At 53.5% G+C, this 57,671-nt stretch carries 42 protein-coding genes (1 of these 42 running past the window's edge); 26 read left to right on the forward strand and 16 right to left on the reverse strand.

From position 1 onward, the window contains the following. A protein-coding gene (cydD, locus tag PO881_RS06625; protein WP_217547090.1) for a cysteine/glutathione ABC transporter permease/ATP-binding protein CydD crosses the window boundary here: on the reverse strand, window positions 1–1,363 show its 5' portion. 407 nt of this gene lie to the left of the window's left edge; only the first 1,363 of its 1,770 coding nucleotides appear in the window; its start codon is at window positions 1,361–1,363; its stop codon lies off the left edge, out of view. 145 nt (window positions 1,364–1,508) lie between these two features. Beyond that, the gene (gene trxB, locus PO881_RS06630; protein WP_061717155.1) at window positions 1,509–2,474 is read right to left on the reverse strand and encodes a thioredoxin-disulfide reductase; all 966 of its coding nucleotides are present in this window, start codon (window positions 2,472–2,474) and stop codon (window positions 1,509–1,511) included. A gap of 521 nt (window positions 2,475–2,995) precedes the next feature. Between trxB and lrp the strand changes: the two genes are divergently transcribed. The 6 genes from lrp (at window position 2,996) to PO881_RS06660 (ending at window position 12,012) form a co-directional block, all read left to right on the forward strand. Further along, on the forward strand, window positions 2,996–3,490 hold the full coding sequence (gene lrp / locus PO881_RS06635; protein WP_006118610.1) for a leucine-responsive transcriptional regulator Lrp: 495 nt from the start codon (window positions 2,996–2,998) through the stop codon (window positions 3,488–3,490). Between the two features lie 119 nt (window positions 3,491–3,609). Continuing rightward, window positions 3,610–7,014, forward strand: coding sequence for a DNA translocase FtsK 4TM domain-containing protein (locus PO881_RS06640; protein ID WP_280172636.1), 3,405 nt, complete (start codon window positions 3,610–3,612; stop codon window positions 7,012–7,014). Window positions 7,015–7,189: 175 nt separating this feature from the next. Further along, window positions 7,190–7,801, forward strand: coding sequence for an outer membrane lipoprotein chaperone LolA (gene lolA, locus PO881_RS06645; RefSeq protein ID WP_008102417.1), 612 nt, complete (start codon window positions 7,190–7,192; stop codon window positions 7,799–7,801). Between the two features lie 7 nt (window positions 7,802–7,808). Further along, on the forward strand, window positions 7,809–9,155 hold the full coding sequence (locus PO881_RS06650) for a replication-associated recombination protein A (protein ID WP_280172637.1): 1,347 nt from the start codon (window positions 7,809–7,811) through the stop codon (window positions 9,153–9,155). Between the two features lie 99 nt (window positions 9,156–9,254). Beyond that, window positions 9,255–10,547: a serine--tRNA ligase gene (serS, locus tag PO881_RS06655; RefSeq protein WP_280172638.1), complete on the forward strand. Its 1,293-nt coding sequence runs from the start codon at window positions 9,255–9,257 to the stop codon at window positions 10,545–10,547. A 313-nt stretch (window positions 10,548–10,860) separates the two neighbouring features. Beyond that, window positions 10,861–12,012 carry an MFS transporter gene (locus PO881_RS06660; RefSeq protein WP_101760964.1) on the forward strand — a complete coding sequence of 384 codons (1,152 nt, stop codon included), beginning with the start codon at window positions 10,861–10,863 and terminating at the stop codon, window positions 12,010–12,012. A 55-nt stretch (window positions 12,013–12,067) separates the two neighbouring features. On the opposite strand, the gene pflA is transcribed toward PO881_RS06660, so the two are convergent. The 4 genes from pflA to ycaO form a co-directional block, all read right to left on the reverse strand. Further along, the gene (gene pflA / locus PO881_RS06665; RefSeq protein WP_101760963.1) at window positions 12,068–12,808 is read right to left on the reverse strand and encodes a pyruvate formate lyase 1-activating protein; all 741 of its coding nucleotides are present in this window, start codon (window positions 12,806–12,808) and stop codon (window positions 12,068–12,070) included. 164 nt (window positions 12,809–12,972) lie between these two features. Further along, window positions 12,973–15,255 carry a formate C-acetyltransferase gene (pflB, locus tag PO881_RS06670; RefSeq protein ID WP_192413872.1) on the reverse strand — a complete coding sequence of 761 codons (2,283 nt, stop codon included), beginning with the start codon at window positions 15,253–15,255 and terminating at the stop codon, window positions 12,973–12,975. A 69-nt stretch (window positions 15,256–15,324) separates the two neighbouring features. After that, window positions 15,325–16,185: a formate transporter FocA gene (gene focA, locus PO881_RS06675; RefSeq protein ID WP_280172639.1), complete on the reverse strand. Its 861-nt coding sequence runs from the start codon at window positions 16,183–16,185 to the stop codon at window positions 15,325–15,327. A gap of 356 nt (window positions 16,186–16,541) precedes the next feature. Beyond that, window positions 16,542–18,305, reverse strand: coding sequence for a 30S ribosomal protein S12 methylthiotransferase accessory factor YcaO (gene ycaO, locus PO881_RS06680; RefSeq protein WP_280172640.1), 1,764 nt, complete (start codon window positions 18,303–18,305; stop codon window positions 16,542–16,544). A 310-nt stretch (window positions 18,306–18,615) separates the two neighbouring features. On the opposite strand from ycaO, the gene serC reads away from it, so the two are divergent. From serC to PO881_RS06740, 12 genes are all read left to right on the forward strand, one after another. Then, on the forward strand, window positions 18,616–19,701 hold the full coding sequence (serC, locus tag PO881_RS06685) for a 3-phosphoserine/phosphohydroxythreonine transaminase (RefSeq protein ID WP_280172641.1): 1,086 nt from the start codon (window positions 18,616–18,618) through the stop codon (window positions 19,699–19,701). 81 nt (window positions 19,702–19,782) lie between these two features. Then, entirely contained in the window at window positions 19,783–21,069 is a 1,287-nt protein-coding gene (gene aroA / locus PO881_RS06690; RefSeq protein WP_280172642.1) for a 3-phosphoshikimate 1-carboxyvinyltransferase, read from the forward strand. Between the two features lie 197 nt (window positions 21,070–21,266). Then, complete coding sequence (gene cmk, locus PO881_RS06695) at window positions 21,267–21,947, forward strand: (d)CMP kinase (protein ID WP_101760957.1); 681 nt, start codon at window positions 21,267–21,269, stop codon at window positions 21,945–21,947. A 121-nt stretch (window positions 21,948–22,068) separates the two neighbouring features. Further along, window positions 22,069–23,745, forward strand: coding sequence for a 30S ribosomal protein S1 (gene rpsA / locus PO881_RS06700; RefSeq protein WP_052025984.1), 1,677 nt, complete (start codon window positions 22,069–22,071; stop codon window positions 23,743–23,745). A gap of 86 nt (window positions 23,746–23,831) precedes the next feature. After that, window positions 23,832–24,116 carry an integration host factor subunit beta gene (gene ihfB / locus PO881_RS06705; RefSeq protein ID WP_003849360.1) on the forward strand — a complete coding sequence of 95 codons (285 nt, stop codon included), beginning with the start codon at window positions 23,832–23,834 and terminating at the stop codon, window positions 24,114–24,116. Window positions 24,117–24,322: 206 nt separating this feature from the next. Beyond that, window positions 24,323–26,581: a DNA internalization-related competence protein ComEC/Rec2 gene (locus tag PO881_RS06710; protein ID WP_280172643.1), complete on the forward strand. Its 2,259-nt coding sequence runs from the start codon at window positions 24,323–24,325 to the stop codon at window positions 26,579–26,581. 34 nt (window positions 26,582–26,615) lie between these two features. Beyond that, on the forward strand, window positions 26,616–28,364 hold the full coding sequence (gene msbA / locus PO881_RS06715) for a lipid A ABC transporter ATP-binding protein/permease MsbA (RefSeq protein WP_101760956.1): 1,749 nt from the start codon (window positions 26,616–26,618) through the stop codon (window positions 28,362–28,364). After that, the gene (gene lpxK / locus PO881_RS06720) at window positions 28,361–29,362 is read left to right on the forward strand and encodes a tetraacyldisaccharide 4'-kinase (RefSeq protein WP_101760955.1); all 1,002 of its coding nucleotides are present in this window, start codon (window positions 28,361–28,363) and stop codon (window positions 29,360–29,362) included. The genes msbA and lpxK overlap by 4 nt, the downstream gene beginning before the upstream one ends. A 22-nt stretch (window positions 29,363–29,384) precedes the next feature. Continuing rightward, window positions 29,385–30,602, forward strand: coding sequence for a winged helix-turn-helix domain-containing protein (locus PO881_RS06725; protein WP_280172644.1), 1,218 nt, complete (start codon window positions 29,385–29,387; stop codon window positions 30,600–30,602). A 90-nt stretch (window positions 30,603–30,692) separates the two neighbouring features. Beyond that, window positions 30,693–30,875 (forward strand): Trm112 family protein, encoded by a 183-nt coding sequence (locus PO881_RS06730; RefSeq protein ID WP_007887424.1) that lies wholly within the window; start codon window positions 30,693–30,695, stop codon window positions 30,873–30,875. Next, window positions 30,872–31,621, forward strand: a complete 750-nt coding sequence (gene kdsB / locus PO881_RS06735; protein ID WP_280172645.1) for a 3-deoxy-manno-octulosonate cytidylyltransferase — start codon at window positions 30,872–30,874, stop codon at window positions 31,619–31,621. The genes PO881_RS06730 and kdsB overlap by 4 nt, the downstream gene beginning before the upstream one ends. Before the next feature lie 110 nt (window positions 31,622–31,731). Beyond that, window positions 31,732–32,625 (forward strand): YcbJ family phosphotransferase, encoded by an 894-nt coding sequence (locus PO881_RS06740; RefSeq protein WP_280172646.1) that lies wholly within the window; start codon window positions 31,732–31,734, stop codon window positions 32,623–32,625. On the opposite strand, the gene elyC is transcribed toward PO881_RS06740, so the two are convergent. Then, complete coding sequence (gene elyC / locus PO881_RS06745) at window positions 32,605–33,390, reverse strand: envelope biogenesis factor ElyC (protein ID WP_280172647.1); 786 nt, start codon at window positions 33,388–33,390, stop codon at window positions 32,605–32,607. The genes PO881_RS06740 and elyC overlap by 21 nt on opposite strands. A gap of 124 nt (window positions 33,391–33,514) precedes the next feature. Here elyC and cmoM point away from each other — a divergent pair, with 124 nt between their 5' ends. From cmoM to PO881_RS06780, 7 genes are all read left to right on the forward strand, one after another. Beyond that, on the forward strand, window positions 33,515–34,300 hold the full coding sequence (gene cmoM / locus PO881_RS06750; RefSeq protein ID WP_101760950.1) for a tRNA uridine 5-oxyacetic acid(34) methyltransferase CmoM: 786 nt from the start codon (window positions 33,515–33,517) through the stop codon (window positions 34,298–34,300). Continuing rightward, on the forward strand, window positions 34,297–35,619 hold the full coding sequence (mukF, locus tag PO881_RS06755; RefSeq protein ID WP_192413854.1) for a chromosome partition protein MukF: 1,323 nt from the start codon (window positions 34,297–34,299) through the stop codon (window positions 35,617–35,619). The genes cmoM and mukF overlap by 4 nt, the downstream gene beginning before the upstream one ends. Next, window positions 35,600–36,334 (forward strand): chromosome partition protein MukE, encoded by a 735-nt coding sequence (gene mukE, locus PO881_RS06760; RefSeq protein WP_101760949.1) that lies wholly within the window; start codon window positions 35,600–35,602, stop codon window positions 36,332–36,334. Before mukF ends, mukE begins: the two co-directional genes overlap by 20 nt. Continuing rightward, the gene (mukB, locus tag PO881_RS06765; RefSeq protein ID WP_280172648.1) at window positions 36,331–40,797 is read left to right on the forward strand and encodes a chromosome partition protein MukB; all 4,467 of its coding nucleotides are present in this window, start codon (window positions 36,331–36,333) and stop codon (window positions 40,795–40,797) included. Before mukE ends, mukB begins: the two co-directional genes overlap by 4 nt. A 156-nt stretch (window positions 40,798–40,953) precedes the next feature. Continuing rightward, window positions 40,954–42,783, forward strand: a complete 1,830-nt coding sequence (ldtD, locus tag PO881_RS06770; RefSeq protein ID WP_280172649.1) for a L,D-transpeptidase — start codon at window positions 40,954–40,956, stop codon at window positions 42,781–42,783. A 187-nt stretch (window positions 42,784–42,970) separates the two neighbouring features. Then, window positions 42,971–43,522, forward strand: a complete 552-nt coding sequence (locus tag PO881_RS06775; RefSeq protein WP_101760946.1) for a YcbK family protein — start codon at window positions 42,971–42,973, stop codon at window positions 43,520–43,522. 36 nt (window positions 43,523–43,558) lie between these two features. Next, window positions 43,559–44,191, forward strand: coding sequence for an MBL fold metallo-hydrolase (locus tag PO881_RS06780; RefSeq protein WP_192413850.1), 633 nt, complete (start codon window positions 43,559–43,561; stop codon window positions 44,189–44,191). Between the two features lie 45 nt (window positions 44,192–44,236). Here the strand turns inward: PO881_RS06780 and PO881_RS06785 are convergent, their stop codons facing one another. The 4 genes from PO881_RS06785 to pncB all read right to left on the reverse strand — a co-directional run bounded on the left by PO881_RS06785 (window position 44,237) and on the right by pncB (window position 49,821). Beyond that, window positions 44,237–45,427, reverse strand: a complete 1,191-nt coding sequence (locus PO881_RS06785) for an amino acid aminotransferase (RefSeq protein ID WP_192413848.1) — start codon at window positions 45,425–45,427, stop codon at window positions 44,237–44,239. Window positions 45,428–45,626: 199 nt separating this feature from the next. Then, window positions 45,627–46,763, reverse strand: a complete 1,137-nt coding sequence (gene ompF, locus PO881_RS06790; protein WP_280172650.1) for a porin OmpF — start codon at window positions 46,761–46,763, stop codon at window positions 45,627–45,629. 299 nt (window positions 46,764–47,062) lie between these two features. Then, window positions 47,063–48,463 (reverse strand): asparagine--tRNA ligase, encoded by a 1,401-nt coding sequence (gene asnS / locus PO881_RS06795; protein ID WP_101760942.1) that lies wholly within the window; start codon window positions 48,461–48,463, stop codon window positions 47,063–47,065. Between the two features lie 152 nt (window positions 48,464–48,615). Beyond that, the gene (gene pncB / locus PO881_RS06800) at window positions 48,616–49,821 is read right to left on the reverse strand and encodes a nicotinate phosphoribosyltransferase (RefSeq protein ID WP_280172651.1); all 1,206 of its coding nucleotides are present in this window, start codon (window positions 49,819–49,821) and stop codon (window positions 48,616–48,618) included. 253 nt (window positions 49,822–50,074) lie between these two features. Here pncB and pepN point away from each other — a divergent pair, with 253 nt between their 5' ends. After that, window positions 50,075–52,690 (forward strand): aminopeptidase N, encoded by a 2,616-nt coding sequence (pepN, locus tag PO881_RS06805; RefSeq protein ID WP_277974710.1) that lies wholly within the window; start codon window positions 50,075–50,077, stop codon window positions 52,688–52,690. Between the two features lie 79 nt (window positions 52,691–52,769). On the opposite strand, the gene ssuB is transcribed toward pepN, so the two are convergent. From ssuB to ssuE, 5 genes are read right to left on the reverse strand one after another with little or no spacing between them, the layout of a single operon-like run. Then, on the reverse strand, window positions 52,770–53,561 hold the full coding sequence (ssuB, locus tag PO881_RS06810; protein WP_101760939.1) for an aliphatic sulfonates ABC transporter ATP-binding protein: 792 nt from the start codon (window positions 53,559–53,561) through the stop codon (window positions 52,770–52,772). Continuing rightward, complete coding sequence (gene ssuC, locus PO881_RS06815; protein ID WP_101760938.1) at window positions 53,558–54,346, reverse strand: aliphatic sulfonate ABC transporter permease SsuC; 789 nt, start codon at window positions 54,344–54,346, stop codon at window positions 53,558–53,560. The genes ssuB and ssuC overlap by 4 nt, the downstream gene beginning before the upstream one ends. An 11-nt stretch (window positions 54,347–54,357) precedes the next feature. Next, complete coding sequence (gene ssuD / locus PO881_RS06820; protein ID WP_192413844.1) at window positions 54,358–55,503, reverse strand: FMNH2-dependent alkanesulfonate monooxygenase; 1,146 nt, start codon at window positions 55,501–55,503, stop codon at window positions 54,358–54,360. Between the two features lie 2 nt (window positions 55,504–55,505). After that, on the reverse strand, window positions 55,506–56,474 hold the full coding sequence (locus PO881_RS06825; protein WP_137385505.1) for a sulfonate ABC transporter substrate-binding protein: 969 nt from the start codon (window positions 56,472–56,474) through the stop codon (window positions 55,506–55,508). A gap of 10 nt (window positions 56,475–56,484) precedes the next feature. Then, the gene (ssuE, locus tag PO881_RS06830) at window positions 56,485–57,036 is read right to left on the reverse strand and encodes an NADPH-dependent FMN reductase (protein WP_101760936.1); all 552 of its coding nucleotides are present in this window, start codon (window positions 57,034–57,036) and stop codon (window positions 56,485–56,487) included. Window positions 57,037–57,671 lie beyond the last annotated feature (635 nt).

The following is a 57,671-nucleotide window of genomic DNA, read 5'->3' on the forward strand; positions in this document are numbered from 1 at the left end:
GCGTCGCGTCATCAATGGGGCTATTAAGCAGCAGGTTTTCGCGTAGCGTTTGCGCGGGTAAATGCGGATTTTGGCCAACCCAGGCAATATATTGTTGCCAGCTATCGCGGTTGATATCACGCAGCTCCTGCCCATTAACCTGCAGTGAACCTTGATAAGGCAGGAAACCCAGCAAGACGTTCATCAGCGCGGTTTTGCCTGCACCGCTTTGTCCTACCAGCGCTACACGTTTACCAGTATCGAGAGTGAAATTGAGCGATTGAGAGAGCGCTTCACCGCCAGCAGTCATGACCACCAAATTCAGAGCCTGAATATGCAGCGGTGTAGTGAGAGAAAGCTCGCGAGAAGCATGCTCTTCGTGTGGATCGGGACTTTCGCGTAGAAACTGGTCCAGCGCATCAGCTCCGCCAATCGCTTGCGCTTTGGCGTGATAAAAGGTGCCTAAGTCGCGCAACGGCTGGAAAAATTCAGGCGCCAGAATAAGTGCCAGGAAACCAGCAAACAGCGTTACGCCGGTGCTGTAATGACCAAAATTCAGTTCGCCGAGATAAGAAAAACCGAAATAGACCGCGACGACAGCAATCGCCAGTGAGGCAAAAAATTCCAGCACGGCAGATGAGAGAAACGCCAGGCGTAATACTTCCATGGTACGTTGCCGAAAATCGGTGGTGCTGGCGGCAATTGCTTCTTGCTCTGCCGCAGCGCGATAGAACAGGCGCAGCGTTTCACGTCCACGCAGACGATCGTAAAAATCACCACTTAGCCGGGCGAGAGCAACAAAGTTGCGGCGATTGGCATCTGCAGCGCCCATGCCAACCATCGCCATAAATAGGGGAATCAGTGGCGCGGTGACCAGCAGAATCAATCCCGCCGCCCAGTTAATTGGAAAAATGGCGATCAATATGGCTAACGGAATAAAGAGTGCCAGCGACATCTGAGGCAGATACCGCGCGTAGTATTCCTGCATCTCTTCGATTTGTTCGAGCAGCAGCGTAGCCCAACTGCCTGCTGGCTTACCTTGAATCCAGGCGGGACCGAGCACATTGAGTCGATCCAGAACCTGCTGACGCAGCGCACGGCGAATGGCAACGCCGGCGCGATGTCCTGCCATTTCGCGGGCGTAATGCAATCCGGCGCGCAAAACAAAGCACAGCAGCAGCAACAGAAAATCGGTGAGCAGTGATGCGCGCGGTTGCTGTGCGACAAGCAGATTTTGCAGCAGCGAAGCCAGTAACCAGGCTTGGGCGATAATGACCAATGCGCCAGCAAAACCCAGCAGCGAAGCCGCACGTAAGTTGCGCGCACCGTGATGACGTTGCTGACGGAGCCAGCGGAGAAGTTCTTGTTGCCGTGATTTGTTCATGCGATGCCGTTTGGTAACTCAAAAGAGATGTAAATCCCGGATGAAAACCCAGCAATATCGGGCGCGTGAACTGTAGCACGCAGGTAACAAAAAAGGCGACCAAAACTGGCCGCCTTTTAGCGATTATGATCAGGTTATTAACAACTTACTTATCGTTTTTAACCAGTCCATCGAGGAAGCGTTCCGCATCCAACGCCGCCATACAGCCGGTACCGGCAGAGGTAATTGCCTGGCGATAAATATGATCCATCACATCGCCGGCAGCGAACACGCCTGGGATGCTGGTTTGCGTGGCGTTGCCGTGCAGACCAGACTGCACTTTGATGTAGCCATTTTCCAAATCCAGCTGACCATCAAAAATTGCGGTATTTGGACTGTGGCCGATGGCGACAAACAAACCAGCGACGTCCAGTGATTCAGCCGCTTCACCTTTGGTAGACAGCAGTTTCAAGCCCGTCACGCCCATTTGATCGCCAACCACTTCATCCAGCGTGCGGTCGGTGTGCAGCACGATGTTGCCATTGCGCACTTTTTCCATCAGACGGTCAATAAGGATTTTCTCAGCGCGGAAACTGTCGCGACGGTGAATCAGATGCACTTCTGCAGCAATGTTAGCCAGATAAAGCGCTTCTTCAACGGCAGTGTTACCGCCACCAATGACGGCAACTTTCTGATTGCGGTAGAAGAAGCCGTCGCAGGTCGCACAAGCAGAGACGCCTTTGCCTTTGAACGCTTCTTCTGATGGCAAGCCGAGATAACGTGCCGATGCGCCAGTGGCGATGATCAACGCATCAGCAGTGTATTCACCGCTGTCGCCGACCAGACGGAACGGACGGTTCTGCAAATCGACGGTATGAATGTGGTCAAAAATGATCTCGGTGTTGAATTTCTCGGCATGCTCCTGCATGCGCTCCATCAACGCTGGACCGGTCAGATCGTTTGCATCGCCTGGCCAGTTCTCCACTTCGGTGGTGGTGGTGAGCTGACCTCCTTTCTCCAGTCCGGTAATTAACACCGGATTCAGGTTAGCGCGCGCTGCATATACCGCAGCAGTATAACCGGCAGGGCCGGAGCCCAGAATGAGCAGCTTACTGTGTTTGGCCGTACTCATGCGTTCCTCAATTTTTTTCTGACAACATAGTTTTTGATTGTAGGGAAATTAACGCCGCAAAAAAAGGCTCCAGCAATTTTGTTAACAATCACTGCGAGCGGCGTAGACGATGAGTGCAAGTTTTGCACGCGCGTTGCGCCAAAAGGGGGCAATGCTCGGCAATTAGTGGTGCAGCAGCATAAAAATTCTCATTTAAAAACAGCAACCCAGAACTCTATCTGGCATCTTGTACTGAATTTGGATGTTTTACTTTGACAATCGCCTGCGCTTTTGCGAAAACATTGGGAGAAGCAGAGAATATTTAGCGATTCAAAACAGAATTTCATTTCTGTTTTGGTCTGTTTAGCCGAATAAACTCAGCCTGACATTGGTAGTGACGCATGATGTGGACAGACAACATGCGTCATACGGATGGACGCGTTACTGCACAGGCTTATGGTCTTCACTTCAGTAAGGCCCTGAACAATGAGCGTTTTCAGGGTGTGGCAGGTTAAGGGAAGGAATTAAGAGAGACAATAATAATGGTAGACAATAAGAAACGCCCCGGAAAAGATTTAGATCGTATCGACAGAAATATTCTGAATGAACTGCAGAAAGACGGTCGAATTTCTAATGTCGAGCTTTCCAAACGTGTTGGATTATCGCCAACTCCATGTCTTGAGCGCGTGCGCCGCCTCGAGCGTCAAGGCTTCATTCTGGGCTACACCGCGCAGCTCAACCCGCATTATCTGGATGCTTCACTGCTGGTTTTCGTTGAGATTACTCTGAATCGTGGTGCGCCAGATGTGTTTGAACAATTTAACGCCGCCGTGCAAAAACTTGAGGAAACTCAAGAATGTCACCTTGTTTCCGGTGATTTTGACTACCTGCTGAAAACCCGCGTACCGGATATGTCCGCTTATCGTAAACTACTGGGTGAGACCTTGCTGCGTCTGCCGGGCGTAAACGACACCCGAACTTACGTGGTGATGGAAGAGGTCAAACAGAGCAATCGTCTGGTGATCAAAACCCGGTAGTGCAGGGCAGGTGCAAAGCTTGCAGGATTTCGGTACACTCCTGTGAATTCATACAGGACCAGCGTCGGGCATGCCCGACGTTGTTGCCTTCTTAATTTACAGGCACCTGGAGAGTTCTCTTGAGCCAGGAATATACAGAAGATAAAGATGTTTCGTTACAACCGCTGAGCAGTGGACGTCGTCTGCTGGAAGCGTTGCTCATTCTTGTGGCCTTGTTCGCCATCTATTTGATGGTGTCGCTGGTTAGTTTTAACCCGTCAGATCCAAGCTGGTCACAAACCGCATGGCACGAACCTATCCATAATCTGGGTGGTAGCGTCGGCGCATGGCTGGCCGATACGCTATTGTTCATCTTTGGCGTGATGGCCTACGCCATTCCTCCCGTCATTATTGGTCTGTGTTGGATCACCTTCCGCCAACGTGATCGTCAGGATTACATCGACTACTTTGCCGTTGGTTTACGCCTGATTGGCGTGCTGGCCTTGGTGGTAACGACCTGTGGTCTGGCGGCGCTCAACGTAGATGACATCTGGTATTTTGCTTCCGGCGGCGTAATCGGCAGCCTGGTCAGCAATGCGATGGCACCGTGGTTCAGTTCGGCTGGCGGCACCTTGACGCTGCTGTGCGTCTGGGCTGCCGGCATCACGCTTTATACCGGATGGTCATGGCTGACGATTGCCGAGAAGATCGGCGGCGTGGTGATGGGTGTTCTGACCTTTGCCAGCAATCGTTCACGACATGACGAACCCTGGCAGGAAGAAGAATACGACGACGAAGAGCTTGCTGATGAGGTGTCGCCTCCGATGCATGCTGCACACTCCGTTAATGACGACGATGATGTCTTGTTAGCTCAACCGCGCAAGGTGAGCGAACCGGTTGCTGCGGAGTTGAGCGACGATCCGCTGCTGGCGAAGGCGAGTGCGGCAACTGCCGCTGCAATTGCGGTTACTACGCAAGCTGCACAGCAAACTCCAGCTGCACAGCAAACTCCAGCTGCTATGCAGCCTGCTCCAGCCGCATCTGCTGAACCCGACGCAATGCCACGCGTTGCCGAAGCCACGGCTCAGTCGATTCCGGCTCCTCAGCCTGTTGCTGCAGCACAACAACCAATCGCGCAGCCTTCTGCTCCGCTCTATCGTTTCGAGATCCCAGGTGAAGCAGCACCTTCACCGTTTTCGCCGGCTGATGACGATGAGGGCCCGAGCATGGGCAACTGGCAGGATGCCGCTTCATCTTCTGCACCTTTAAACAGTCTCGCCGCCGCTTCACTTGCCGCTGGAGCAGTCAAAGCAGCGACATCACCTGCTGCTTATTCACCTGCCTTCGATATCGTACCTGAGCGTGATTACAACCCGCAGGTGAAGCAGGGCATTGGTCCAGAGTTGCCGCGTCCAAACAAAGTTAAGTTGCCAACACGACGTGAGTTAGCTTCGTACGGCATTAAGTTGCCCTCGCAGCGCATGGCGGAAGAACAGGCTAAAGATGCTGAGCAGCAACAGCCGGAAGTCACTGCGTCTTACAGCGTTCCTCCACAGGAAGAGGATGTTGAGCTGCAAGAGGCGCAGTTGCGTGAAGCCTTCGCGTCGCAGCAGCAGAATCGTTACGGTGAAAGCTGGCAGGAAGCGTCTGAGCCTGATGATGAGGATGCATTGCAGCAGGCTCAACTTGCACGTCAGTTCGCCGATCAGCAGCAGCAACGCTATACCGAACCTGAAGTGAAGGAAGCACCGGTATTTAATCTGGATACGTCGTCTGCTTTTGATTTTTCACCAATGAAAGATTTGGTCGACGATAGCCCGAGCGAGCCACTGTTCACTATTTCTGCATCGCCAGAGCCGGAAGAGCCCGCGCCGTGGCAACAACCTGCTGCGCCGGAGCCAGCGGCAATGCCGTCGTTGAGTGCTGAATCCAGCCCATGGTCGTCGCCGGAACAGGAAGCCTATTCTGCGCCACCTGCACCAGTGAAACCTGCTGCGCCTGTGCAGGACAGCTTGTTCCATCCGTTCCTGGTTCGCCATGAACAGCCGCTGGAAAAACCTTCTACGCCGCTGCCCACGCTGGATCTGCTCACGTCACCACCGGCAGAAGAAGAGCCGGTGGATATGTTTGCGCTGGAGCAAACCGCGCGGCTGGTTGAAGCACGCCTGGCTGATTATCGAGTAAAGGCGGAGGTTGTAGGTATTTCACCTGGTCCGGTCATTACCCGCTTCGAGCTCGATTTAGCGCCAGGCGTTAAAGCTTCCCGTATTTCTAACTTGTCGCGTGATCTGGCGCGTTCTCTGTCTGCGGTTGCCGTGCGCGTGGTGGAAGTGATTCCAGGCAAGCCTTACGTCGGGCTTGAACTGCCAAATAAACATCGTCAAACCGTTTATCTGCGCGAAGTACTGGATTGCCCTAAATTCCGTGAAAACCCGTCACCGCTTGCAGTGGTGTTGGGTAAAGACATTGCTGGCCAGCCGGTGGTGGCTGATTTGGCGAAAATGCCGCACTTGCTGGTTGCCGGTACCACCGGTTCCGGTAAATCAGTGGGCGTTAACACCATGATCATTAGCATGCTGTATAAAGCCACGCCGGAAGAAGTGCGCTTTATCATGATCGACCCGAAAATGCTCGAGCTGTCAGTCTACGAAGGCATCCCTCACTTGCTGACCGAAGTGGTTACAGACATGAAAGATGCGGCCAATGCGCTGCGCTGGAGTGTTGGTGAAATGGAGCGTCGCTATAAACTGATGTCTGCGCTGGGCGTGCGTAATCTGGCCGGCTATAACGAGAAGATTGAGCAGGCTGCCGCGATGGGTCGACCGATTCCGGATCCGTTCTGGAAACCGGGCGATAGCATGGACACCACACCTCCGGTGCTGGAAAAACTGCCTTATATCGTGGTGCTGGTCGATGAATTTGCCGATCTGATGATGGCGGTCGGTAAGAAAGTCGAAGAGTTGATTGCTCGTCTGGCTCAGAAAGCGCGAGCGGCGGGTATTCACCTGGTGCTGGCGACACAGCGTCCGTCGGTTGATGTGATTACCGGTCTGATCAAAGCCAACATACCGACGCGTATCGCCTTCACCGTTTCCAGCAAGATCGACTCACGTACCATCCTCGATCAGGGCGGTGCAGAATCGCTGCTGGGGATGGGTGACATGCTGTACATGCCGCCAAACTCCTCAATGCCTGTACGTGTGCATGGTGCATTCGTGCGCGATCAGGAAGTGCATGCGGTGGTTCAGGACTGGAAAGCACGCGGTCGCCCGCAATACATCGAAAGCATTACTGCTGGTGAAGAGAGCGAGAGTGCAGCTGGCGGAATGATGGGCGATGAAGAGCTGGATCCGCTGTTTGATCAGGCGGTCTCTTTCGTGGTGGAAAAACGCCGAGCCTCCATTTCTGGAGTTCAGCGCCAGTTCCGTATCGGATATAACCGTGCCGCACGTATCATCGAGCAGATGGAAGCGCAGGGCATCGTTTCTGAACCGGGACATAACGGCAACCGCGAAGTGCTTTCGCCGCCGCCACACGAGATGTAATTTATCGCGTGCAGTTGTCTGCTTATGGGCCAGTTAACACTGGCCCATTGTTTATCTGTTGGTCGATCCCCATATCTTCGGGAGCTTTCGGCTTTTTCTCCTGTCGAAGAGACAGGATGGCAACTACGTTTAATGCTGTAAGTGTCGGGAAACAATAAATAAGGAATCGAATCAGATGAAATTACGCGTTATTGCCTGTGGCCTGTTGGCCAGTTTTGTTTCCGCATCAGTATTGGCGGATGCGTCCAGCGATCTGCAACAGCGTCTTAATAAAGTGAACAGCTTCCATGCCAGCTTCAGTCAGAAAGTGACCGATGGCAGCGGTGCCAACGTGCAGGACGGTGAAGGCGAGCTGTGGGTGAAGCGCCCAAGCTTGTTTAACTGGCACATGACCGCGCCGGATGAAAGCGTAATTATTTCTGATGGCAAAAATCTGTGGTTCTACAATCCCTTCGTTGAACAAGCCAGCGTTAGCCTGTTGCAAAATGCAGCCAGCAACACGCCGTTTATGTTGATTGCGCGTAACCAGCCAAGCGACTGGAAACAGTACAACATCAAGCAGCAGGGCGATAACTTCGAGCTAACGCCAAAGAGCAGTGATGGCAACCTCAAGCAGTTCACCATCAATGTGACATCGTCTGGCACCATCAATAAGTTCAGCGCGATTGAGCAAGATGGCCAGCACAGCGATTATCAGCTGAAGAGCCAAAACAACGGCGCTATTAGCCCAGACAAATTCACCTTTACGCCGCCAAAAGGGGTAACGGTGGACGATCAACGTCAGTGAGGTCACGGTGAGTAACCTGTCTCTGGATTTCGCTCCATCGAATGAGTTTCAGCCGCTGGCCGCGCGTATGCGGCCGGCGACGCTGCAACACTACATTGGGCAACAGCATTTGCTGGAGCCCGGTAAACCGCTGCCGCGCGCCATTGAGGCCGGGCATCTGCATTCGATGATTTTGTGGGGACCGCCTGGGACAGGGAAAACGACATTAGCCGAGATTATCGCCCATTACGGTAAAGCTGATGTCGAGCGCATTTCTGCTGTCACTTCTGGCGTGAAAGAGATTCGTGAAGCGATCGAGCGTGCCCGACAAAATCGTCAGGTGGGTCGACGCACCATCCTGTTTGTCGACGAAGTCCATCGCTTTAACAAAAGTCAGCAGGATGCTTTCCTGCCGCATATTGAAGATGGCACCATTACGTTTATTGGTGCCACCACAGAAAATCCCTCGTTTGAACTCAACTCGGCGCTGCTATCCCGTGCCCGCGTATATTTACTCAAGTCTCTGACCACTGCAGATATTGAACAGGTTCTGTTGCAGGCGATGCAGGATGACGAACGCGGTTATGGCAAAAGCGATATTGTGCTGCCGGATAATACGCGCCGTATGATAGCGGAACTGGTGAACGGTGATGCACGTCGGGCATTGAATACGCTGGAAATGATGGCGGATATGGCTGAAAGCAATGCCGAAGGCCAGCGTGAATTAACGCCACAATTACTCAACGAAGTTTCCGGTGAAAGGGCGGCGCGTTTTGATAACAAAGGCGATCGTTTCTACGATCTGATCTCCGCTCTGCACAAGTCTGTTCGCGGTTCAGCACCCGATGCGGCACTTTACTGGTATGCAAGAATCATCACCGCCGGCGGCGATCCGCTGTATGTCGCCCGCCGTTTGCTGGCTATCGCCTCGGAAGATGTGGGTAACGCCGATCCGCGCGGCATGCAGGTTGCGCTAGCGGCCTGGGATTGCTTTACGCGCGTCGGTCCAGCCGAAGGCGAAAGGGCGATTGCGCAGGCGATTGTTTACCTTGCCAGTGCACCCAAAAGTAATGCCGTTTACACCGCTTTCAAAGCCGCGATGCGCGATGCGCGCGAATTTCCTGACTACGATGTGCCGGAACATTTACGCAACGCCCCAACCAAATTGATGAAAGAGATGGGGCTGGGCAAAGAGTATCGTTATGCGCACGACGAGACTAACGCCTATGCCGCTGGCGAAGTCTATTTCCCGCCTGAAATGGCGCAGACGCGCTACTATCAACCGACTAATCGCGGGCTCGAAGGGAAAATTGGCGAAAAACTCGCCTGGCTGGCTGAGCAGGATCAAAATAGCCCGATAAAACGCTACCGCTGATAAACACCTTACGGTAAGGTGAGCAAGGATTTCATTGCATTCCATAGGGATGCAAGTCCCGCCATTCGTTCAATCAACCTTTTATTACACAGGATTAGCATGCTCGATCCCAACCTGCTGCGTAACGAGCCAGACGCAGTCGCAGAAAAACTGGCACGCCGAGGATTTAAACTGGATGTGGAAACCTTACGTTCGCTTGAAGAGCGTCGTAAAGTCTTGCAGGTAGAAACTGAAAATCTGCAGGCTGAGCGTAATTCCCGATCCAAATCCATCGGTCAGGCCAAAGCACGTGGGGAAGACATCGAGCCGCTGCGTCAGGAAGTGAACGCGCTGGGCGAACGCCTGGATGCGGCTAAAGCAGAACTGGATGCCCTGCAGAACGAAATTCGTGACTTTGCCCTCGCATTGCCAAACCTCCCGGTTGACGAAGTCCCGTTGGGTAAAGATGACAGCGAGAATCAGGAAGTCAGCCGCTGGGGCCAGCCGCGCCAGTTCGATTTCCCGGTGAAAGATCATGTTGAGCTGGGTGAAGCCGCCAAAGGTCTGGACTTTGCCGCCGCGGTGAAATTGACGGGTTCACGTTTCATTGTGATGCAGGGCCAGATTGCGCGTCTGCACCGTGCGCTTAGCCAGTTTATGCTTGACCTGCACACGCAGCAGCACGGTTATCTTGAAACCTATGTTCCGTATCTGGTGAATCAGGAAACGTTGTATGGCACCGGACAGCTGCCGAAGTTTGGTGAAGATTTGTTCCATACCAAGCCGCTGGGCGAAGAAGCGGGTAGCAGCAACTATGCGCTGATCCCTACCGCTGAAGTGCCGCTGACCAATCTGGTGCGTGATGAGATCGTTGAAGAAGAATCTTTGCCGCTCAAACTTGCTGCGCACACGCCATGCTTCCGTTCTGAAGCCGGTTCGTACGGGCGCGATACGCGTGGTTTAATCCGTATGCACCAGTTCGATAAAGTGGAAATGGTGCAGATTGTGGCGCCTGAAACCTCCATGGATGCACTGGAAGAGTTGGTGGGCCATGCTGAGAAAGTGCTTCAGTTGCTCAATCTGCCATACCGTAAAGTGCTGCTTTGCACCGGCGATATGGGCTTTGGCTCTTCCAAGACCTACGACCTGGAAGTTTGGCTGCCAGCACAAAACACCTATCGTGAAATCTCCTCTTGCTCCAACATGGGTGATTTCCAGGCTCGTCGTATGCAGGCGCGCTGCCGTAGCAAAACCGACAAGAAACCGCGTTTGGTGCACACGCTGAACGGTTCTGGTCTGGCAGTGGGTCGTACTCTGGTGGCTGTGCTTGAAAACTATCAGCAGGCAGATGGCCGCATTGAAGTGCCAGAAGTACTACGTCCTTATATGGGCGGACTGGAATTCGTTGGCTAATCAACGCGCAATTATATAAGCCCGGCAATGCCGGGTTTTTTGTTTCTTAAGCGGCAAAATAATTATTTTTTAGTCGGAATTAATAAGAAATAAACGTTATCGACAATAAATGGCTCTTAAGCATTAAAAATCGTAAATTCAAATAGATAGATGCCAGACTTGTATTCCTCATCATGCTTCTAACCCTCTGAAGATAAAAAAAATAAATTGTTCCGCAGCAAATCGTGCGGCGACGAATTTTTGCACATTGACTTTAAGATAGCGGATGGCAAACTGCGCGCAATTATCGTCATCTCTTTTGGTTTTATTCCCTATGTCAACCTGGTCGCGCCCCGTCGTTTTGCTGCTTTGCGGCTTAATGCTTATGACGGTGTCTATCGCTGTGCTTAATACGCTGGTACCGCTCTGGCTTACCCATGATCAATTGCCAACCTGGCAAGTGGGAATGGCTAGCTCATCGTATTACACCGGTAACTTGCTGGGCACCTTGCTCGCGGGCTGGTTGATTACTCGTTATGGTTTTAATCGCTGTTTTTACCTCGCCAGCGTGCTTTTTGCCGTAGCGACCATGGGCATGGTGATACTGGATGGTTTCTATAGCTGGACATTACTGCGCTTTACCGCAGGTGTCGGTTGTGCACTGATTTGGGTGGTGGTTGAGAGTGCCTTGTTATGCAGCGGTACCGTGCGTAATCGCGGTCAGTTGCTGGCGGCTTATATGATCATCTATTACCTCGGCACTGTTGCAGGCCAGTTGCTGGTGAGCCGCGTGTCGACCGAGCTGCTCCACGTGATTCCATGGGTGACTGCACTGATTATCTGTGCGGTATTGCCGGTAGTGTTTGTGCATGTCAATACCAGCGCTGCGACAGAAGAAGCTTCAACGGGGCGCCTTTGGGTTATGTTGCGTCGTCGTAGTTCTCGTCTCGGCATCAATGGCTGCATTATTTCCGGTATCGTTCTCGGCTCACTTTATGGCTTGATGCCATTGTATCTGTCACATCAGGGCATGAGTGATGCAAACGTCGGTTACTGGATGGCGTTACTGGTCAGCTCCGGCATTGTAGGTCAGTGGCCGGTAGGACGTTTAGCTGATCGCTTTGGTCGCCTGATGGTGCTGCGTGTGCAAGTGTTTGTGGTTATCCTGGGTGCGATTGCTATGTTAGGTGATACTGCGATGGCGCCAGCGCTGTTTGTGCTTGGTCTTGCGGGTTTTACACTTTATCCGGTGGCGATGTCCTGGGCGTGCGAAACCGTCGCGCATCATGAGTTAGTGGCAATGAATCAGGCGTTACTGTTTAGCTATACCGTGGGCAGTTTGGTGGGGCCGGGAATGACGTCAATGCTGATGCAGAATTACTCTGACCGCCTGCTGTTTGTGATGATTGCTGCAGTTGCACTGGTTTATCTGGTGATGTTACTGCGCAAAGCCGATCATCAGGCTACTCCTGTCGCACATGCTTAACGCATTCCCATGAAATAGTAAAAAGGGGAGCCGGTGGTTCCCCTTTTGTTTGCGGTTAATACATCACTTCATGGCCGTAGCTGGCGAGGATATTCTTCACTCGCTCCATGGTTTCCTTGCTCGGCGGCTTAACACCATCCAGCTTGTACTCTTCGCCCATGGCGATCCATTTGTGTTTGCCTAACTCGTGGTAAGGCAGCAATTCGATCTTCTCTATGTTATCCATATCTTTGGTAAACTCACCCAAGCGATGAACGGAGTCATCATCATCGGAGTAGCCAGGCACCACTACAAAGCGGATCCAGGTGCGTTTGCCTCTCTTCTGCAGATAGCGCGCAAAGTCCAGCGTACGATGATTGGAAACGCCCACCAGAATCTGATGCACATCATCGTTAATCTGTTTTAAATCGAGCATTACCAAATCAGTGGCATCAAGCAATTCATCGATCACCGGATCGTAGCGACGAACAAAGCCGTTGGTGTCGAGACAGGTATGAATGCCTTCTGCCTGGCAAGCGCGGAACCAGTCACGCACGAACTCCGCTTGTAAGATCGCTTCGCCACCCGACGCCGTCACGCCACCGCCAGATGCATTCATGAAGTGACGATATGAGAGCGCATCCTTCATCAACTCTTCAACGGTAACTTCTTTACCGCCATGCGTGTCCCATGTATCGCGGTTATGGCAATACAAGCAGCGCATGAGGCAGCCCTGAAAAAAGGTAATGAAGCGGATGCCTGGGCCGTCAACGGTGCCGCAGGATTCAAAGGAGTGGATACGACCGATGGTTGACATTGCGATGAGTTCTCCAGGTGAGCCTGAATATCAGGCAGCACAATCTATGTTGTGCTCTAAAAGTGAAAGTCGATTTTGCCAGGTCGCCAGCACCAGCAAACTGGCAAAACGGACTTGTGGAGAAAAGGCTCCCGCAGGAGCCTTTCAATCTCAGTGAACTACGATTACAGCGACTGTGTGAACGTACGGGTAATTACATCTTTCTGCTGCTCTTTGGTGAGCGAGTTGAAGCGCACAGCATAACCGGATACGCGAATGGTCAGCTGCGGATACTTCTCAGGATGTTCCATCGCATCCAGCAACATCTCACGGTTCATCACGTTAACGTTCAGATGCTGACCGCCCTCAATATTGGCTTCATGGTGGAAATATCCATCCATCAGGCCAGCAAGATTGGTTTTACGCACGTTATCATCTTTACCCAGCGCATTTGGCACGATGGAGAAAGTATAAGAGATGCCGTCTTTCGCGTAAGCAAAGGGCAGTTTCGCGACGGAGGTCAGTGAAGCCACCGCACCTTTCTGATCACGGCCGTGCATTGGGTTAGCACCCGGACCGAATGGCGCACCCGCACGACGTCCGTCTGGCGTATTACCGGTTTTCTTACCGTAAACCACGTTAGAAGTGATGGTCAGCACTGACTGAGTTGGCACCGCGTTACGGTAGGTTTGCAGTTTCTGAATTTTCTTCATGAAACGTTCAACCAAATCGCACGCCATGTCATCAACGCGAGAGTCGTTATTACCAAATTGCGGATATTCGCCTTCAATTTCAAAGTCTACCGCTAAACCATCTTCATCACGGATGGTTTTCACTTTGGCGTATTTGATGGCAGAAAGTGAGTCAGCCGCAACAGACAGACCCGCGATACCACAGGCCATGGTGCGATAAACGTCACGATCGTGAAGCGCCATCAGTGAAGCTTCGTAGCTGTACTTATCGTGCATGTAGTGAATGATATTCAGGGAGGTGACGTACTGCTTAGCCAGCCAATCCATGAAGTGATCCAGGCGCTCCATCACGGTGTCGTAATCAAGAATCTCGTCAGTGATTGGTGCTTCTTTCGGACCCACCTGCATTTTCAGTTTTTCGTCAACGCCACCGTTGATTGCGTACAGCAGGGTTTTTGCCAGGTTGGCACGCGCACCGAAGAACTGCATCTGCTTACCGACAATCATTGGGCTAACGCAGCAGGCGATAGCATAGTCATCGTTGTCGAAGTCAGGACGCATCAGGTCATCATTCTCATACTGCAATGAGGATGTATCGATAGACACTTTTGCGGCGTATTTCTTAAAGTTAACCGGCAGTTTTTCTGACCACAGGATGGTCATATTTGGCTCCGGAGATGGCCCCATGGTGTAAAGCGTATTCAGGAAACGGAAGGTGCTTTTAGTCACCAGAGTACGGCCATCGACGCCCATACCCGCCAGTGATTCTGTTGCCCAGATTGGGTCACCAGAGAACAGCTCATCGTATTCAGGTGTACGCAGGAAGCGCACCATACGCAGTTTCATCACCAGATGGTCAATCAGTTCCTGTGCTTCTTCTTCAGTCAGTTTTCCGGCCTGAATATCGCGCTCGATATACACATCAAGGAAGGTGGATACGCGACCAAAGGACATTGCCGCACCGTTCTGAGATTTCACCGCCGCGAGATAGCCATAGTAAGTCCACTGAACGGCTTCTTGAGCATTGGTAGCGGGCAGCGAGATATCTGAACCATACTTCGCAGCCATCTCTTTGATCTGACCCAGTGCGCGGTGCTGTTCAGAGATCTCTTCACGCAGGCGAATGGTGGCTTCGAGGTCAACGCCATTCTCCATATCGCTCTGCAGAGAATTGAACTGCGCAACTTTGTCTTTCATCAGAAAATCGATGCCGTACAGCGCAACGCGGCGATAGTCACCGATGATACGACCGCGGCCATAGGCATCCGGTAAACCCGTCAACACGCCTGATTTACGGCAGCGCATGATGTCAGGGGTGTAAACATCGAACACGCCCTGGTTATGGGTTTTGCGGTAATCAGTGAAGACTTTTTTCAGCGCGGGATCAAGTTCGCGGCCATAAACCTTGCAAGAACCCTCAACCATTTTGATGCCGCCAAACGGGATGATGGCACGTTTCAAAGGTGCTTCAGTTTGCAGGCCAACGATTTTTTCCAGCGATTTGCTGATGTAGCCGGCATCGTGAGAGGTGATGGTTGAAGCCAGATCGGTGTCAAAATCTACCGGCGCGTGGGTGCGGTTCTCGATTTTGATGCCTTCAAGTACGCTGTCCCACAGCTTAGTTGTGGCCGGCGTCGCGCCAGCGAGGAAGGATTCGTCGCCTTCATACGGTGTGTAGTTTTTCTGGATAAAGTCACGGACGTTGACGCTGTTCTGCCATTCGCCGGCGCTAAATCCTTCCCAGGCTGACGCCATTTTTTCATTCAGTTCGGACATGATATACCTGCCTTATTTAGGGAGACTTTGACGTATGGCGCGCTGACTCAGCACGCCCGTACCAATTCATTAATGCACCGGCTCATCGCCACGCAGATAGATTACCCAGTAGGTCAAACCGACTAATAATCCGCCGCCAATAATGTTGCCGATGGTCACGGGAATCAGGTTGTTAACAATAAAGTTACTAACGCTTAGTGATGGGAACTGTGCTGCGCTTGCACCAGCCATTTGCCAGAATTCCGGGCTGGAAAAATCACGGATAACGATGGCCATCGGGATAAGGAACATGTTGGCAATACTATGTTCAAAACCGCAGGCAACAAACATCGCCACTGGTAGGATCATCGCAAACATTTTGTCCATCAGACTGCGGCCGGAATAACTCATCCACACCGCCAGGCAAACCATCAGGTTGGCGAGCGTACCGAGACTCACTGCTTCAATAAAGGTGTGATGCATTTTATGGTCAGCGGTTTGCAGGACATTCAAACCCCAGGCACCATTCGCCACCATGTGTTCACCGGCTAACCAGATCAGCGCGACAAAGAACAGCGCACCAAACAGGTTACCGATATAGACCGTCAACCAGTGTCGACCGAGTTGCAGCCAGGTGATACGGCCGCTGGCTTTTGCCACCACGATCAAAACAGTTGAGGTGAACAGGTCAGCACCGCACACCACGACTAACATTAAACCGAGCGAGAAACAGATACCGCCGATCAGTTTTGCTATGCCGTAGGGCATTGCTCCACTTCCGGTGGTCGCAGTGATATAGAAGACAAATGCGATTGAGATAAATACGCCAGCAGTGATGGCAAGGAAGAAGGTGGTTAAAGGACGTTTAGTAGCTTTATATATGCCGGCTTCTTCTGCAACTTTCGCCATTGCCGCCGGTAATAATGAATTAAAAGGGTTGTCAGCTTTCACACTAACGCTCTCCAAAAATTGCCTGTAAAGATATTAACAAAGGAGTATAGGTCAGAAATTGATGTGGATCATATTTGACCGGAAGGTCGCTGATAAGCGAAGCGTAAATGCGTCTGAGTGCTGCTTAAATTATTGAATTTATTGTAATAAATAATTTTTAATTTATGCAAAATAAGTTGAAGGTGGCTGCGGGCAAGACTAGATTTTGTTAAATATCATTAACGATTAAAGCTGAATTGTTATTTAATAATGCACTTAAATCTCTTTGTATGATCAATATAAAAAAATGGCACTGATTTTTTCAGTGCCATTGACCAGTACCCTAATTTCTATAAATGGAAATTTAAGCGTTAAGGCTATTTTTGTGACCAATAACGACGTTTAGCTGTCTGCAGCTTTTCATAGGCAGCGAGTAATGATTGATGCGCAGGGAAAGCTTTCAGATCCAGATCGACCGCTTGCAATCCATAGAAGGGCGCTTCGCCACTGATTGCCGCTGAAGCAGCCTCAACAGCAGCCTGGCCGTACATACGAATAAAGGCGCGATGATATTGTAGCGGATCGCGTTCCTCTTCCATTGCCAGCAGCAGCAAGGTTTGCAGACAGCGGTAGTAGTTTGCGCGCTCTTCACTAAAGATGGACTGATTAAACTCCATCGTCCATTCAGTCCAGATCAGAGCCTGATCCAGGTCGCCGCCGGCCAGCGCCAGCATGGCTTTCAGCTCGCCAATACGTAGCGTGTACCAGCCATTATCTTTGCCTGATGCCAGACCCAGCAGCTCGCGCACGCGAGTAAAGTCATCATGACCTTCCTCATCCAGTTGCACAATCAGCTCGAGATAGGTTTCGGGTTCCCATTGGCTGTCTGGCAGCGCCAGCAGGGTTTTGCGCAGTGGTGCGCCCATGCTGTTATTTGCCAGCAGCAGATCTTCTGCTGGATAAATATCAGACATGCCCGGCACGATAATGCGGCAAGCGTAAACACTCAGATGTTCATAGTCAGCGATATAGACTTCTTTATCTTCCGCACGGAAGATCGCCATTAGCGTATCAAACTCTTCGTGAGTGGTACCCGCAAAGCTCCAGTCGACGAAAGGATAATCGGCATCGTCTTTAAACATATCCCATGAAATCAGGCCGCTTGAATCGATGAAATGCGTTTCCAGGTTAGCGTGTTCCGCTACCTCTTCATCATCGAACGTCGGCGGTGTGAACACGTCGAGATCTTTCAGACCACGGCCCTGCAGCAGTTCAGTAACGGTTCGCTCAAGTGCGACGCCAAAGTCCGGATGTGCGCCAAACGAAGCGAAGCAGGTACCATTTGCTGGATTGAACAGCACAACGCAGATAACCGGGTATTTGCCGCCGAGTGACGCATCGTATGAGAAGATTGGGAAACCTTCTGCTTCCAGACGTTCAATTGCTTCAATTACGCCAGGATAACGCTGCATCACCTCTGCTGGAATTTCTGGCAGGCTGATGGATTCGGCGATGATGCGATTCTTAATATGACGCTCAAACACTTCAGAAAGACCCTGTACACGCGCTTCGTTCGCGGTGTTACCGGCAGACATACCATTCGAAACGTACAGATTACCGATGATGTTCATCGGGATATACACTGTTTGCTGGTCAGATTGACGGGTAAATGGCAGGCCACAAATTCCACGCTCGTCATTGCCGGATTGCAGATCAATCAGCTCAGAAGCACCCAGGCTCTCATCAGGATCATAGAACTTGCGCAGGCGCGCATCCAAAATGCCTTCTGGCAGGCTGTCGTCCTCAGTGAGCGGGAACCATTTTTCATTCGGATAGTGAACAAAATCACCATTAGCGATGGATTCACCCAACCAGAAATCGGCGAAGAAATAGTTAGTAGAGAGGCGCTCAAAATATTCGCCCAGCGCTGAAGCCAGAGCGGCTTTTTTGCTAGCACCTTTGCCATTTGTAAAGCACAGCGGGCAGTCGCGATCGCGAATGTGTACTGACCAGACGTGTGGCACCGGATTCAGCCAGGAAGCTTCTTCAATGTTGAAACCAAGGTCTTGCAGTTTCTGCTGAAAGCGAGCAATGGAATCTTCCAGTGCGGCGTCTTTTCCGGGGATAAACGTTTGCGTCATGGTGGCGCTCTCTTAAGTCAATGGGGTGGGCGTAAAGCGCGCAATAATACGGGTTTTATGCGTGCTTCGCTATTCAGTCAGCCAAATTTATCTCAGACTGGTTAAGGTTGTTACGCCATTACGCTTGCCGATTTTTCTTTCTGGAACAACCTCACAAAATTCCATGGCTTAATGCATTTATGACATAAGCTGCGGTGAAGCTGGCTCTGGAAATGTGATCGCTGCCGGATTAATGATTGCAGCCATCTGGAGGCAATGATAAAACCGGTTGGGTATTCATAACCGTTCGATATGACAGTGGTGAGGGGAAATGACTCAGGTTTATAATTTTAGCTCTGGCCCGGCTATGCTGCCGGTAGAAGTGCTCCGTCGCGCAGAACAAGAACTGACAAACTGGCACGGATTAGGCACCTCGGTGATGGAGATCAGTCACCGCAGTAAAGAGTTTATTGCTGTTGCAGAAGCGGCAGAACAAGATTTTCGCGATCTGCTGAAGATCCCAGCCAACTACAAAGTTTTATTCTGCCATGGCGGTGCGCGTGCGCAGTTCGCGGCCATTCCCGGCAACTTGCTGGGTGATGCAAAAACCGCGGATTATATTGACGGCGGTTACTGGGCTCACAGCGCAATTAAAGAAGCCGAGAAATTCTGCTCGCCAAATACCATTGATATTAAAACCACGCGTGATGGTAAGCGTGCTTTATTACCAATGCGTGAATGGCAGTTAAATGGTGATGCGGCTTATGTCCATTTCTGCCCGAACGAAACGATTGACGGCATTGCTATCGATGAAGAGCCGGATTTTGGCGATAAAGTCGTAGTTGCCGATCTCTCTTCTACTATTCTGTCTCGTCCAATCGATGTGAGTCGCTATGGCGTGATCTACGCTGGCGCGCAAAAAAATATCGGCCCGGCGGGCTTAACCTTAGTGGTTGTGCGCGAAGATCTGCTAGGCAAAGCACAACGTTATGTGCCTTCTATCCTTGATTACAAGGTGCTGGCCGAAAACGAATCGATGTTTAACACTCCGCCGACTTTCGCATGGTATCTCTCTGGCTTGGTATTCAAATGGCTGAAAGAGAAGGGCGGCGTGGCTGAGATGGACAAACTGAATCAGGCAAAAGCCGACTTATTGTATGGCGTGATTGATAACAGTGCGTTTTATCGCAACGATGTCGCAAGCGAAAACCGTTCACGTATGAACGTGCCATTCCAGTTAGCCGATTCCTCATTGGACAAAGTGTTCCTGGAAGAGTCTCTCAAGGCTGGGCTGCACGCGTTGAAAGGCCATCGCGTGGTTGGCGGTATGCGTGCATCGATCTACAATGCGATGCCGCTGGAAGGCGTTAAAACGCTGACTGAGTTCATGGTCGACTTCGAACGTCGCCACGGCTAATTGCTTTTTTCATGCCAGCTTGTCTGGTACCAGACCCCGTCACACGATGGGGTCTCGTATTTTCTGGAGATTTGGTTTCACATGCAGGACTCCCTGACTCTACAACCGATTAATCGCGTTGACGGCACGGTAAACTTACCGGGTTCAAAAAGCGTCTCGAACCGCGCACTCTTGCTGGCCGCGCTGGCAAAGGGCACCACCCGCCTGACTAACTTGCTTGATAGCGATGACGTTAAGCACATGCTGAATGCCCTCAAAGCGCTGGGTGTCAGCTATACGCTCTCAGACGATCGCACCGTATGCGAAGTGGTAGGTAACGCGGGCCCTTTACATGCTGAACAACCGCTTGAGCTGTTTCTCGGTAACGCAGGTACAGCGATGCGACCTTTGGCTGCCGCGCTCTGTTTGGGCGAGCAGTCAATCGTTCTGACTGGCGAGCCACGCATGAAAGAGCGTCCGATTGGTCATCTGGTTGATGCACTGCGTCAGGGCGGAGCAAAGATTGACTATCTCGAACAGACCGATTATCCGCCAGTGCGTCTTAATGGCGGTTTTGTTGGTGGGGAAGTCAGCGTCGATGGCAGTGTATCCAGCCAGTTCCTCACGGCATTGCTAATGACCGCGCCACTGGCGCAGCAAGACACCATCATCACCATTAAAGGCGATCTGGTTTCTAAGCCTTACATTGATATCACCTTGCACCTGATGCGCTGCTTTGGTGTGGATGTTGATAATCAGGACTATCAGCGTTTTGTGGTTAAAGGGCAGCAACAGTACCAGTCTCCAGGCGATTATTTGGTGGAAGGTGATGCGTCTTCTGCATCATATTTCCTCGCTGCCGCTGCCATTAAAGGGGGTACCGTACGTGTAACCGGTATTGGCCGCAACAGCGTGCAGGGCGATATCCGTTTTGCTGATGTGCTGGAAAAGATGGGCGCAGTGATTGAGTGGGGAGATGACTATATCTCTTGCACACGCGGATCGCTGACGGCAATCGATATGGATATGAACCATATTCCCGATGCGGCAATGACCATTGCAACCACAGCACTGTTCGCAGAAGGCACCACGCTGATGCGCAACATCTATAACTGGCGCGTAAAAGAGACCGACCGTCTTGCTGCGATGGCGACTGAGTTACGCAAAGTGGGGGCGGAAGTAGAAGAAGGACACGACTTTATTCGTGTTACACCCCCGACTCAGTTGCAACATGCGGATATCGGTACTTACAACGATCACCGTATGGCAATGTGCTTCGCACTGGTGGCTCTGTCGGATATGCCGGTAACCATCCTTGATCCAGGCTGCACTGCGAAAACCTTCCCGAGCTATTTCCAGCAGTTGGCGAAAATCAGTCATACTTCCTGATCGTCTAACCCGGTGCACAGCGCCGGGTTTCTTTGCTCTCTTCTGGCCTTATCAGGCGGAAATTCTTCTGAATCTGTCTATATTTCTAGCGCTGTCTACGCTAAAGGGTACTAACCCGACGCAGGCAGCGTATAATGCCGCGCAATCCAGGCGGCCTGGAAGGGCTGACAATAAGCACGCAGCAACAGGAGAGAACAATGACGGCAATCGCCCCGGTTATTACCATCGATGGGCCAAGTGGCGCGGGTAAAGGGACTTTATGTAAAGCGATGGCGGAGTCGTTGCAGTGGCACTTACTGGATTCTGGCGCTATTTATCGCGTTTTAGCATTGGCCGCACTTCACCATCAGGTGGATATTGAGTCCGAGGAAGCATTAGTACCGATGGCTGCGCATCTTGATGTGCGTTTTCTATCGGTTGACGGTGAAATGCAGGTGGTTCTTGAAGGTGAAGATGTCACCGGTGAAATCCGCACGCAAGAAGTCAGCAACACCGCATCGCGCGTTGCCGCTTTTCCGCGGGTGCGTGAGGCATTGCTTCGACGCCAACGCGCATTCCGCGAAGAGCCCGGTTTAATCGCCGATGGACGCGATATGGGAACCGTAGTTTTCCCTGATGCGCCAGTGAAAATATTCCTCGACGCTAGCTCGGAAGAGCGTGCGCATCGCCGTATGCTACAGTTGCAGGAGAAAGGCTTTAATGTTAACTTTGATCGCCTTTTATCCGAGATAAAGGAACGCGACGACCGCGATCGTAATCGTGCCATCGCCCCTTTAGTGCCTGCCACAGATGCTCTGGTACTGGATTCAACCAGTATGTCGATTGAGCAAGTGATTGAAAAGGCGCTTGATTATGCTAAGCGTAAGTTGGGCATTTAATCTTTCGGCAACCGAATTGCTGTAACCCTGTACCAAGGACCCGGTGCAGGGCATGTGAAACAACCCCATCCGACAATGAAGTCAGGTGGACGTTAAATTGAAGAATCCTAAGATTATCAATATGACTGAATCTTTTGCTCAACTCTTTGAAGAGTCCCTGAAAGAAATCGAAACCCGTCCGGGTTCCATCGTTCGTGGCGTTGTTGTCTCTATCGACAAAGACGTAGTTCTGGTTGATGCGGGTCTGAAATCTGAATCTGCAATTCCTGCAGAGCAGTTCAAGAACGCAGCCGGCGAACTGGAAATCCAGGTAGGCGACGAAGTTGACGTTGCGCTGGACGCAGTAGAAGACGGCTTCGGTGAAACCCTGCTGTCCCGTGAGAAAGCTAAACGTCACGAAGCTTGGATCACGCTGGAAAAAGCTTACGAAGACGCTGAAACTGTTACCGGTGTTATCAACGGCAAAGTTAAAGGTGGCTTCACAGTTGAGCTGAACGGTATTCGTGCGTTCCTGCCAGGTTCACTGGTAGACGTTCGTCCGGTTCGCGATACTCTGCACCTGGAAGGCAAAGAGCTTGAATTCAAAGTAATCAAGCTTGATCAGAAACGTAACAACGTCGTAGTTTCACGCCGTGCAGTTATCGAATCTGAGAACAGCGCTGAGCGCGATCAGCTGCTGGAAAACCTGCAGGAAGGCATGGAAGTTAAAGGTATCGTTAAGAACCTCACTGACTACGGTGCATTCGTGGATCTGGGCGGCGTTGACGGCCTGCTGCACATTACCGATATGGCTTGGAAACGCGTTAAGCATCCGAGCGAAATCGTCAACGTGGGCGACGAAATCACTGTTAAAGTGCTGAAGTTCGACCGCGAGCGTACCCGTGTATCTCTGGGCCTGAAACAGCTGGGCGAAGATCCTTGGGTTGCTATCGCTAAGCGCTATCCAGAAGGCACTCGCCTGACTGGTCGTGTAACCAACCTGACTGATTACGGCTGCTTCGTAGAAATCGAAGAAGGCGTTGAAGGTCTGGTACACGTTTCAGAAATGGACTGGACCAACAAAAACATCCATCCGTCTAAAGTTGTAAACGTAGGCGATGTGGTTGAAGTAATGGTTCTGGACATCGATGAAGAGCGTCGTCGTATCTCCCTGGGTCTGAAGCAGTGCAAATCTAACCCATGGCAGCTGTTCGCTGAGACCCACAACAAAGGCGATCGCGTTGAAGGTAAAATCAAGTCAATCACTGACTTCGGTATCTTCATCGGCCTGGACGGTGGCATCGACGGTCTGGTTCACCTGTCTGACATCTCCTGGAACGCGACTGGCGAAGAAGCCGTTCGTGAGTACAAAAAAGGCGACGAAATCGCTGCCGTTGTACTGCAGGTTGATGCAGAGCGCGAGCGCATCTCTCTGGGCGTGAAGCAGTTGGCTGAAGATCCATTCAACAACTACATCACCCTGAACAAGAAAGGCGCTATCGTGACTGGTAAAGTCACTGCAGTTGACGCGAAAGGTGCTACAGTAGAATTAGCTGACGGCGTAGAGGGTTACCTGCGCGCTTCTGAAGCTTCTCTGGACCGCATCGAAGACGCAACTCTGGTTCTGAGTGTTGGCGACGACGTTGAAGCTAAATTCACTGGCGTTGACCGTAAGAACCGCGTTGTGAGCCTGTCTGTTCGTGCAAAAGACCAGGCTGATGAGAAAGAAGCTATCAACACTGTTAACACCAAACAGGATGAAGGCAGCAACTTCTCTAGCGCGATGGCTGAAGCGTTCAAAGCGGCTAAAGGCGAGTAATCGACCTAAGGCACCGGATGATGAAAATCGTCCGGTTTCGGTAAAAGCTGTCATACCTTTCCAAATAAGGATTAACCGGAGGTTACATGACCAAGTCAGAACTAATTGAGAGACTTGCTGGCCAGCATACTCATATTCCGGCGAAAGTCGTTGAGGATGCGGTCAAAGAGATGCTTGAGCACATGGCCACTACGTTGGCCCAGGGCGAGCGCATTGAAATCCGGGGATTCGGCAGCTTTTCTTTGCATTACCGTGCACCGCGTACGGGTCGTAACCCGAAAACGGGCGACAAAGTGGATCTGGAAGGTAAATACGTTCCCCACTTTAAGCCGGGCAAAGAATTGCGTGACCGTGCGAACATCTACGGCTAAGCCGTTACCGAACGATAAAAACGACACTTTAGGGTGTCGTTTTTTTTTGTTTAGAGTATGCGGAATTGAGATCTGCTTTCCAAAATGAAGTCTCATCAATGTAATCTCTGCAAAAGTCTCGGAATCCTTCGCGACACACTCTCTTTTCAATGAAGTAAATCCCTGCTTTTCTCGGCACACTCTTCCGCCAATGAGGGAGAGTAATAATGCATATGAACTGGATTGTTCTTGCCAGATTGATGATTGCCTCGGCATTGCCGTTGGGCATATTGCCGCATATACCCGCTGCCAACGGAATAGTCATCATGGTTGTATTCGCTGTGGCGCTTGGGTTGATGCCAATCACGTTGCTACGGCTTGCAGGAATTGCTCTCTTAATGGTGGCATGGACATTGACTGAAGCCCGCCAGATGGTCAATGCCATTGGGGATCTGACTGCCGCCTCAATTGAAGCCACTGTACGTGTGACTGAAGTTCGTGAACAGAAGCAGCAATTAACCGTGCAAATCTTGCGTGTCGGTCAGCGTTATCAGTTTCCACCTCTCTTTGTCACGCTCAATAACGCTTCGATGGAGCAACCGTACTGTGCCGGTCAGCGCTGGCAGATGAAACTGCGACTGCGTGCCGTCCACGGCAGATTAAATGAAGGCGAGTTCGATCTGCAGCGCTTTGCCTTGTCTAATCACACGCCGCTGCAAGGGCGCATCATCAGTAAGCAGGTGGAATCGCTAACTTGCAACTGGCGGACGCGTTTAATTAATCATCATCTACCCGCATTCGATACGCTCAAACAACCGGCAATTATGCAGGCTTTAGCGTTTGGTATACGTACCAACATGACTGAAGAGCAGCGACAGTTGCTGCGGGAAACAGGTACTGCCCACTTGATGGCAATCTCGGGAATGCATATTGCATTAGCTGCCAGCGTTGGATGGTTGTTGGCACGTGCTATCCAGGTAATTTTGCCGGGTCATTTGATTGGTCATTTATTTCCGCTGCTGGTTAGTGTTATGACCGCAGCGACTTACACGTGGGTTTCTGGCAGTCATGCACCGGCCCAGCGCGCGATGATCGCGCTCATATTATGGATAGGGATGCGCAGCGCCGGTTGGCAGCTCAGTGGCTGGCAAGTCTGGACGTTATGTATCGGCGCTTTGCTGGCACTGGATCCATTAACTGTGCTGTCAGAAAGCTTTTGGTTGTCGGCACTGGCGGTCGCGATGCTGATTACCTGGTATCAATGGTTTCCATTAACACATCGCTTTCGCGCAAAGCGTCGATGGCTGTTATTGCAATTGCTACATCTGCAGTTAGGAATGATGATCCTCATGGCTCCACTACAAATCTTCCTGTTTCAGGGAATAAGCCTGAGTGCGTTATTAGCAAATCTGATCGCGGTGCCGGTTGTGTCTTTTGTCACGGTGCCACTAATATTGCTGGCAATGCTATTGCCAGTGCCGCTGATTTCAACGGGATTATGGTCTCTGGCGGATCTTTCCATAAGCCAGGTCATGCTCCTGCTGCAGTGGTTACCCGCTGGCTGGTGGGCATGGAGCGATACGTTACCTGCTGTCGTGCTGATGTGGGTAGGATTAGTTCTCTGGCGCAGCAAGCTGATTTATCGCAGTGTGATGCCGTGTTTTAGCCTGATACTCGTAATCATCCTCTGGCGCAGCACTGCACAGCGTGATGACTGGCAAATCGACATGATTGATGTGGGGCATGGCCTGGCGATTGCCATTACACAGGGCAATGAAGTGGTGTTATATGACGTTGGACCGGGTTGGAAACAGGATGATGCCGGATCGCGCGTCATTCTGCCATGGTTGCAGTATCACGGTAGAAGCCTCCATTCTTTGATACTAAGCCACAAGCATCTTGATCACCGTGGTGGGCTACACTCATTGCTCAAAGTTAATCCAGCGGTAGCAATTCGTAGTGCCCTGGCGGAAGACGGACACCTGCCATGCTTCCGTGGTCAGCGGTGGCAGTGGGGCAAATTGCAATTTACCGCTTTGTGGCCGCCGGAGAATCAGACCCAGGGACAAAATAACGATTCCTGTGTGGTGCGAGTCGATGACGGGCTCTTTAGCGTGTTACTCACCGGGGATATTGAGTTAGAAGCCGAGAGAAAAATTGTCGCGCTGGAAAAAGAGGCTCTGAACGCGACAATTTTGCAGGTTCCGCACCATGGTAGTCGGACTTCATCAGGCGCATTACTGTTACGTAATGTTGCTGGGAAAGCAGCATTTGCTTCGGTGGCGCGGTATAACGCCTGGCGTATGCCTGCGCCAGCCGTGGTGCAACGCTATCGTCAGCAAGGCTATATGTGGTACGACACGGCACAATCGGGTCAGATTCATGTGGGTATCAGACAAGGTCATTGGCAAATTAAGGGCTTAAGAGAGCAAATAATGCCTCGATGGTACCATCAGTGGTTTGGCGTCAAACGCGATTCCAGGTAGAATGAGCGGCTATTTCAAACAGCGTGAATAAATAATGCATCAAGATAAAGATCTCTCAACGTGGCAGACATTCCGTCGACTCTGGCCGATGATTGCGCCCCACAAGGCTGGCCTGTATGTGTCAGCGGTGGCGCTGATACTCAATGCGGCAGGCGATACCCTGATGCTCTCTCTGTTGAAACCTTTACTGGATGATGGCTTCGGTAAAGCAGACAGATCCGTAATGCTGTGGATGCCGCTAGTGGTAATTGGCCTGATGCTGGTACGTGGCGTGACCAGCTATATCTCCAGTTACTGCATCTCATGGGTGTCCGGCAACGTGGTCATGAATATGCGTCGCCGCCTGTTCGGCCATATGATGGGCATGCCGGTAACCTTCTTTGATCAGCAATCAACGGGGACGCTGCTGTCACGCATCACCTACGATTCTGAACAGGTGGCCTCTTCCTCTTCCAGTGCACTGGTTACGGTGGTGCGTGAAGGGGCCTCAATCATTGGCCTGTTCATCATGATGTTCTATTACAGCTGGCAGCTGTCTTTGATTCTCATTGTGCTGGCACCGATCGTCTCCTTTGCTATTCGTACTGTTTCCAAACGTTTCCGCAGCATCAGTAAGAACATGCAGAACACCATGGGACAGGTCACCACCAGCGCCGAACAGATGCTAAAAGGGCATAAAGAAGTGCTGATCTTTGGTGGCCAGGAAGTGGAAGCCAAGCGTTTTTCTCAGGTCAGTAACAGGATGCGCCAACAAGGCATGAAACTGGTGTCAGCATCTTCAATCTCTGATCCGGTAATCCAGTTGATTGCCTCGCTGGCACTGGCATTTGTACTTTATGCCGCCAGTTTCCCAAGCGTGATGGAAACGCTGACAGCCGGTACCATCACCGTGGTCTTCTCATCAATGATCGCCCTGATGCGTCCGCTCAAGTCACTGACCAACGTGAATGCACAGTTCCAGCGCGGTATGGCGGCTTGTCAGACGCTGTTCTCGATTCTTGACAGTGAGCAGGAAGTGGATAACGGCAAGCGTGAAATGGATCGTGCTAAGGGTGATGTGGAATTCCGCAACGTGACCTTTACCTATCCAGGCCGTGAAATTCCTGCGCTGCGTGATATCAACCTGTCGCTGCCTGCCGGTAAAACCGTTGCACTGGTCGGCCGTTCTGGCTCTGGTAAATCCACTATGGCCAGCTTGCTGACGCGCTTCTACGACATTGATAGCGGTGAAATTCTGCTGGATGGCCACGATCTGCGCGAATACACCCTGCGTTCACTGCGTAATCAAGTGGCATTGGTTTCCCAGAACGTTCATCTCTTCAACGACACCGTCGCCAACAACATTTCTTATGCCCGTAATGGTCAATACACGCGCGAGCAAATCGAGCAGGCTGCGACCATGGCGCATGCAATGGACTTCATCCAGAAGATGGATAATGGCCTTGATACCGTTATTGGTGAGAATGGCGTGCTGCTTTCCGGTGGTCAGCGTCAGCGTATTGCGATTGCGCGTGCGTTACTGCGCGACTGCCCGATTTTGATTCTCGATGAAGCCACATCAGCGCTCGATACCGAATCTGAGCGGGCGATTCAGGCCGCACTTGATGAGCTGCAGAAAAATCGCACCTCACTGGTGATTGCGCACCGTCTGTCGACCATTGAGAAAGCCGATGAGATCGTCGTAGTTGAAGATGGTCGCATTGTCGAACGCGGTACTCACAGCGTGCTGCTTGAACAGAAGGGCGCCTATGCGCAGCTTCACAAACTGCAGTTCGGTCAATGATTGAACGCATCTGGAGCGGGCGTTCGCCGTTATGGCTGCTGCTATGGCCGCTGAGTCTGCTTTATGGGGCGATCACCCTATTGATTCGCCTCAGCTTCCAGCGCGGTTGGCGAAAAAGTTGGCGCGCGCCTTGCCCTGTGATTGTGGTGGGGAACCTCACCGCAGGTGGGAATGGTAAAACGCCTGTAGTGATTTGGTTGGTGCAGGCGCTGCAACAACGTGGAGTACGTGCTGGCGTGGTGTCGCGGGGTTACGGCGGAAAAGCTGAACGTTATCCGCTGCTGGTTACCGCTGAAACGCCCACGGCGCAGGCCGGCGATGAACCTGTGCTGATCGCTCAACGCACGCAAGTGCCGGTCGCCGTTGCGCCACGGCGGCGTCTGGCGGTAGAAGGCTTGCTCGCTGCGCACGATCTGGATGTGATTATCACCGATGATGGCCTGCAGCATTACGCGCTGCAGCGCGATCGCGAAATCGTGGTGGTGGATGGGATGCGTCGTTTTGGCAATGGCTGGTGGTTACCGGCTGGGCCGATGCGTGAACGCGCCTCACGACTTAGCACCGTAAATGCGGTGATCGTTAACGGCGGCGATGCGCAGGCGGGCGAAATTGCGATGTCATTGCAGCCCGGTCTGGCGGTCAACCTGATCAACGGTGCAAGCGTGGCGTTAGCGCAATTGCCGGAAATTGTCGCGATGGCCGGCATAGGTCATCCGCCGCGCTTCTTCAACACGCTTAAGCAGCAAGGCATCAAGCCAGTGGCTGAAATTGCCTTCGCCGATCACCATGCTTACAGCGAAGACGAATTGCGGCGTCTGACTCAGGCAGATCAGTGCTTGCTGATGACGGAAAAAGATGCGGTAAAATGCCGTAGTTTTGCTCGCCCAAACTGGTGGTATTTGCCGGTTGATGCGCATCTGCAAGGCGCGGCGGTGACAACCTTGTTAGACGATATCACCCATCTCTGCACTACCGCGCGAGACGCCCGTTCGCGCTAACCACCAAAAAGGGAATGGAGTTATGAACCTCGTCGCTTCCCTCTCGTTGCAAACTGCTCGTCATCTGCATCTGGCTGCTCAGGGACTGTTACGTCCTTTAGGCCGACGTGCGCGCTTTGCTGATATACACGCGACTGTGCGTCAGATGTCTTTGCTGCAAATTGATACCATCAATGTGGTGGCACGCAGTCCTTATCTGGTGCTGTTTAGCCGCCTTGGCGCGTATCAGACCAACTGGCTGGAAGAGGCGCTGGCCTCGGGCGCATTATTTGAATATTGGGCTCATGAAGCCTGTTTTATTCCTTTCGAAGATTACCCGTTGCTGCGCCACCGCATGCTGGAACCGCAGCGACTGGGCTGGAAGTACAACCAACGATGGGTTGAGGAACATCAACAGGAAATCACTGACCTACTGCAACACATCTCCGTCAACGGCCCAGTGCGAGCAGCCGATTTCAGTAATGATAAACAGACCAAACCGGGCTGGTGGGCGTGGAAGCCGCATAAGCGTCATCTGGAGAATTTGTTCAGCGCGGGTCAGTTGATGGTGGTGGAGCGGCGCAACTTCCAGCGGGTTTACGATCTGCACAGCCGCGTGATGCCGGACTGGATTGATGAACAGCATGCGTTAAGTGAAGACGAAGCGGTGTTACAGATGCTGAGTCACAGCGCATGCAGTCTCGGCATTTTCCGTGGCGGTTGGTTAGCCGATTATTACCGGCTCAAACGCGCACCGTTCAAATCATGGCTTGAGGATGCGGCTGCGCGCGGAGAAATTGTGCGTGTTGAGGTCGAGCAACTGGGCGAAATGTGGTTACACCACGCATTATTGCCGCTGCTGGAAAAGCCACTCTCTGCCACGCATACCGCGCTATTATCCCCCTTTGATCCGGTGGTTTGGGATCGTCGTCGCGCGCTGGAGCTGTTTAATTTTGATTACCGCATTGAGTGCTACACGCCTGCGGAAAAGCGCAAATATGGTTATTTTGTCCTGCCGGTCCTGCATCGCGGATTATTGAAAGCGCGCATCGATGCCAAAATGGAGCGTCAGGCGCAGCAATTAGTGATTCGTGCATTCTGGCTGGAAGAGGGCACACGCATCAGTAACGCTTTCCTTAATGACGTCCAAAAAGCCATTAATCGCTTCGCCGCGTGGCAAGGCGCCAACCAAGTGATTATCGAAAATGCGCCGGCAGAACTGCTGGCTGCCTGGTCAACTCGCTGGTCGATTGGTGAATAAAGCTGCCATTTGTCCGGCTTGAGTGCATCATTCACGCGCACGCTATTATGCTATGCTACCCGTCTGAATCGGTCCTGAATGGAGAAGATTATGGATCACCGTTTACTCGAAATCGTTGCTTGCCCGGTATGCAACGGAAAACTCTATTTCAACAAAGAGCAGCAAGAGCTGATCTGTAAACCGGATGGCCTGGCTTACCCGGTACGTGACGGTATTCCAGTGCTGCTGGAAGTGGAAGCGCGTACGCTGTCTGTTGAAGAGATTCATCCATGAGTTTTGTTGCCATTATTCCTGCGCGTTACGCTTCAACGCGTCTGCCCGGCAAACCGCTGGTGGATATTCAGGGTAAACCGATGGTGCTGCACGTTATGGAACGCGCCCGTGAATCGGGTGCCGATCGCGTAATTGTCGCCACCGATCATCCGGATGTGGCTGCGGCGGTAACGGCGGCTGGCGGCGAAGTGTGCATGACGCGGGTCGATCATCAGTCCGGCACTGAGCGTTTGGCCGAAGTGATCGAAAAGTATCAGTTTGCCGACGACACGATCATCGTTAACGTGCAGGGCGACGAGCCGATGATCCCGGCGGAGATTGTACGTCAGGTAGCAGGTAATCTGGCGCAATCTGAAGCCGGGATGGCAACGCTGGCGGTGCCGATCACCGATGCAGAAGAAGCCTTTAACCCGAACGCGGTGAAAGTGGTGATGGACGCCAAAGGTTATGCGCTCTACTTCTCACGCGCCACCATTCCCTGGGATCGCGAGCGTTATGCGCGTTCGCGCGAGCAGATTGGCGACACGCTGCTCCGCCACATTGGCATCTACGCCTATCGCGCCGGTTTCATCCGTCGCTACATCGCGTGGGAACCTTGCCCGCTGGAGCACATTGAGTTGCTCGAACAGCTGCGCGTGCTGTGGTACGGTGAAAAGATTCACGTCGCGGTGGCAAAAACTATCCCAGGTGTTGGGGTGGATACGCCGGAAGACCTTGAGCGGGTTCGTCTCGCTATGCAGGGTTAATCTCCGACCGGCCAGCGGCTCTCGCTGGCCTGAAAGTTTGATCTGGCGCTAAGCTTTGCGCCGCCATCACCTCCAGCATATTCCAGCCCTTTGACGTCGGAGGATATTGCATGGAACAGCTCCGTTCAGAACTCGCGTTGGTGCTTGGTGAAAGCATCAGTCGTCTCGAAACCATTAGCGAGCAGGCGCACACGCGGCTGTATGCGCTTTACGATAACGCCGGTAAACCGATGCCGCTGGTGGCAAAGTATTTTCGTCATCAGGGACGCGCTGCGCTGGAAGCTAAAAAACTGACCATGCTCGGCCATGATGGCTTGATCGCCGTGCCTGCCGTGTTTGGTCTGGTGCTTAGCCAGCAAAAGCCGGTACATGAAATGTTGCTGATGGCACGCTTTAACGGTGTTTCTGCGGAAGCTCCGGCCCGCAGCGCAGCACGCTGGGAACAGCTGTGCGAACAGATCGTCGAAGGCGTGCTGGCGTGGCATCGTATCGACAGCCATGGCTTAGTCGGCAGCGTGGACAGCGTGCAGGAAAATAACTGGCCCGCATGGTATCGCCAGCGAGTGGATGTGTTGTGGTCAACGCTGGGTTATTTGTCACCGCCGTTTTTTACACTGGAAGATCGTCAGATTCTGTTTCGCAGCCGTCAGCTATTACCGCGTCTGTTCAACGGATTTGACGATCCCTGCGTATTGATGCACGGCAACCTGCGCTTAGCCAGTATGTTAAAAGATGCGCACAGCGATCAGCTTATTGCCATGATGCAGCCGGGCAACATTCTCTGGGCACCGCGCGAATACGATCTGATGCGCCTGGCGGATAGCGGCGCAGAAGCGTCACTGCTGCAGCACTATCTGCAGCGCGCGCCCGTGGCGGAAGGTTTCCTCTGGCGGCGCTGGTTGTATCAGCTGTGGGATTGCGTCGACACGTTGGTCAGCAGCGGACAGTTTGACCGTCCGCGCTTCAATCACGCCCGCGCGCAATTACTCCCCTGGCTGGGTTGAGGTGAGATCGTCACCGCGCAGCTTCTGCCAGGTTTGTCCCAGCGTTTCATAGATCGCACGCTCACTGTGTGCCAGCCACAGCGGTGACGGAATAACGCGTTCCCACCAGTTTAGCTGCGAGGTCACTGCCAACTGATTTGCCGGTGCGGCCAGCGGATTCATGCCGGCACTTTGAAAGAAATGCATGGCACGCGGCAGATGGTTGGCGGAAGTCACCAGTAAGAACGGGTGTTCACCAATCGTCTGTTTCACCGCGCGAGCTTCGCCAATCGTATCCCTGGGTTGATCCAACTGAATAATCGCTGCTGATGGCACGCCCAGACTTTCCGCCACTTCGGCCGCCACGCTGGCGCTGCTGCGTGGGTTTTCGCCGGCTGCTGCGCCCGTAAAGATCATTTTCGCCTGCGGATAGCGCCGCCACTGACGCACGCCTTCGGCCACGCGCGGCAGACTGTTATTAATCAAGTTGGAACTCGGTGCCCAATTCGGATTGAAGGTATAGCCGCCGCCGAGCACCACGATATAATCGACCGGCTCGTTACCGTTCCAGGTGGGATAATGATTTTCCAGCGGTGACAGCAGGCGATCGGCAACCGGCTGCAGGCTCAAAATCAGTAGCAGCAGCCAGCTGCAAGAGATGAGGATTTTGCCGCTTTTTTGCCAGCGGCTGAACCAGAGCAGCAAAAGTCCTGCCGCCATCAGTAATAACAGCAGCGGCAAGGGAAGTAACATCCCGCCAATGACTTTTTTAAATGCGAAAAACATCGAATATGGCCTCTTTTGTCCAAAAAAACAGCTGCCAGACGGTTACTGCGGCATGAAAGGTTCATTCTTGTTGAGCCTGTGACAAAATAGCACAAGTTGAATGCAGCAAAGCGGAGCCATCATCATGCAGGATCGTAACTTTGACGATCTGGCGGACAAATTCTCACAGAACATTTATGGCACGCGCAAAGGGCAAGTGCGCCAGGCGATTGTCTGGGACGAACTGGAAGCTCTGTTACCGACATTGCCTGCCGGATCCTTGAAGGTGCTGGATGCTGGCGGCGGCGTGGGACAAGTCTCAAGCGGCCTGGCGGCGCGCGGTCATCAGGTTGTGCTGTGCGATCTCTCTGCTGAGATGCTGAAGCTGGCGGAAGCCCATGCGCTTGCCGCGGGTGTGAGCCACAACATGCAATTCAAACAAATTAGCGCCCAGCAGGTGGGCGAACATTTGGATACGCAGGTTGATCTGGTATTGTTTCACGCGGTGTTGGAATGGGTCGCGCATCCGGAAGAGGTGCTGCAGGCGCTGTGGCACACGCTCAAGCCCGGCGGCGTGCTGTCGTTGATGTTTTACAACGCTCACGGCTTAACCTTCCGCACCCTCACGCTTGGCAACTTCGGCTATATGCGCGCCAATATGAGCAAACGTAAAAAGCGCACGCTGTCGCCCGATTTCCCGCGCGATCCGGATGATGTGACGCGTTGGCTGACAAACTGCGGATTTGAAATTGAACGGCGTGCGGGCATTCGCGTCTTCTGTGATTACATGAAGCCGCAACCCGGCGCAGGGAAGAGCGTTGAGGAAATCATTGAGATGGAACGGCGTTTCTGTCGCCAGGAGCCCTTTTTAAGCTTAGGGCGCTATATCCACGTGACCGCGCGCAAACCCAGCCAGAAGGATCAACTATGAGCGAATTTTCCCAGACGGTCCCCGAATTGGTGGCATGGGCGCGCAAGAACGATTTTTCGCTTGCGCTGCCGGTAGAACGTCTGGCCTTTTTGCTGGCCATCGCCACCTTAAACGGTGAGCGCATGGACGGCGAGATGAGTGAAGGCGAGCTGATTGACGCGTTTCGTCACGTTAGCAAAGCATTCGAACAAACCCACGAAACTGTGCATGTCCGTGCCAATAACGCCATCAATGACATGGTGCGTCAGCGCTTGCTGAACCGCTTTACCAGCGAGCTGACGGAAGGGCACGCCATCTATCGCCTGACGCCACTCGCCATCGGCATTACCGACTATTACATCCGCCAGCGCGAGTTCTCCACGCTGCGCCTGTCGATGCAGCTGTCGATTGTGGCGCAGGAGTTGAAACGCGCCGCGGATGCCGCCGAAGAGGACGGTGATGAATTCCACTGGCATCGTAACGTGTTTGCGCCGCTGAAATATTCGGTGGCGGAAATCTTCGATAGCATCGACATGACGCAGCGTCTGATGGATGAGCAGCAGCAAGCGGTGAAAACCGATATTGCCGATCTGCTTAACAAAGACTGGCGCGCGGCGATCTCCAGCTGTGAAATGTTGCTGTCGGAAACGTCCGGTACGCTGCGTGAACTGCAGGATACGCTGGAGGCGGCCGGCGATAAGCTGCAGGCCAACCTGCTGCGCATCCAGGATGCGACGCTGAGCAGCCCGGATCTGGGCTTTGTCGATAAGCTGGTGTTTGACCTGCAAAACAAGCTCGATCGCATCATCAGCTGGGGCCAGCAGGCTATCGATCTGTGGATCGGCTACGACCGCCATGTACACAAGTTTATTCGTACCGCCATCGACATGGATAAGAACCGCGTGTTTGCGCAGCGTTTACGCCTGTCGGTGCAAAACTATTTCGATCAGCCGTGGGCGCTGACCTACGCCAATGCCGATCGTCTTTACGATATGCGCGATGAAGAGATGACGCTGCGTAATGACGAGGTGATGGGCGAGCTGCCGCCGGAAATGGAATACGAAGAGTTTAATGAGATTCGCGAGCAGCTGGCCGCGATGATCGAAGAGGCGCTGCAGATTTATAAGCAGGAGCAGAAGCCGCTCCATCTGGCCACGGTGATGCGCGACTATCTGTCGCAGTATCCGCGCGCGCGCCACTTTGATCTGGCGCGTATCGTCATCGATCAAGCGGTGCGACTCGGCGTGGCCGAAGCTGATTTAGCCGGTCTGCCTGCGCAATGGCAGGCCATTAATGATTACGGAGCCAAGGTGCAGGCACATGTCATCGACAAATATTGAACAAGTGATGCCAGTCAAACTGGCATTGGCTCTGGCAAACCCGATTTTCCCGGCGCTCGATAGCCAGTTACGCGCGGGTCGCCACATTGGCATTGAAGAGCTGGATAATCACGCCTTCCTGATGGATTACCAGGAATATCTCGAAGAGTTTTACGCGCGCTACAACGTTGAGCTGATCCGCGCGCCGGAAGGCTTCTTCTATCTGCGTCCGCGTTCAACCACTTTGATTCCACGCTCGGTGTTGTCCGAGCTGGATATGATGGTGGGCAAAATTCTTTGCTATCTCTATCTCAGCCCGGAACGTCTGGCGAATGAGGGGATTTTTACCCAGCAAGAGCTGTACGACGAACTGCTGTCGCTGGCCGATGAGAGCAAACTGCTCAAGCTGGTCAATCAGCGTTCCACCGGTTCCGATCTTGATCGCGCCAAGCTGCAGGAAAAAATGCGCGCGTCGCTGAGTCGCCTGCGCCGTCTCGGCATGGTGTGGTTTATGGGCAACGACAGCAGCAAATTCCGCATCACCGAATCAGTGTTCCGCTTTGGCGCCGACGTGCGCAGCGGTGACGATGCGCGTGAAGCGCAGCTGCGCCTGATACGTGACGGTGAAGCGATGACGCTGGAAAGTGCGCCGGCTGCGACTGAGAACGATGAAGCAGATAACGATATTGACGCTGAGAGCGACGCGAGTGATAACGCGGAGGATGAACAAGCATGATTGAACGCGGTAAATTTCGTTCGCTAACGCTGATCAACTGGAACGGTTTCTTTGCCCGTACTTTTGATCTTGATGAACTGGTCACCACGCTTTCGGGCGGTAACGGTGCGGGTAAATCCACCACCATGGCCGCCTTCGTGACGGCGATGATCCCTGACTTAACCTTGCTGCACTTCCGTAACACCACCGAAGCCGGTGCAACTTCCGGTTCGCGTGATAAAGGTTTGCACGGCAAGCTACGCGCCGGCGTCTGTTATTCGGTGCTGGATGTGGTCAACTCACGCCATCAACGCGTGATTGTTGGCGTACGTCTGCAGCAGGTAGCGGGACGCGATAAAAAGGTCGATATCAAACCATTCAGTATTCACGGCTTGCCGAGCGATTCACAGGCGACCGATATGCTGACCGAAATCCTTAATAACCGCCAGGCGCGCGTGTTGCCGCTGACGGAAGTAAAGGAGCGCGTGGAAGCACAGGAAGGCGTGCAGTTCAAACAGTACAACTCGGTCACCGATTACCATGCGGTGCTGTTCGAGCTCGGTGTGGTGCCGCGTCGTCTGCGTAACGCCAGCGATCGCAGTAAGTTCTATCGCCTGATTGAAGCTTCGCTGTACGGCGGTATCTCCAGCGCTATCACCCGTTCACTGCGCGATTACCTGCTGCCAGAAAACGGCGGTGTGCGTAAAGCCTTCCAGGATATGGAAGCCGCGCTGCGGGAAAACCGCATGACGCTGGAAGCGATTCGCGTCACCCAATCCGATCGCGACCTGTTTAAGCATCTGATCTCGGAAGCTACCAACTACGTTTCCGCTGACTACATGCGCCATGCCAACGAGCGTCGTATTCACCTCGACGGTGCGCTGCAGCTGCGTAATGAGCTGTTTACCAGCCGCAACCAGCTGATTTCTGAGCAGTATCGCCACATTGAAATGGCGCGCGAGTTGTCCGAGCACAGCGGTGCTGAGAGCGATCTGGAAAGCGATTATCAGGGCGCTAGCGACCATCTGAATCTGGTGCAAACCGCCATGCGCCAGCAGGAAAAAATCGAGCGTTACGATGCCGATCTGGAAGAGCTGACCTATCGCCTCGAAGAGCAGAACGAAGTGGTTGCCGAAGCGCGCGAAGTGCAGGAAGAGAATGAAGCACGCGCCGAAGCGGCTGAAGTGGAAGTCGATGAGCTAAAAAGCCAACTCGCCGATTTCCAGCAGGCGCTCGACGTGCAACAGACGCGGGCAATCCAGTATCAGCAAGCCTTGCAGGCGTTGGAAAAGGCGCGTACGCAGTGTCAGCTGCCTGATTTAACCATCGATAACGCGGCCGAATGGCAGGAAACCTTCCAGGCGCGTGAAGAAGAAGCCACCGAGCGCCTGCTGCGTCTGGAACAGAAACTGAGCGTCGCCGAAGCGGCACACAGCCAGTTTGAGCAAGCGTTAGCGTTAGTTACCAGCATCGCCGGTGACGTCAGTCGTCAGGATGCGTGGCAAGTGGGGCGCGAATTACTGCGCGATGCTGGCAATCAGCGCCACCAGGCTGAACAGCTTTCTTCGCTGCGTCTGCGCCTCAATGAATTAGAAACCCGTCTGCGTGAGCAGCATGATGCTGAGCGTTTGCTTGCGGATTTCTGCAAACGTCAGGGCCAGCAATACGATGCGGATGCGCTGGACGGCTTGCAGCGTGAACTCGAAGCGCAGATTGAGCAACTGAATAGCAGCGTTGCCGATGCCGGTGAACGCCGCATGTTGATGCGTCAGGAGCTGGAGCAGCTGCGTGAACGCATCACTGCGCTGACCGCGCGTGCGCCACACTGGCTGGCGGCGCAGGAAATCCTGACGCAGCTGAGCGAGCAAACCGGTCAGGAGCTGACCAGCAGCCAGCAAATCACCGAATTTATGCAGCAACTGCTGGAGCGCGAGCGTGAAACTACGGTTGAGCGCGACGAGCTGGCCGCGCGTAAGCGCGAAGTTGAACAGCAGATTGAACGTCTGAGCCAACCGGGCGGTGCGGAAGATGCGCGCCTGACGCAGCTGGCGGAACGTTTTGGCGGCGTGCTGCTGTCGGAAATTTATGATGACGTTACGCTGGATGACGCACCGTACTTCTCGGCGCTATACGGTCCATCGCGCCACGCCATCGTAGTGCCAGATCTGTCGCTGGTGCGCGACCTGCTCGACGGTTTAGACGAGTGCCCGGAAGATCTCTATCTGATTGAAGGCGATCCGCAAGCCTTTGACGACAGCGTATTTAGCGTCGAAGAGCTGGAAAAAGCGGTGGTGGTGAAAGTGGCTGAGCGTCAGTGGCGCTACTCCCGCTTCCCGAAAGTGCCGCTGTTTGGTCGCGCGGCGCGTGAAAACCAGCTTGAGTTGCTGAACAACGAACGTGAACAGCTGGCTGAGCGTTATGCCACGTTGTCGTTTGATGTACAGAAAACCCAGCGTCTGCATCAATCCTTCAGCCGCTTCATCGGTAGCCATTTAGCGGTGGCGTTTGATGAAGATCCGGAAGCGCAGATTCGTCAGCTTAACAGCCGTCGTGGCGAGCTGGAGCGGGCGCTGGCGCAGCATGAAAATGACAATCAGCAGCAGCGCGCGCAGTTTGAGCAGGCAAAAGAGGGCGTCAGCCAGCTGAACCGCCTGTTGCCGCGCGTAAATCTGCTGCTCGACGACACGCTTGGCGATCGCTGTGAAGAGATCCGCGAGCGCGTCGAAGAAGCACAGGAAGCCGCGCGCTTCCTGCATCAGCACGGCAGCAAACTCAGCAAGCTGGAGCCGCTGATTGCGGTACTGCAAAGCGATCCGCAGCAGCACGATCAGCTGCAGCGCGACTATCAGCAGGCACAGCAGCAGCAGCGTGATGCGCGTCAGCAAGCCTTTGCGCTGACCGAAGTGGTGCAGCGCCGCGCGCACTTCAGCTATGAAAGTTCGGCTGGCATGTTGGGTGGCAACAGCGATCTCAACGAGCAGTTGCGTCAGCGTCTGGAGCAGGCGGAAGGCGAGCGCAGCCGCGCGCGCGAACGTCTGCGTGGACATCAGGCGCAGCTGACGCAGTATTCGCAGGTGCTGGCTTCGCTGAAAAGTTCATACGATGCCAAACGCGACATGCTGAAAGAGTTGCAGCAAGAGATGCAGGATATCGGCGTGCATGCCGATGCCAGCGCAGAGGAGCGCGCGCGCATTCGTCGTGATGAGCTGTATAGCGCGCTGAGCCACAATCGCGCGCGTCGCAACCAGCTGGAAAAACAGATCACCTTCTGTGAAGCCGAAATGGACAGCCTGCAGAAAAAACTGCGCAAGCTGGAACGCGATTATCATCAGATTCGTGAGCAGGTGGTCAGCGCGAAAGCGGGCTGGTGCACGGTGTTGCGTCTGGTGAAAGAGAATGGCGTTGAGCGTCGTCTGCATCGTCGCGAGCTGGCCTATCTCAGCGGCGATGAGCTGCGTTCGATGTCGGATAAGGCGCTGGGTGCGCTGCGTCTGGCGGTGGCGGATAACGAACATCTGCGCGATGTGCTGCGTATGTCTGAAGATCCGAAACGTCCGGAGCGTAAGATTCAGTTCTTTATTGCGGTGTATCAACATCTGCGCGAACGTATTCGCCAGGACATCATTCGTACCGACGATCCGGTTGAAGCCATCGAGCAGATGGAGATTGAGCTGAATCGTCTGACCGAAGAGCTGACGGCGCGTGAACAGACGCTGGCAATCAGCTCACGCAGTGCGGCGAACATCATTCGTAAAACCATCCAGCGCGAGCAAAACCGTATTCGCCAGTTGAACCAGGGGTTGCAGGCGGTAAGCTTTGGTCAGGTGCGCAGCGTGCGCCTCAACGTGAACGTGCGTGAAGCGCACTCAACGCTGTTGGATACGCTGTCGGAAGAGCATGAACAGCATCAGGATCTGTTTACCAGCAACCGCTTAACCTTCTCGGAAGCGCTGGCGAAACTTTATCAGCGCCTGAATCCGCAGATCGATATGGGCCAGCGCACGCCGCAAACCATCGGTGAAGAACTGCTCGACTACCGCAACTATCTTGAGATGGAAGTGGAAGTGAACCGTGGCACTGACGGCTGGCTGCGTGCAGAAAGTGGGGCGCTCTCTACCGGTGAAGCGATCGGTACCGGGATGTCGATTCTGGTGATGGTGGTACAGAGCTGGGAAGAGGAATCACGTCGTCTGCGTGGCAAAGATATTTCGCCGTGTCGTCTGCTGTTCCTTGATGAAGCGGCACGTCTTGATGCGCGTTCGATCGCCACACTGTTTGAGCTGTGCGAACGTCTGGAGATGCAGCTGATCATCGCCGCGCCAGAGAACATCAGCCCAGAAAAAGGCACCACCTACAAACTGGTGCGTAAAATGTTCAATAACACCGAACATGTGCATGTGGTTGGGCTGCGCGGCTTCTCGGCAGATCCTGCACCGAGCAAGGATCAAAGTCCTAAGGTCGGTCTTGAATATGAGAATTCATAGCGCTTAATCTGGTTAAAAAACAGCACTACGTTTAATCTGTATGCGGCATCTGCACTGAGAGGCAGATGCCGTTTTTTATTCGTATACTCAACATTATGAGTATGGCTGTACATGGCGATCACAGGGCGCTATGTCATTGGTGAGAAGGGGGCAGGGATGTTGCTAAACAATAAGAGCAAAATGAGTCGTGCTGCAGTAGCACTCGGTTTGTCACTGGTACTATCGCCGCTGGCTGTGAGCCATGCGGCCATCACCTCCACGCTACCCAATTCAACGCACCACAGTTCGATGTCGGTTGCTGCCAGCCAGCAGCAGATTCAGCAGGCGTTCAGCGCCACTGAACAACCTTTCTATTTGCCCGGTTTAGCCGGCATTTATGCGTCGCGCGATATGGCTCCGCTGTGGCAAGACCCGCAAGCGGTGCAGGCTTTCCAGCAGCAATTGGCGGAAGTGGCGCTCTCTGGCGTGCAGCCGCAATTCACCCGCTGGGTTGAGCGTCTGACCAATCCGAACATCAAAGGCCTGGCGCGCGACATCGTGCTCAGTGATGCGATGCTTGGCTATCTGCAGTTTGTTGCCAATGTGCCGACACAGGGCGAAACCTGGCTCTACAGCAATGTGCCTTACAAGCTGACCATGCCATCTCTGACGGCCATCAATCAGTGGCAAAATGCGGTGAACGGCGGCGGCAGCCGGACTTTTGTGGTCTCGTTGCAACCGCAGCATCCGCAATATGCGCCAATGCATAATGCGCTGAAAACGCTACTCACCGACGATCGCCCGTGGCCACAGCTGCGTGATACCGTTACGCTACGCCCAGGGCAAATCAGTAATGATGTGCCTGCGCTGCGTGAGATTCTGCAACGCACCGGCATGTTGACCGCCAGCCATAGTACTACGCCAACGCCGGCGGAAGACGCGGTGCCAACTGCGCCGGTTCCGGTGAGCCAAAGCAATCAGCCGGTGGCGGTGAGCCCGTCTGCGGCAAACTTTGATGATATTGATGCGGCTCCGGCACTCGCTGCGACGCCTGAAGTGGCCAATAATGTGGCTGCTAATCCGACGGCAACCGGACCCAACGTGTATGACGCTACGCTGGTGGAGGGCGTTAAACGCTTCCAGCACTGGCAGGGATTGGCCGATGACGGCGCGATTGGTCCACGTACCCGTGAATGGCTGAATGTGCCGCCGCAGATGCGTGCTTCGCTGCTGGCGCTCAACATACAGCGCCTGCGTCTGCTACCGGATGATATGCATAACGGCATCATGGTGAACATCCCAAACTATTCGCTTACTTACTACTACAACGGCGCCACCATTTTGTCATCACGCGTGATTGTGGGTCGTCCTGACCGCAAAACGCCGCTGATGCGTAGCGCGCTGAATAATGTGGTGCTCAATCCACCGTGGAACGTGCCAACCACGCTGGTGCGCCAGGATATTGTGCCGAAGGTGAAACAGGATCCGACTTATCTGTATAAGCACGGTTATACGCTGTTGTCGGGCTGGAGTGCGGATGCGGAAGTGATCGATCCTTCGATGATTGACTGGCGTATGGTGTCGGCCGCGAGCTTCCCGTATCGCATTCGACAGGCGCCGGGCGCAACCAACTCACTGGGTCGCTACAAATTCAACATGCCGAGTTCGGATGCGATTTATCTGCACGATACGCCGAACCATAACCTGTTCCAGCGCGATATTCGTGCGCTCAGTTCGGGCTGTGTGCGCGTGAATAAAGCCTCAGAACTGGCCGATCTGCTGTTGCAGGATGTGGGCTGGAACGACGGCCGTATCTCAGACACCTTGAAAGAGGGAAATACCCGTTACGTGCCGATTCGCCATCGTATTCCTGTGAACCTTTACTATTTAACCGCATGGGTCGCAGATGACGGCCAGCCGCAATATCGTACAGATATTTACAATTATGATAATCCCGCCCGTTCCGGTAGTCAGGTACTGCACAAAGCCGGTCAGTTGTTACTCTAGTAATTGATTTGGCTGTTTTCTCTTCACATGAATTTAACCAAGACCAGTCTCGAAAATTTGATTTTGAGCTGGTTTTGGTCTTCTGCAACATATTCTGGGTTGACTGAGTCTTAGGCGGACGTTAATGTTCGGCCTTGTGTACTTTTCGCACATATTTTATCCGCTTTAGATTAGGTAACCTCGCTTCATGGCTAATATTGATTCTCAACGTCGTCGATTACTCTTGATTGGAGGCGCAGCAGCAGGATTATCACTGCTTCCTGGCTCCGCTCTGGCTTCGCTTTCCACCGCCCGCCCACGAGTATTGACGCTTAGTAACCTTCACACCGGTGAAACCCTTAAAACAGAGTTTTTTAACGGTAAGCGTTATGACAAGGATGAGTTAGCCCGCTTAAATCACTTCTTCCGTGATTACCGCGCCAATCAGGTGAAGACCATCGATCCCCATCTTTTTGACCAGCTTTACCGCCTGCAAACATTGCTGGATACGCGTAAGCCGGTGCAGTTGATCTCGGGTTACCGCACCTTAGCCACCAACACCATGCTGCGTGAATCGGGCCCGGGCGTGGCGAAAAAAAGCTATCACACTAAAGGACAAGCGATGGATTTCCACATTGAGGGAATTTCGTTGAGCAATGTTCGCAAAGCGGCGTTATCTATGCGCGCCGGTGGTGTAGGATATTACCCGCGCAGCAACTTCGTACACATAGATACCGGGCCCGCAAGGCACTGGTCCTGATACCGGCAGCGCTGCGTGTGTCGGTCATGGAGCGCTATGAACTACCAAATTATTCCGGTTACGGCTTTTTCCCAAAACTGTTCAGTTATATGGGATGACGAAACCCAACAAGCCGCACTGGTCGATCCCGGCGGCGATGCGGAAACCATCAAAGCCGTGCTGGCAGAACGTGGTTTATCGCCATCTCAGATCCTGCTCACGCATGGACATCTTGATCATGTTGGTGCCGCTGCCGAGCTAGCGGCACATTATCAGGTGCCCATTGTCGGTCCGCATCCGCTCGATGCTTTCTGGTTAGATAATCTGCCCACACAAAGCCGCATGTTCGGTTTGCCCGAGTGCGCGCCGCTCACGCCCGATCGCTGGCTGGAAGAGGGTGAAACTGTGCAGGTTGGCAATGTCACGCTGGAAGTGCTGCTTTGTCCGGGCCATACGCCGGGACATATTGTGTTCTTCGATCGCGTTGGGCGTCTTCTGATTTCGGGAGATGTGATTTTCAACGGTGGCGTTGGACGCACCGATTTCCCGCAGGGCAGCCACAGCGACCTGATCGATGCGATTGAAACCAAGCTGTTGCCGCTAGGCGATGATGTGACTTTCGTGCCGGGTCACGGGCCTATCTCAACGCTAGGCCGCGAACGCATCAGCAATCCGTTCCTGCAAGAATAAAAAAATGGGCCCTTTTGGCCCATTTGTCGTTATTTACCGCCTGATTTATAAAACTGCGACAATCGCCTCACACAGCGCCGACATATTATCTGGCGTCATGCCTGCCACGTTAACGCGACCCGAGTTCACCGCATACACGCCAAACTCCTCACGCAGGCGCACTACCTGATCTTTGGTCAGGCCGCTGAATGAGAACATGCCGTTCTGCTTGATGATGAAGCTAAAGTCTTGATTAGCGCCTTTCTCCGCCAGTGTGTTCACAAACAGCTGACGCATGCGCTGGATGCGCTGACGCATATCGGCCAGCTCCTGAATCCAGATGGTGCGCAGCGCGTCATTGCTGAGGATGGTGGCGACGACCGCCGCGCCGTGTGACGGCGGGTTAGAGTAGTTGGCGCGAATGGTGTATTTCACCTGGCTAAACGCAGTTTTCGCCACGTCGCTGCTCGCTGCAACCAGCGTTAATGCACCTACACGCTCATTATACAAACCGAAGTTCTTCGAGTAAGAGCTGGCAACAATCAGTTCCTGATGTGAAGCGGCAAAAATACGCAGCCCTTGCGCATCTTCATCCAGACCGCGAGCAAAGCCCTGATAGGCGAAATCAAACAGCGGCAACCATCCTTTCTCTAGCGACAGTTGCGCCAGCTGTTGCCATTGCTCTGCAGACGGATCAACGCCAGTTGGGTTGTGGCAGCAGCCGTGGAACAGCACTACATCGCCTGCTTTGGCTTCCTGCAGCGATGCCACCATGGCGTCGAAATCCAGGCTGTGGCTTGCGGCATCGTAATAATCGTAATCACACACTTCAAGGCCAGCAGCGTTGAAGACATTGTTATGGTTCGGCCAGCTTGGGTTGCTCACCCAAACGCGCTTGACGCTGGTCTGGTTTGCCAGAAAATCTGCCGCTACGCGCAGGGCGCCGGTGCCGCCTGGCGTTTGTGCGGTACATGCGCGACCCGCAGAAATCAGCGCGCTCTCTTTGCCGAACAGCAACTCCTGCGTGCATCGTGCGAAATCCGCCAGACCATCAATGCTCAGGTAGTTCTTGGTGGTTTCATTTTCCAGCAAATACTGCTCAGCTTTTTTAACACTGGTGAGGACCGGCGTTTTACCGGTTTCATCTTTATAAACACCAATGCCAAGATTGATTTTATTCGGCCGGTCATCGGCACGAAAAAGGTCAGCCAGTCCCAGAATAGGATCGGCGGGTGCGGCAGAGATCGATTCAAACATGAGTCAGTTCCGTTTGGGTGAACTTTAGCGAAATGAGCTATCAGGTTAACGTCAGTCGGCACGCTTGCCAACCGCTGATATAAAAAAGAAATATGTCGGTGAGATAAAGTAGAAAAGCTAATTGCGAAGCCGATCACTGAAATGCAAAACGGAGCCCGAGGGCTCCGTTTTTAGGTATTACGCAATGCTAATCGGGCGATTAGAACTGGTAAACCAGACCAACAGCTACTACGTCGTCGGTAGCCAGACCCAGTGGGTTGTCATCGTTCAACTGGTTGATTTTGTAATCAACATAGGTAGCCATGTTTTTGTTGAAGTAGTAGGTTGCGCCCACATCGATGTATTTAACCAGGTCAGCATCGCCAACGCCTTCGATGTCTTTGCCTTTAGACTGAACGTAGGCGATGGACGGACGCAGACCGAAGTCGAACTGGTATTGTGCAACAACTTCGAAGTTCTGAGCTTTGTTAGCGAAGCCAGAAACGGTAGCCTGAGTACCGTCAGCCAGGGTAGCTTGTGCACCAGAGATTGGCGTTGAGTTACGGGTTTCACCGTACATTGCAGCCAGGTATACGTTGTTTGCGTCATATTTCAGAGCGGTTGCCCAGTTTTCAGCACGCTTACCTGCACCGATGTTAGTCGCTACTACATCACCATCGCTATCGACTACTGAACCAGCAGACTGCAGGTTAGTACGGTCGCTGCTGCTATACGCTGCAGCTACACCAACACCGATTGGTGAAGTGTAAGATGTTGACAGGCCATAACCGTCACCGTTTGCACGGCGGATATCAGAACGATCGTTTTTGCCCTGGTACTGTACTGCGAAGTTCCAGCCGTCAACCAGACCGAAGAAGTTGGTGTTACGGTAGGTCAGCAGACCGGTGCTACGACCGTTCATGAAGTTGTCTGAGTAACCTGAGTCACCACCGAATTCTGGCAGAACGTCAGTCCAGCCGATTGCGTCATATACAACGCCGTAGTTACGACCGTAATCGATTGAACCCGCATCGCCAAATTTCAGACCTGCGAAGCCCAGACGGGTTTTGTTGCCGTCTTGTGCATCAGAACCTTCAGAGTTGTTAGCCTGAACGTTGTATTCCCACTGGCCGTAACCGGTCAGTTGGTCATTAATCTGGGTTTCACCCTTGAAGCCGAAGCGAACATAAGTCTGGTCGCCGTCGCTGCCAGCGTCATCCGAGAAATAGTGCAGACCAACAGCTTTACCGTACAGGTCCAGCTTGTTGCCGTCTTTATTATAGATTTCTGCTGCGTTTGCTGCGCCGGCAGCTAACAGAGCAGGGATAACCACTGCAAGAATGTTGCGCTTCATCATTTTTTATTACCCTCATTGGAGTTATTTGGACATCTGCCACTGCTGCCAAGAAATCTTTACAGAACCTTGAAAGAAGTTTGATGTCTCCTGTGTCTGCACGCATCTTTCCATCACAGGGTTGCTAATTCTAGCCCGAAGATGATTCAAATCTCGCAATTAAGTATCAAAAGGAAAAATTGTATGACAATTTGTAAAAATTCGGGAACTTTGTGAGAGAACTCTAAATTTACAAAAATAAAAAAAGGCCGGCTAGGCCGACCTCTTTATATATATGAATTACTTATAATTAATCGCTAAATTTAGAAATTCGCGTTGCGAGGGGTACGTGGGAAGGGGATAACATCCCTTACATTTTGTACGCCGGTGACATAGGCGATTAATCGTTCGAAACCTAATCCAAAGCCGGCATGTGGCACGGTGCCGTAACGGCGCAGGTCACGATACCACCAATAATCTTCTTTATTGAGGCCCATTTCTGCCAGACGTGCATCCAGCACATCCAGACGCTCTTCACGCTGTGAACCCCCGATGATTTCGCCGATGCCTGGCGCGAGAACATCCATCGCCGCCACGGTTTTGCCATCTTCGTTCATGCGCATATAGAAGGCTTTAATGTCTTTCGGGTAATTTTTCACCACCACCGGCGCTTTGAAGTGCTGCTCTGCGAGATAACGCTCGTGTTCGGATGAGAGATCAACGCCCCAGGAAACCGGGTTCTCGAAGCTCTGGCCGCTTTTCAGCAGGATTTCAACCGCATCGGTGTAATCCACCTGAGCAAAGTCGGTCTGTACGAAGCGCTCCAGACGCGCAACCGCATCCTTGTCTACACGCTCAGCAAAGAACGCCATGTCGTCGGCGCGCTCGTTCAGCACAGCCTGGAACACATACTTCAGCATAGATTCTGCCAAAGCGGCCGCATCATCCAGCGTCGCGAACGCCACTTCCGGCTCCAGCATCCAGAATTCCGCCAGGTGACGGCTGGTGTTGGAGTTTTCGGCGCGGAAAGTGGGACCAAAGGTATACACCTTAGACAGCGCACAGGCGTAAGTTTCGGCGTTGAGCTGGCCGGATACGGTCAGGAAGGCTTCTTTACCGAAGAAGTCTTTATCGAAATCAATTTTGCCCTGCGGATCGCGCGGCAGGTTTTCCAGGTCCAGCGTCGAAACGCGGAACATCTCGCCGGCACCTTCGGTATCCGAAGCGGTGATCAGCGGAGTAGAAACCCAGAAATAGCCGTTTTCGTGGAAGAAGCGATGCAGCGCCTGCGCCAGCGTATGACGCACGCGCGCCACAGCGCCTACAAGGTTGGTACGCGGACGTAGATGCGCCACTTCACGCAGGTATTCGATGCTGTGACGTTTCGCCGCCATCGGATAGGTATCCGGATCGTCAACCCAACCGGTAACTTCGACGTTAGTCGCCTGCAGCTCGAAAGCCTGGCCTTCGCCCGGCGATTCGACCACTTTACCGGTAATGATTACCGAGCAGCCGGTGGTCAGACGCAGCACTTCATCCTGATAATTATTCAGAGAATTATTGACGACGGCCTGAACGGGATTAAAGCAGGAACCGTCGTAAACGGCGATAAAGGAAAGACCAGCTTTGGAATCTCTTCGGGTACGCACCCAACCACGTACGGTGACTTCACTGTCAACCGCGACACGGCCGTGCAGTACATCCGCTACAGGCACAACGCTCATAAAGTTCTCTCTATATATAAAAGAAGGTGGATAAAAGCCCTTTTTCAGGGTTTTGCTATGTTACTTGCGAGCCCACAGGAAACAAGCAAAATTGCCGGGTAAACAGGAGATTTGTTGCGTGAGAGCAGGGCGCAAGCGCCCTGCTATAAGAATCAGCTGGCTCTTTTGACCAGCGGCAGATCGAAGGCTTTGCGCAAGGCGCGCACGAAGGCTTTATCCTGGCAAATGGTTTTGCCGGGGCTGTCGGAGAGTTTTGCCACCGGTTTGCCATTGCAGCTCACCAGTTTGATCACGATATTCAGCGGCGTCACGCCCGGAATATCGCAGGACAGGCGCGTTCCGATACCGAACACCACGTTGGCACGTTGGCCGAAGTGACGATAGAGCGCCAGCGCTTTGTCCAGATTGAGGTTATCCGAGAACACCAGCGTTTTGCTTTTGGGATCGATATCCAGCCGCTGATAGTGCGCAATGGCTTTTTCACCCCATTCCAGCGGATCGCCGGAGTCATGGCGCAGGCCTTGATAACGATGCGCAAAGCCCGGGCCAAAATCACGCAGGAAAGCATCCATGGTGATGCAGTCGGTTAAAGCAATACCTAACTGATTGTCATACTCGTCCAGCCAGGATTGCAGCGCCGCACGTTGGCTGTTCGCCAATACCGGGCTGATTTGCTGGTGCGCCTGGAACCATTCATGCGCTTGTGTACCCACCGGGTTAAGCTGCAGGCGGCGCGCCAAATCGTAGTTGCTGGTGCCCACCAGCCACGGAAACTCCGCTTTAAGCGTAGCGACAATCGCTTCCTGCACCGCTTTGGAGTAGCGGCGCCGCGTGCCGAAATCCATCAGCTGGAAGCGTGACATATCCCAATCGCCGACCTGCTGACGGAAATTCGTAAGCTTATGCTGCAAGTGCGCAACCGCCTGCTCCACACCCATCTGCGGCGTGCGGTGGCGATGCACCACTTCACTGATCAGCGCCAGCAACGGCACTTCCCACAAAATCACTTCACGCCACGGCCCGCTGATCTGAATCGTCAGATGGCCGTTGTTGTTACGCACGTTGACTTGTGAGGGATCGAGGCGGAACTGGCGCAGCCAGTTAAGGTAATCGCGTTGGAAGAAAGGCAGCCCGCTGAGGTAGTGATACTCATCGTCGCTCAGGGCGAGCGTTTGCAGGGTTTCAATTTGTGCGCGGATCTCGTCCGCATAAATACCGAGCAGTTCGTCGCCACGGCAGCGAAATTCCGCCGTAACCGGGACATCATAATAGCGATGATAGACGGCCTGCTGCATGTGAAGCTTATACGCATCGGTATCAAGCAGCGTGGTCAAAATCGGGGAAGCATGTCCAGTCATGGTGCGTTTCAGCATCCTCTTCCGCGGAGCAGAGCCCGGTGTTCAACAAAGTCATAAAGACGCAGGAGTATAAAACAGTAATGACCGCGATCACACCATAATTGCGGGTGGCAGGTCGAGGGTCATTTGTGCCATTGTTAATGAATTGTAGCCTTTTCAACGAACGCACGCATTGACCGTGGCAACAGAGGCACAACCCGCTTAGACTTTGACGGGTCAACATATTAACGATTTAACGATGCGAGAAGGACTCATGACGCAACAGCCGCAAATTAAATATCGCCACGATTACCGTGCGCCGGACTACACCATTACCGATATCGACCTGACTTTTGATCTGGATGCGGCTTCGACGCGTGTCACGGCGGTCAGTCAGGTGAAGCGTTTGGGCGCTACCGATGCGGAACTGCGTCTGGATGGCGAAGACCTCACGCTGGTATCGCTGGCGGTGGATGGCAATCCGTGGCCGCATTACCGCGAAGAAGAGGGCGCGTTGTTCATCAACCAGTTGCCGGACAACTTCACTCTGACCATCATTAATGACATTCATCCGGATAAAAACACCGCGCTGGAAGGGTTATACCAATCCGGCGATGCGCTTTGTACCCAATGTGAAGCCGAAGGTTTCCGCCATATTACGTGGTATCTCGATCGCCCAGACGTGCTGGCGCGCTTCACCACCACCATTATTGCCGATGCCGCGCGTTATCCTTATTTACTCTCCAACGGCAACAAGCTGGAGAGCGGTCGCCATGAAGATGGCCGCCATTGGGTGAAGTGGCAAGATCCGTTCCCGAAACCGTGCTACCTGTTTGCGCTGGTGGCGGGTGATTTCGACGTATTACGTGATAGCTTTACCACGCGTTCAGGCCGCGATGTGGCGCTGGAGATCTTTGTCGATCGCGGCAACCTTGATCGTGCTGATTGGGCGATGACCTCGCTGAAAGCCAGCATGAAGTGGGATGAAGAGCGCTTTAACCTTGAGTACGACCTCGACATCTTTATGATCGTCGCGGTGGATTTCTTCAATATGGGGGCGATGGAGAACAAAGGCCTTAACGTCTTCAACTCCAAATATGTGCTGGCGAAAGCCGAAACTGCCACCGACAAAGATTACCTCGGCATTGAAGCGGTGATCGGTCACGAATATTTCCACAACTGGACCGGCAACCGCGTGACCTGCCGCGACTGGTTCCAGCTCAGCCTGAAAGAGGGGCTGACAGTATTCCGTGATCAGGAGTTCAGCTCCGATCTCGGTTCGCGCGCGGTGAACCGTATCGATAACGTACGTGTGATGCGCGGTGCGCAGTTCGCGGAAGACGCCAGCCCAATGGCGCATCCGATCCGTCCGGATCAGGTGATCGAAATGAACAACTTCTACACTTTAACGGTGTATGAGAAAGGGTCAGAAGTGATCCGCATGATGCACACCTTGCTGGGCGAAGAGAATTTCCAGAAAGGCATGCAACTCTATTTCGAGCGTCACGATGGCAGCGCCGCCACCTGCGATGATTTCGTGCAGGCGATGGAAGATGCCTCGAACGTCGATCTGTCGCAGTTCCGCCGCTGGTACAGCCAGGCGGGCACGCCAATCCTGACGGTGCGCGATGACTACAATCCAGAGCTGGAACAGTACACGCTGCACGTCACCCAGCGCACGCCGGCCACCGCCGAGCAGAAAGAGAAGCTGCCGCTGCACATTCCGCTGGATATCGAACTGTACGATAACGAAGGCAAGGTGATCCCGCTGCAGCATAACGGTCATCCGTTGCATCACGTGCTGAACGTCACCGAAGAGTTCCAGACCTTTATTTTCGATAACGTTTACTTCCAGCCGGTGCCATCGCTGCTGCGTGAATTCTCTGCGCCCGTGAAGCTCGACTACAAATGGAGCGATGCGCAACTCACCTTCCTGATGCGCCACGCGCGTAATGACTTTGCGCGCTGGGATGCGGCGCAAAGCCTGCTGGCAACCTACATTCGCCTCAACGTCGCACGTCATCAGCAGGGCCAGCCGCTATCGCTGCCGCTGCATGTGGCAGATGCGTTCCGCGCGGTGCTGCTGGATGAGCAGGGCGATCCGGCGCTGAAAGCGTTGATTCTCTCGCTGCCGTCTGAGAATGAAATCGCCGAGCTGTTTGATGTCATCGATCCGCTGGCGATCTCAGCGGTGCGCGATGCGCTGGTGCGTACGCTGGCTAAAGAGCTGAGTGACGAATTCTTTGCGCTCTATCTGGCCAACCAAAGCAGCGAATACAAAATTGAGCACGCGGAGATTGGCAAGCGCACGCTGAAAAATGTCTGCCTCGGTTATCTGGCCTTCGCCGATGCGGCACAGGCGGACAAGCTGGTGCAGGCGCAATATCAGCAGGCAAACAACATGACCGATGCGTTAGCGGCGCTGTCTGCCGCGGTGGCGGCGAACCTGCCATGTCGCGATACGCTGCTGGCGGCCTATGATGAGCGCTGGCATCAGGATGGTCTGGTGATGGATAAATGGTTTGTGCTGCAAGCCACCAGCCCAGCGGCGGACGTGCTGAGCAACGTGCGTGAGCTGCTGAATCACCGTTCGTTCACCATGGGCAACCCGAACCGCATCCGTTCACTGATTGGTGCGTTCGCGTCTGGTAATCCCGCGGCGTTCCACGCTAAAGATGGCAGCGGTTATCAGTTCCTGGTGGAGATGTTGACCGATCTCAACACGCGCAACCCGCAAGTGGCTGCACGCATGATTGAGCCGCTGATTCGCCTGAAACGCTACGATGCCGATCGTCAGGCGCTGATGCGTAAAGCGCTGGAAACGTTGCAAGGGCTGGATAAGCTGTCGGGCGATCTGTATGAGAAAATCACCAAGGCGTTAAACGCGTAAGAAAACCATGCGCAATAAATTGCGCCGCTACGAATAAATGCACACATCCGTAGCGGCGCGATTTATCGCGCGTCTTCAATTAACTCTGCTGCGCAAACTTCAACGGCTGCTCTGACGAGCCGCGCTTCATCACCCGATCCAGCACTTCCGCTTCCAGCTCTGCCAGACGTGCCGATCCGCGACGGCGTGGGCGCGGTAAATCGACGATCAAATCCAGGCCAATCTGGCCTTCCTCAATCAACAATACGCGATCGGCAATAGCTACCGCTTCGCTGACATCGTGCGTCACCAGCAGCACGGTGAAGTTATGCTGCTGCCACAGCGACTCAATCAATCCCTGCATTTCGATACGCGTCAACGCATCCAGCGCCCCGAGCGGTTCATCGAGCAGCAGCAAACCTGGGCGGTGAATCAGCGCACGCGCCAGCGCCACGCGCTGTTTCTGCCCGCCAGACAACGCGGCAGGCCACTCGTTGGCACGATCCGCCAATCCCACGGCTTCGAGTGCTTCCAGCGCGGCGGCGCGCCATTCGCGGCCTTTCAGTCCCAGCCCAACATTATCAATCACCTTTTTCCACGGTAGTAAGCGTGAATCCTGGAACATCAAACGCGTATCTTCGCGTGCCTCGGATAATGGCGCATTACCCGCCAGCAACGCCCCGCGCGTGGTGGATTCCAGACCCGCCAGCAGGCGCAGCAAGGTACTTTTCCCGCACCCACTGCGGCCGACGACGGCGACGAACTGCCCGGAGGGGATGTGCAGGTCGATATTATTCAGGATGGTGCGATCGCCATATTGCTTGCTGACGCCATTCACACCAACCGGCGTACCGCGATTTAAGCGCGCCGGATTTAGGGTTGCGTTGCTCATGCGTTCTCCTTCACTTGGTAGGCCGGATGCCAGCGCAGCCAGACGCGCTCCAGCAGTTGTGCCGCGACGTCGGCGAGTTTGCCGAGCAGGGCATAGAGAATGATGGCCACCACCACCACGTCGGTTTGCAGGAATTCACGGGCGTTCATCGCCAGATAACCAATGCCAGAGTTAGCGGAAATGGTTTCGGCGACAATCAGCGTCAGCCACATCAGGCCAAGGGCAAAACGTACGCCAACCATAATCGAAGGCAGCGCACCAGGCAGAATCACCTGAATGAACAGGCTCCAGCCAGACAAGCCGTAGCTGCGCGCCATCTCGACCAAACCCCGATCAATATTACGAATGCCGTGATAAGTATTCAGGTAAATCGGGAACAGCGTGCCCAGCGCCACGAGGAAAATCTTGGCGGATTCGTCGATGCCGAACCATAAAATCACCAGCGGAATCAGCGCCAGATGCGGCACGTTACGCAGCATCTGCACCGAGGTATCCAGCAAGCGTTCGCCGACGCGCGAGGTGCCGGTAATCAAACCCAGAATCAAACCAATCGAGCCACCAATAGAGAAACCGATGGCGGCACGCCAGCTGCTGATCGCCAGGTTTTGCCACAGTTCTCCGCTCACCGTCAGCTTCCAGAAGGTGATGAGGATGTTTTCCGGCGACGGCAAAATGCGCGTCGACAGCCAACCCACTTGCGATGCCAGTTGCCACAGCGCAATCAGCACCACCGGCAACACCCACGGCAATACAGCATTGGTCAGCCTGGTTTTAACGTTCGCCATCATCTGCTCCTTTAGCTCTGCGACACTTTTTGCGGCGTGAAATCGTTGGCCACCGCTTCACCGTGCGCTTGCACCACGCGCGGCTTCGGCACTTCCGGAATCGCCAAATCGAGGTGCGGGAACAGCAACTCACCTACGCGATAAGCCTCTTCCAGATGCGGATAGCCGGAGAGAATAAAGGTCTCGATGCCGAGATCCTGATACTCCTGCATGCGCGCCGCCACGGTTGGGCCATCGCCCACTAACGCGGTGCCTGCGCCGCCGCGCACCAGGCCGACACCGGCCCACAGATTCGGGCTGATCTCCAGCTTGTCGCGACGTCCACCGTGCAGTGCGGCCATACGCTGCTGGCCCACCGAATCGGTGCGCGCAAACGCGGCCTGCGCTTTGGCAATGGTGGCATCGTCGAGATGGGCAATCAGGCGATCCGCCGCTTGCCACGCTTCTTCATTGGTTTCGCGCACAATCACGTGCAGACGAATCCCGAAGCGCACGGTGCGGCCTTGTGCCACCGCTTTGGCGCGCACTTGCTCAATCTTCTCTTTAACTAACGCCGGCGGTTCGCCCCAGGTGAGATAGACATCGACCTGTTCAGCGGCCAGATCCTGCGCGGCATCTGATGATCCGCCAAACCACAGCGGCGGACGCGGTTCCTGCACCGCTTTAAACATCAGACGCGCACCGCGCACCTTCACATGCTTGCCTTCGTAATCGACGGTTTCGCCTTCGCTCACCCGCCGCCAGACGCGGGTAAACTCAGCGGACTCTTCATAGCGCTCACGGTGATCGAGGAACACGCCATCGCCGGCTAACTCTTCCGGATCGCCGCCGGTGACCAGATTAAACAGCGCGCGACCATTCGACAGACGATCCAGCGTGGCGGCCTGACGCGCCGCCTGCGTCGGTGAAATCACGCCCGGACGCAGTGCGACGAGGAAACGCAGACGCTGCGTAACCGGAATCAATGACGCCGCCACCAGCCAGGCATCTTCACAGGAGCGACCGGTGGGGATCAGCACGCCGCCGAAGCCAAGGCGATCCGCTGCCTGCGCAATCTGTTGCAGATAACCATGATCAACCGGGCGCGAACCTTCCGCGGTGCCGAGATAGTGACCATCGCCGTGCGTCGGGAGAAACCAAAATACGGATACGCTCATGATTAATTTCCTTTAGGCTGGGCGGATTGTGGATGCCAGATGCGGTCAGCAATATTCACTTTTACCGGCATCAGATGATTGGCATAAAACAGATCGGCCGTTTGCTGTTGGGCCTGCGCGGTATGGGCGCTGACCGGCGTAATGGTGGTCGGTGGACGATGGTCGAGATAGCTGGCAATCACCGGTTTCGGTAAGCCCATCGCATTCGCCAGCAGATCGATACTCTGGTCGCGCTGGCTGCGCGTTAACGCATCGGCTTCGCTGAAGGTATTCAGGACCTGCTGCACAAAGGCGCCGTTCGCCTCGGTGTATTTGCGCGTGGCTAAATAGAAGGAGCCGGTTTGATTGAGTTTGCTGCCGTCGGCCAGCACGCGCACGTTGCCTTGCAGCAGCGCGGCAGAGTAATAAGGATCCCAAATTGCCCAGGCATCAACATCACCTTGCTGAAACGCGGCGCGCGCATCGGCAGGCGTCAGATAGGTTGGCTGGATATCTTTAAAACTCAGCCCGGCCTGTTCCAGCGCACGCAGCAGCAGGTTGTGCGAGCTGGAGCCTTTCTGGAACGCCACTTTATGGCCTTTCAGTTCGGCCACGCTGTGAATCGGGCTGTCTTTCGGCACTAAAATCACTTCGGCTTGCGGCTTGGGTGGCTCCGAGCCGACATACAGCAGATCGGCACCTGCGGCCTGCGCAAACAGCGGCGGGATGTCGCCGGTGCTGCCCAAATCGATGCTATCGACGTTAAGCGCCTCGAGCATCTGCGGGCCCGCCGGGAATTCCACCCACTTTATATTGGTGTGCGGGAAGCGCTGCTCCAGCAGCTTGTGGGTTTTCGCCAATACCATGCTCACCGAACCTTTCTGGTAACCGATGCGCAACTGTTCTGGTGCGTCGGCGGCCTGTGCGCTCACGCTCAAGGTGAGCAGCGCCGCGACGGCTGGCATGAGTAAACCCGTCAATATCCTTTTCATCTCTCTTCCTTTATACCGCTTGTGCGTAAGGTGGGTGGCGACGATGTAGCGCGTGCCAGAAGGTATCCAGCGCTTCATCAATGCGTTGCGACAGCAGCGGATCGAGCAGCGGCTGGCGGTCGTAATCGGTAACCTGGCCGTCAGTGGCGAACACGCCGTGCAACACTTCCTGTGCCTTTAGCGCGTTGAGTACCGGCTTCAGCGCGTAATCCACCGCCAGCAGATGTGAAGCGCTGCCGCCGCTGGCCAGTGGCAACACCACTTTGTGTTCCAGCGCGCGCTCGGGCAGTAGATCCAGCAGGGTTTTCAGTGCGCCGGAAAACGAAGCCTTATATATAGGCGTGGCGACAATTACGCCATCCGCCAGCGCCAAATCGGCTTTCAACGCGGCCAATGCGGGAGAATCGAAGCGTGCATAGAGCAAATCTTCAGGCTGGAAGTTGTGAATATTCCATGGAATCACTTCGACACCGCGTGCTTCCAGCGCGTGCTGGCACAGGCTCAGCAGCGCAGTAGAGCGTGAAGGGAAGCGAGGGCTGCCCGCCAGCGTAATAACCCGCATGGTCACTCCTTATAACTGAAAGTTATTGATTATCTGATATTCAGAACTGATGTGCTCAATACTGTCAGAGCAGGCAGCGAGGCTTAAATGATTTATCTGGTAATCCTAAGTCGCAAAATGGGATAGCCAGTAGCATATAAAGAGGGGATGAAAACGCAGGTTTCAGGCGCTTAGGTATAATCTGAAAAGCGAGGCTGCAAGGGTGCAGTTATATAAATCCTGCGGCCTCAGTGAATGACGTTAATGATTAAAGGGCGTGATGCATGGGTAAAACAGAGTAGTAACCAGAGAAATATATTTATACAGACCGCGCAGTTACCGATTGCATGCAGTGCTTGATATTGAAAGTTATGGAAAAAGATAAACAATTCTCCACTATTCACTCCCTCATGAATCGGATAAAACTGAGCAACAGTTGTTTATTTCCTAATTTACCGTGGTTTTTATTTCACGAAATTTATGTCTAAACGCGAATAAAGGTTAATAAAATACGCACTATTCAATCCCCTTGTTACAAGTCATGCAAATTTTCGCCGATCAACATCACACTTCATGCAGCTGCGCTGAACAATTAATTTCGTAAGTTACATGTTAATGCTAATCGCGGTTGGAATTACAATTCCAGGCCTGTTTAT

The organism is Pantoea sp. SS70, assembly GCF_029866845.1.
In the GTDB taxonomy this organism is placed as follows: domain Bacteria; phylum Pseudomonadota; class Gammaproteobacteria; order Enterobacterales; family Enterobacteriaceae; genus Pantoea; species Pantoea leporis.

Bases quoted from the DNA above. Each gene is read 5' to 3' on its own strand.
- mukF (WP_192413854.1), top strand. From the start codon at position 34,297: ATGAGCGAATTTTCCCAGACGGTCCCCGAATTGGTGGCATGGGCGCGC.
- PO881_RS06740 (WP_280172646.1), top strand. From the start codon at position 31,732: ATGGAACAGCTCCGTTCAGAACTCGCGTTGGTGCTTGGTGAAAGCATC.
- rpsA (WP_052025984.1), top strand. From the start codon at position 22,069: ATGACTGAATCTTTTGCTCAACTCTTTGAAGAGTCCCTGAAAGAAATC.
- trxB (WP_061717155.1), bottom strand. From the start codon at position 2,474: ATGAGTACGGCCAAACACAGTAAGCTGCTCATTCTGGGCTCCGGCCCT.
- serS (WP_280172638.1), top strand. From the start codon at position 9,255: ATGCTCGATCCCAACCTGCTGCGTAACGAGCCAGACGCAGTCGCAGAA.
- msbA (WP_101760956.1), top strand. From the start codon at position 26,616: ATGCATCAAGATAAAGATCTCTCAACGTGGCAGACATTCCGTCGACTC.
- ssuC (WP_101760938.1), bottom strand. From the start codon at position 54,346: ATGGCGAACGTTAAAACCAGGCTGACCAATGCTGTATTGCCGTGGGTG.
- PO881_RS06780 (WP_192413850.1), top strand. From the start codon at position 43,559: ATGAACTACCAAATTATTCCGGTTACGGCTTTTTCCCAAAACTGTTCA.
- lolA (WP_008102417.1), top strand. From the start codon at position 7,190: ATGAAATTACGCGTTATTGCCTGTGGCCTGTTGGCCAGTTTTGTTTCC.
- mukB (WP_280172648.1), top strand. From the start codon at position 36,331: ATGATTGAACGCGGTAAATTTCGTTCGCTAACGCTGATCAACTGGAAC.
- PO881_RS06825 (WP_137385505.1), bottom strand. From the start codon at position 56,474: ATGAAAAGGATATTGACGGGTTTACTCATGCCAGCCGTCGCGGCGCTG.
- ssuE (WP_101760936.1), bottom strand. From the start codon at position 57,036: ATGCGGGTTATTACGCTGGCGGGCAGCCCTCGCTTCCCTTCACGCTCT.
- PO881_RS06785 (WP_192413848.1), bottom strand. From the start codon at position 45,427: ATGTTTGAATCGATCTCTGCCGCACCCGCCGATCCTATTCTGGGACTG.
- mukE (WP_101760949.1), top strand. From the start codon at position 35,600: ATGTCATCGACAAATATTGAACAAGTGATGCCAGTCAAACTGGCATTG.
- pncB (WP_280172651.1), bottom strand. From the start codon at position 49,821: ATGACTGGACATGCTTCCCCGATTTTGACCACGCTGCTTGATACCGAT.
- ompF (WP_280172650.1), bottom strand. From the start codon at position 46,763: ATGATGAAGCGCAACATTCTTGCAGTGGTTATCCCTGCTCTGTTAGCT.
- pflB (WP_192413872.1), bottom strand. From the start codon at position 15,255: ATGTCCGAACTGAATGAAAAAATGGCGTCAGCCTGGGAAGGATTTAGC.
- lpxK (WP_101760955.1), top strand. From the start codon at position 28,361: ATGATTGAACGCATCTGGAGCGGGCGTTCGCCGTTATGGCTGCTGCTA.
- elyC (WP_280172647.1), bottom strand. From the start codon at position 33,390: ATGTTTTTCGCATTTAAAAAAGTCATTGGCGGGATGTTACTTCCCTTG.
- PO881_RS06660 (WP_101760964.1), top strand. From the start codon at position 10,861: ATGTCAACCTGGTCGCGCCCCGTCGTTTTGCTGCTTTGCGGCTTAATG.
- cmoM (WP_101760950.1), top strand. From the start codon at position 33,515: ATGCAGGATCGTAACTTTGACGATCTGGCGGACAAATTCTCACAGAAC.
- kdsB (WP_280172645.1), top strand. From the start codon at position 30,872: ATGAGTTTTGTTGCCATTATTCCTGCGCGTTACGCTTCAACGCGTCTG.
- PO881_RS06775 (WP_101760946.1), top strand. From the start codon at position 42,971: ATGGCTAATATTGATTCTCAACGTCGTCGATTACTCTTGATTGGAGGC.
- ssuB (WP_101760939.1), bottom strand. From the start codon at position 53,561: ATGAGCAACGCAACCCTAAATCCGGCGCGCTTAAATCGCGGTACGCCG.
- ssuD (WP_192413844.1), bottom strand. From the start codon at position 55,503: ATGAGCGTATCCGTATTTTGGTTTCTCCCGACGCACGGCGATGGTCAC.
- ldtD (WP_280172649.1), top strand. From the start codon at position 40,954: ATGTTGCTAAACAATAAGAGCAAAATGAGTCGTGCTGCAGTAGCACTC.
- pepN (WP_277974710.1), top strand. From the start codon at position 50,075: ATGACGCAACAGCCGCAAATTAAATATCGCCACGATTACCGTGCGCCG.
- cmk (WP_101760957.1), top strand. From the start codon at position 21,267: ATGACGGCAATCGCCCCGGTTATTACCATCGATGGGCCAAGTGGCGCG.
- serC (WP_280172641.1), top strand. From the start codon at position 18,616: ATGACTCAGGTTTATAATTTTAGCTCTGGCCCGGCTATGCTGCCGGTA.
- PO881_RS06710 (WP_280172643.1), top strand. From the start codon at position 24,323: ATGCATATGAACTGGATTGTTCTTGCCAGATTGATGATTGCCTCGGCA.
- aroA (WP_280172642.1), top strand. From the start codon at position 19,783: ATGCAGGACTCCCTGACTCTACAACCGATTAATCGCGTTGACGGCACG.
- lrp (WP_006118610.1), top strand. From the start codon at position 2,996: ATGGTAGACAATAAGAAACGCCCCGGAAAAGATTTAGATCGTATCGAC.
- pflA (WP_101760963.1), bottom strand. From the start codon at position 12,808: ATGTCAACCATCGGTCGTATCCACTCCTTTGAATCCTGCGGCACCGTT.
- PO881_RS06730 (WP_007887424.1), top strand. From the start codon at position 30,693: ATGGATCACCGTTTACTCGAAATCGTTGCTTGCCCGGTATGCAACGGA.
- ihfB (WP_003849360.1), top strand. From the start codon at position 23,832: ATGACCAAGTCAGAACTAATTGAGAGACTTGCTGGCCAGCATACTCAT.
- PO881_RS06725 (WP_280172644.1), top strand. From the start codon at position 29,385: ATGAACCTCGTCGCTTCCCTCTCGTTGCAAACTGCTCGTCATCTGCAT.
- asnS (WP_101760942.1), bottom strand. From the start codon at position 48,463: ATGAGCGTTGTGCCTGTAGCGGATGTACTGCACGGCCGTGTCGCGGTT.
- ycaO (WP_280172640.1), bottom strand. From the start codon at position 18,305: ATGACGCAAACGTTTATCCCCGGAAAAGACGCCGCACTGGAAGATTCC.